The sequence below is a fragment of the Halomonas sp. KX33721 genome (assembly GCF_001596805.1).
Lineage (GTDB): Bacteria > Pseudomonadota > Gammaproteobacteria > Pseudomonadales > Halomonadaceae > Vreelandella > Vreelandella aquamarina.
Genome location: NZ_LVIA01000027.1, coordinates 1 through 57,671, shown reverse-complemented (window position 1 = coordinate 57,671; position 57,671 = coordinate 1). Strand labels below are relative to the sequence as shown.

Sequence of the window (57,671 nt, the reverse complement as noted above, 5' to 3'; positions counted from 1 at the left end):
CTCTCTTGAACAGGAAGCTGGCGGCTGCGTACAAACGCTTCCAGTTGTGGCCAAACGGTACCAGGGTCGGCGGCCACTACTAACCAACTTTGATCGCCCACCTGACGGCGCTCAACGTACTCAGGCTCTAATCCACCACCAATGGCCAACGGCTGCGGCGGTTCAATCTCTGCCGGTTCGTCAAGCTGTGAGCCCTGCAACGCTATCTGGGTAACGGGCATGGCATCTTGGTAACGCTGCGTATTACGGGTTTCAGGCAGCACGAGGGGCGGCGCAGGAGCCGCTTCGGTGTAGTCCAAGTTGCGGTCGTGGTAATAACCATCGCGCGCGCAACCTGCCAGTGTGACAGCAGCTGCGAGTGCCAGCGGTATCCATTTAAGCGCACGTTGTTCAAGCACAGAGCTCATCAAGCCACCTTAACAGTCAACAGGTCAGTTACCCGGAAGGCCATGCCATCACCGGGTAGCAAAAGGGTTTCGAGCGCCGGGTTACTCCTCTACGACGCCCGCCAGCTGCAGTGCTTCGCTTACCGTGCCGTGGTACTTCTCCGACAGCCACGTCAGCGGCAGACGAATACCTGCTTCCATGTAACCCATGCGGTGCAGCGCCCACTTTACGGGAATGGGATTAGATTCAATGCCTAGGTTAGTGTGCAGCGGCATCAAGCGCGTATTAATTTGGTGAGCCTTGTCGGCATCGCCAGCCACAGCAGCCGCGCACAGGTCATGCATGGCTTTGGGGGCAACGTTCGCGGTCACGGAGATATCACCATGCCCACCCATTAGCATGAAATCGCAGGCCGTTGCGTCATCACCCGAGTAGAGCATGAAATCGCTGCCTTTCAGGCGTGAGATTAGATCCTCAGCGCGCTCAAGGTTCCCGGTGGCATCTTTTAGGCCGATAATGTTGTTCACTTCCGCTAAGCGCACCACTGTCTCGTTGTAGAGATCGGAGCAAGTGCGGCCAGGAACGTTGTACATAATGACCGGAAGTTTGCTACCTTCAGCGACCGCTTTAAAGTGCTGGTACAGGCCTTCCTGGGTAGGCTTATTGTAGTAGGGGCAGACGGATAGGCAGTAGTCCGCGCCCACTTCACTGGCGTAGCGCGCCAGCTCAACGGCTTCCGAGGTAGCGTTCGCCCCGGTACCGGCAATGACAGGAATGCGACCATTGACTTCTTCAACCACGCTGCGGATCACATCAAAGTGCTCAGCAAAGGACATGGTCGTGGGTTCACCCGTGGTGCCCGCAGCGACGATGGCATCAGTGCCATTATCGAGGTGGAAGTTCACCAGACGACGAAGCGCCTCCCAGTCGATGTCGCCATTGACTTTCATCGGCGTCGCCAGGGCGACAATGCTGCCTGTGATCATCCGTATTTTCCTCACCTGCAAAAAGTTGAAATCAAGCTGCCACGTAGGGTGCAATGACGTACATTGAGTTAAGACGCGGCGTTGATACTTTGAAGGAGCGCGATCACCCCTGCCCACAAACAGCAAATGGTACTCAGGCGATTCGAGCCTGTACAGCGTAAAGCGCTGCGAGTTTACTTAACGCTTTGACAGCAGCGCAGCGCTTGCGTGTAATTTTCTATGAAAGTCACCCCCATAAGGAGCCTTTATGGCGATTGAACTCGGCCAGCCCGTCCCTGATTTTTCCGCCCCAGCCACCGGCGGCGACACCATCACGCTGTCGGAACTGCGTGGCAAGCAGGTAGTCATCTACTTCTATCCGAAAGCCAGCACGCCAGGCTGCACCACCGAGGGCGGCGACTTCCGTGATCGCAAAACTGCCTTCGATGCCGCCAACACCGTGGTCATCGGTGTCTCCCGGGACGGTCTGCGCGCCCAGGAAAACTTCAAAGCCAAGCAGGATTTCAATTTTGAACTGATTTCCGACAAAGACGAAACCGTTTGTCAGCTGTTTGATGTGATCAAACTCAAGAAAATGTACGGCAAAGAGCACCTGGGCATCGAGCGTAGCACCTTCTTGATCGACCAGGATGGCAAGCTTGCCCAAGAGTGGCGCGGCGTTAAAGTTCCTGGCCACGTAGATGAGGTACTAAGCGCGGCGCAGGCACTGAATAGCCAGTAATAATGCACCGCTGGCTGTGCCCATATCGGGGCACAGCCATGCTCACGGCTAATCCTGCTTCAGCGGTGGCACCTGCGATGTTTGTCGGCCTTCAAGCCCTCTTGGCCATGCATACACCAGCGCTTTCAGCAGCGTGGCAAGCGGGATGGCAAAAAACACCCCCCAGAATCCCCAAATACCGCCAAAGAACAGCACCGCAACGATAATCGAGACTGGGTGGATGTTATTGGTTTCTGAGAACAGCACGGGGGCCAGTACGTTGCCATCCAGTGCCTGCAGCACGCCGTAGGCCACTAAAACGTAGACAAACTGCTCGCTAATACCGAAATGGAAGCCCGCTACCGCCGCCACGGGGATGGTTGCCACCGCCGCGCCAATGTAGGGCACCAATACGGAAAAACCGACCAGCACGGCCAGTAGCGCCGTATAGGGCAAGCCAAAAAAGGCAAAGGTGATATACGCCACCGTGCCGACGATGACGATCTCAATGGACTTACCGCGGATATAGTTGGCGATTTGGCGATCCATTTCATGCCAGATGCGCGTCAGCAGCGTACGCTTCTGCGGCAGCAGCGAGAGCGTAAAGCCCACCAGCGCCTCACGATCTTTCAGCATAAAAAAGACCAAAATCGGCACTAACACCAAATAGATGATCAACGACATGACATTGCCAAGCGAGGTCAACGAGAGCGTCAAGGCGCGCTGACCTAGCTGGCTAATTTCCCGCCCGGCGACGCCAATCCAGCTCTGCATCTGATCAGGCGTCACGATATTAGGGAAGCGCTCCTGCAACTGATCTAGCCAGCCCTGGCCGCTGGCAAACATGCGCGGCGTCTCTTGAACGAGCCCGACCAGCTGATTCCAGATCAGCGGCATCAAGATAAACGCTAGCGTGAGCAGCACGCTGACAAATGCCAAAAACACCATAATGACAGCCAGCAAATGCGGCACTCGACGTCGCGTGAGCGCGCTAACCACGCCTTGCAGTAAAAACGCCAGCACCAACGCGGTAAAGAACGGTGCCAACATGCGGCCAAACCAAATAATGGCGGCAAACCCTGCCACCAGCACCACCAGAAGAATTAACGCCTCTTCGTCTGAAAAGTAGCGCTCTACCCAACTTTTCAGAATACTGCGCATGGTCATGAGTGGGTGTTCCCTGCTTTACGAATCCAAAATACATACACGTCGCCGCGCTGCACCCGCGCTTCCATCACATGGTCGCTTAGCTCAGTAAATGCCGCCATATCCCGCCACGAGCCCGCATCGGTCGCACTTACTTCCAGCAGTTGGCCTGGCGCAAGGCCTGCCAGTGCCTGCTTCGCCTTTAGCAGCGGTAGCGGGCAGTGCAATCCGGTGGCGTCCAACACTTGATCGGGCTTAAGCCCTTCGGCTAACCCTGACGCTGTTTGCTCAGACATACTCTCCCCCAAAGGCAGCTTCCATGATGCTAAATCGTTCAATGGCTACATAACCATCGCATTGTTGCATAAACTGTTTTTTTGCGATGCCCACTGCGATATTGATTTAACGGCACTTCCCTGCCTGAATCAATGTCACACCGTTGTTAGCCGTGCCTATTATTCGAACGAATGGGGATGTCATGCTGCATTTTAGACCCGCCTACTCTCGCTGGGCCTGCACGCTCGCGCTCTCGCTCAGCGCTTTGTGCGTTAGCTTGCCCAGCCACAGCTATGACGACTACCAACTGCCCAGTTTAGGGGGCGCATCGGCATCGGTAAGCAATGAGGAGTTTCGCCTTGGCCGCGCATGGCTGCGCCAGTTTCGTGCCCAGGCCCCTCAGTGGCAGGATCCTATTGTCAGCGACTACCTGGAGAGCCTGGTGGCACGCCTGGCTCCTTACAGCCAGCTCGGCAGCCTGCAAACCACCACGGTGATGGTGGATAACCGTTCGCTCAATGCGTTTGCGGTGCCCGGCGGCGTGGTGGGCATTAATTCAGGGCTGTTTGCCTTTGCTGAAGATGAAGGCGCTTTTGTATCGGTGATTGCCCACGAGCTTGGCCACCTTTCCCAACGCCACTACGCCCGTGGCAGCGCCCGTGCAGAACAGACCCAGCTGCCCGCCATGGCGGCTATGCTAGCCGGTATGCTGATTGCTGCCAGCGGCGGCGGCGATGCAGGCATTGCCACCGCCATAGGCTCTCAGGCGGCGCTTATTCAGGACCAGCTCACCTACTCCAGACGTTTTGAGCAAGAGGCTGACCGTATTGGCCTACAGGCCATGGCAGAGGCAGGCTACGACCCAGAGGCCACGGTGCGTATGTTCGATACCATGCAGCGCCTGTCGCGGCTTCAAGGCGGCACGCCGCCTGAATTTCTATTGACCCACCCTGTGTCAGATAGCCGCCTGAGCGACGCCCAAGCGCGGGTTTCTCAGCTTAGCGTGGCCAGCCGCTACACCAGCGATACGCTCTACGACATGATGCGCGCTCGCGCTTTGCTGAGCATTTACCGCAATTCACCCCAGCAAGCGGCTTCGCGGCTGGCTCAGGAGGATGCCGAGGAGCCTGCGCTGCGTTATATCAACGCACTTATTGATGCGCACAATGGTCAAACCGACCGCGCGCTGCAAACCCTCGATCAGCTTGCCAACGAGCTTCCTGATTACGGCATGCTGCCCGCCTCCGCGGCGAACGTAGCCCTGGAAGCCCAACGCTACGATGAGGCCATTTCCCGCAGCCAGCGGCTGCTGCGGCTGATGCCTAACTATCTGCCTGCTCAGTTGACCCTAGCGGAGGCGCAGCTACAGCGCGATCCAGAAGCGGCTTACGAACTGCTTCGAGATATCACCACGCAGCACCCGGAAAGCCCCCAGGGCTTCAACCTGCTGGCAGAGGCCGCCGGGCGCAGCGGGTTTAACGGCTGGGGTCACCTGGCCCGTGCCGAGCACCTGCAGCTCACCGGCCGAGTGGACCGCGGCATTCGACAGTTAAGTATTGCCAAAGACGCCGCCCAGCAAGAAAACGACACTCAGGCGCTAGCGCGCATTGAACAGCGCAGAGAAGCGTTTCTTGAGTACCGAGAGGCGCTAGAGAAGTTTTAGCGCCATAAAGCACATGCAACACATACAAAAAAGCCCGACGCATCGCGTTCGGGCTTTTGGCTTACAGCAGAAACGTTGTACTGATATTAAAGCGCTGATACTTAAGCGCTAATGTTTAAGCGTTAAAGTTCAACATACGCTCAAGGGGCTTTAACGCCTGCTGACGCAAGGCATCATCAACAAAGATCTCGCCGCTGCCTTCACGCAGCGCGCCTGCCAAATTATCCAGCGCGTTCATCGCCATCCAGGGGCAATGGGCACAGCTGCGGCACGTCGCACCGTTTCCGGCGGTGGGCGCTTCAAAGAGCGTTTTCTCAGGCACGGCCTGCTGCATCTTGAAGAAAATGCCCCGGTCAGTGGCCACAATCAGCTGTTCATTGGGCAGCGTTTGCGCTGCTTTGATGAGCTGGGAGGTAGAGCCAGCCACATCGGCCAGCTGCACAACAGCCTCCGGCGACTCCGGGTGGACAAGCACGGCGGCATCCGGATACAGACGCTTCAAGTCTTGAATGCCTTTCGCCTTGAACTCCTCGTGCACGATGCAGGCACCGTCCCACATCAGCATGTCGGCACCGGTTTTTTTCTGAATATAGCCACCCAGATGCTTATCCGGTGCCCACAAAATCTTTTCACCCTTCTCCTGCAGGTGCTCAATGACCTCCACGGCAATCGAAGAGGTCACGACCCAATCGGCACGCGCTTTTACCGCCGCCGAGGTATTGGCGTACACCACCACCGTACGGTCCGGATGGGCATCGCAGAACGCGCTGAACTCGTCAATCGGGCAGCCAATATCGAGCGAGCAGGTCGCTTCGAGCGTAGGCATCAACACACGCTTTTCTGGGGAAAGGATCTTGGCCGTCTCGCCCATAAAGCGTACGCCTGCCACCACGAGTGTGGTGGCATCGTGACGGGCACCGAAGCGGGCCATTTCCAGGGAGTCCGCCACACAGCCGCCAGTCTCTTCAGCAAGCTGCTGAATGGCATCGTCGGTATAGTAATGCGCTACCAAAACGGCGTTATTCGCCTTGAGCAACTGCTTGATTTCAGCCACTCGCGCTTCGTCTTCCGCAGGGATACGGGTAGGACAGTACGGGCTTGGTAGCGGAGCGTCTAGCTCAGCTTGAGAGGTCATCATAGTCATTGTGTCTACCACTGTGACGAACAGGGAATCCCCCTGTTAAACACCAGTCACGGCGTATGCGCTCCGCATGCGCCGCACTCGGGGGCAACGGCCGCTGCGTCTCTCGCGGTGGCACGTCACCAGCCTGGCTTGCTTAGAGCCAGGGCTGCCGTGACATCTTCGGCAGCCAAACGATCTATCGATTATGCGTTAACCAATACGTTTTTCACTATTCTTCTAACTATGCTTCTCACCACGCGTCTCACCACTGGACCACCGTGGCAATCACGTTATTGTCATCATATTGTGGTGGACAATCGTTGCCCGCTGCAAGCAGAAAGTCACGTTGCAGCGCGGCAAAACGTGCATAGCAAAACGCCCCTGGCAGCAAGCTACCAAGGGCGTCGGAATTTGGTGGGTCGTGTAGGATTCGAACCTACGACCAATTGATTAAAAGTCAACTGCTCTACCAACTGAGCTAACGACCCAAATTTTGCTGCGCTAATCAAAAACGACTAGCAAATACTACACTAACTCACATCGAAACACATATTGAAAACAAAGCATTGGTGAAACTATTACCTGATGCGTTTGCTTATTTCGGATGGTGGGTCGTGTAGGATTCGAACCTACGACCAATTGATTAAAAGTCAACTGCTCTACCAACTGAGCTAACGACCCGTCCGAACGGATGCATATAGTACGGATACGGCTTGTGAATAGCAAGCCCTTTTTTATCTTTCGTCTATATCTACTGCTCTGCACGGTGCCAAAAAGCCTTACCCCGTGCAGAGCGCACTGCTTGAACCGCGCCTAGCCTAACCGCGCTTGGGTTTCGGCTTGCGCATCGCCTGCACCGGACGACGCTTATGCTTGTCGCGGCTCCAGCGGTTCTTCTCGTCTGGCGTCAGCTCAGGCACTTTGCGGGTTTCCAGGTTGGCCAGCGTCGCTAAGTCATCCACCTCATCCTGAGAGAGTTCGACCCACTCACCGGCTTTCGCCCGCTTGTCGAGGAAGATATTGCCGTAGCGCACACGCTTCAGGCGGCTAACGGTAAGCCCCTGGGATTCCCACAGGCGGCGCACTTCACGGTTGCGGCCCTCCAGAATCACCACGTGGAACCAGGTATTGATGCCTTCTCCACCAAACTCCTGTACGTCGGTAAAGCGCGCCGGGCCATCTTCCAGCATCACACCGTCGACCATCGCGACGATATGCTCGCGCTTGACGTCGCCCATGACCCGCACCGCGTACTCACGCTCTACCTGGGTAGAGGGGTGCATCAAGCGGTTGGCAAGTTCACCGTCGGTGGTGAACAGCAGCAAGCCGCTGGTATTGATGTCCAAGCGGCCAATGGCAATCCAGCGCTCGCCTTTCAGGCGCGGTAGGCGCTCAAAGACCGTGCGACGGCCTTCCGGGTCTTTACGGGTGCACAGCTCGCCTTCCGGCTTGTTGTACATAATGACCCGGCGCGGCACTTCCTCTTCCGGACGCAGCGTCACCGGGCGGTCATCAAAGCTGACCTTATCCCGCGCTTCCACTCGGTCGCCCAGTTTGGCCACTTGGCTATTCACCTTCACCCGACCATCGGCAATGGCAGTTTCCATTTCACGGCGGGAGCCAAGGCCCGCGCGGGCCAGCACTTTCTGCAGTTTTTCGCTGGTAGGCGGCGTGGTGTTGTTACTTTCACTCATGGTCGTCTGACCTCACATCGTTGGTCTGCGTGTCAGCGTCCTCATGTTGACGCTGCGCACGTGCCGCTAGCCGCGCCTCTAAATCGGCAAAGCTGAGCGGCTGGGTTAACGCCGTCTCGGCGTGGTGGTCGGCACTCTCTGCCAACGTATTCTCATCTTGCTGGGGTGGCGCATCCTGCACGCTTTGCACCGTTTCGTCCAGTGCTAGCGGCGGGTTTTGTTCGGATGATGCCTCCTCCAGAGAAAGCGCTTCGCGATCGTCACCGTTGACCAGGGTATGCATGGGCGGCAGCGCATCCAGGGTTTTCAGCCCGAAGTCATCCAAAAAGCTGCGCGTGGTGGCATAGACCGCCGGACGGCCCGGCACGTCCCGGTGGCCCACCACGCGTATCCAGCCGCGCTCCATCAGCGTGCGAATAATCGAACTGCTGACGCTCACACCGCGCACATCTTCGATATCACCCCGAGTCACCGGTTGGCGGTAGGCAATTAGCGCCAGCGTTTCCAAGAGTGCTCGAGAGTAGCGCTGGGGGCGCTCGTCCCACAGCCGCGAGACCCAGTGGGCCAAGCGTGGGCGAATGCGTAGCTGAAAGCCAGAGGCGGTCTCGACCAGTTCGAGCGCGCCGTTATCGTGGCGCAGCGCTAGCCGTGAAAGCGCCTCCCTCAACGCTTTGCGGGAAGGGCACTCATCGGCCAAAAATAGCGTTTCCAGGCGCTCAACCGGCAGTGGTTCACCCGCTGCTAGCAGCGCCGCTTCAATAATGTCATCTAACGTGGTGTCTCTCACCGCGACTCCTCGTCAGGTTCAAACACAGACTCTTCGAATGCTGAGGCGGCATCGCCCTGCTCCTCTTCCAAACGCTCGAATGCGTCCTCTTCCCCATCGACCAGCGCCGCTTGGCGGGCACGCACATGAATGGGCGACAGCGGTGCATTTTGAACAATCTCAATCATGGCTTCTTTGGCAAGCTCTAGAATGGCCATAAAGGTCACGACTACACCGGCACGTCCCTCTTCCAGGGTAAACAGCGCTTCAAACGGCGTATAACGGCCGCTCTCGCCATCCTGACTGAGCTGCTCCATGATTTTCAGCATGCGCTCGCGGGTGGAGAGCACTTCACGGCTGATCTGGTGGGCCTGGGCCAGCTCGGCGCGCTTGAGAATATCGGACAGTGCTCCCAGCAGCTCATCAAGCTCTACATCGGGATGGATCACCCGCGTTTCCAGCGGCGGTAAGCCCGCCTGCACGCTGAACCAGTCCCGGCCGACGCGGGGCAGCGTATCCAGCGCCTCAGCGGCCTCTTTTAGGCGCTCATACTCCTGCAGGCGGCGAATCAGCTCGGCGCGGGGATCCTCTTCCTCCTCGCCTTCCGCTTTGGGAGGGCGTGGCAGCAGCGTCCGGGATTTAATCTCCGCCAGCATGGCAGCCATTAGCAGGTACTCACCCGCCAGCTCAATCTCCATGGCTTTCATCAGCTCCACGTATTCAATGTACTGGTGGGTGATGGTGGCCACGTTGATGGTCAGAATATCCAGGTTCTGCCGCCGAATTAAATACAGCAGCAGATCCAGCGGCCCCTCGAACGCTTCCAGGAAGACCCGGAGCGCCTCGGGGGGAATATAGAGATCTTCCGGCAGCTGCGTAATGGGCTCATCGAACAGGCGCCCAAGGGCCTCCACGGTGGGCTCCACCGCAGAGGGCATCGCGTCTTGATCCGGCACGGCGCTGGGCGTCTCGCTCACGCGGGTCGAGTCCTTGTCAGTTGAAAACGGCAGTGTAACAGCGCTCCATCAATGCGGCATCTCGGCCGCCTCGGCGGCTTTACGATAGCGGCCCTGATAGTCGAACAGCTTGTCGCGGATTTGAAAGTGGCGGCCTACCTTTCTACCCACCACAAAGTCGGGATGGCGCAGGCGAGACTGGGCAGCCACCACGTCGTCTGGCGTTGCTGGCTGCCACGGCACGCCCGGCGCGCGCAGGTGGGCGCGCAAGAAGACCGCATAAAAGGCGCGGCTCTGGGCGGCGGTCTCCAGGGCAAACCATTCGCTCAGGCTGGCACCGTCTTCGTCATGATAGGTCACTTTGAGACGCGGCAGGCCGCGCCCGTTGGTGGTCGCCTCCAGCTGCATGCCGCTCACCCGCAGTACTTTGGCGTCCTTGAGCCGCAGCGCCTCCTTGAGCTTGTCATCGGCATCCACCAGCAGCTTCTCGCAGCCATGGCAGCGCCGGGCAGCGATATCGTTCTCTGCCCCGCACGCATCGCAGACCTTGAAGCGAAAGCGAAAGGTGCACTGGCTACGGCGTCCGGTGTCGTCCTCCACCAGCCCCTGGCAGCGGCGGCCAAAATGCTCGATCACCAGCTCACCGTCGCGCTTGCCCCAGAACAGGTTCGCGTGACCGCAGTCCGGGCAGGGCACCTGCACCGGTTCGCTATCGCTATCCGGCTTGGGTTCGCCTACTTCCGGGGCGTAGAGATCCCACGGGTTGCCCGCATAGTCGAGAATCAAGCACTCCTCTTTACCCGGCGAGAGGCGCAGCCCGCGACCAACGATCTGCTGATACAGGCTGACCGACTCGGTGGGCCGCAGAATCGCGATCAGATCCACATGGGGGGCATCGAACCCGGTGGTTAATACCGCCACGTTGACCAGATACTTGAGCTTGCGCGCCTTGAACGCATCGATCAGCGCGGTGCGCTCGGCGGAGACCGTCGCACCGGTGATCAGCGCGGATTGGTCGGCAGGCAGATAGCCCATGATCTCTTCGGCGTGGGCCACCGTCGCGGCAAAAATCATCACCCCCTGGCGGTCGGCAGCGTACTCCACCACTTGGGCAATGATGCCCGGTGTCGCCCGGTTGCCCGCCACCACCCGGTTGAGTTCCTCCTCCCGAAACAGACCACTGGACGAGGGCGCCAGCGCCGAGAAGTCGTACCCCTCGATGGCCATATCCAGCCGCTTGGGCGCGGCCAAAAAGCCCTGTTTGACCATCAGACGCAGCGGCTGCTCGAACACGCAGTCGGCAAAAAAGCTCTCTTCTGAACCACGCACCATCCCGTGATGGTGGCGGTGGTAGATAAAGCCCTGCCCCAAACGAAACGGCGTGGCGGTTAGGCCGAGGATTTTTAGCTGCGGGTTCTGGCTCCGTAGATGCTCGATCACCTGCCGATAGCTGGAGTCCTCCTCCAGCGATACCCGATGGCACTCGTCGATTACCAGCAGAGTAAAGCTGGCGTCGTTGAATTGCTCCATGTTACGCACCACCGACTGCACCGAGCCAAACACCACTTGGCGGCTAGCCTCTTTGCGCTTTAACCCGGCGCTGAAAATATCCGCCTCCAAGCCGTAGGCTTGGTACTTGGCGTGGTTCTGCTCCACCAGCTCACGCACGTGGGCCAACACCAGCACCCGCCCACGGGCTAGCCTCGCCAGTTCAGCGATCACCAGCGACTTGCCGCTGCCGGTGGGCAGCACCACTACGGCGGGGGGCGCTGGTGGCGCGAAAGTGGCTGACTACCCGCTTGACCGCCTCGGTTTGGTAGGGGCGCAGCGAAGGCGCTGCCCCGTTAGCCAAGAAAGGCGGCCCGGAGGCCGCCTTTTCAGGATGTGTCATCCATCACCTATCGGGTTGATCACATGACGTTAGCCCAGCCATACCCGCGCATTGCGGAACAGGCGCAGCCATGCACCATCTTCGGTCCACTTCGCCGGACGCCAGGAGTTGGTGACCGCGCGGGTCACCCGCTCGGGGTGCGGCATCATGATCGTCACGCGGCCATCCGGCGTGGTCAGGCCGGTAATGCCCGACGGGGAGCCGTTGGGGTTGGCCGGGTAGCGCGTAGTGACTTGACCGTAGTTATCGATATAGCGCAGGGCAATTTGGCTGCTCGACTGCATGCTGCGCAGGTGCGCCGTATCGCGGAACTCGGCGCGGCCTTCCCCGTGGGCCACAGCGATGGGCAGCTTGGAGCCTTCCATACCCGCCAGCAGAATCGAGGGGCTCTTCTCGACCCGAACCATGGAAACGCGGGCCTCGAACTGCTCGGACTCGTTGCGCACAAAGGCAGGCCAGTTTTCCGCACCGGGAATCAGCGTTTTGAGCTGCGAGAGCATCTGGCAGCCGTTACACACGCCCAGCGAGAAGCTGTCGTCTCGGTTGAAGAAAGCTTCAAACTGCTCGCGGGCGCGTTCATTGAATAGCACTGACTTCGCCCAGCCGCCGCCTGCTCCCAGCACGTCGCCGTAGGAGAAACCGCCACAGGCCACTAAGCCTTTGAACTCCTCCAGGGAGACACGGCCTTCCAGGATGTCGCTCATGTGCACGTCCACCGCATCGAAGCCCGCTTTGTGGAAGGCCCAGGCCATCTCTACCTGACCGTTGACGCCCTGCTCGCGCAGCACGGCCACCGCCGGCTTGGTGGTGTTGATATACGGCGCGCTGATATCGTCGTTGATATCGAAAGTCGGTGCGGCGCTGAGGCCCGGGTCGCGAACGTCGAGCAGGTTGTCGAACTCGTTCTTCGCGCATTCCGGGTTATCCCGTAGCGCCTGCATGCGGTAGCTGGTCTCGGACCAGGTGCGTTGGGTTAGCTGACGGGTAGTCTCCAGCAGCGGCTCTTCGAACAGCGTGACACGCACTTGGTCGTCGTAACGCGGGCGAGCAATCACGCCGCAGGTTTCGATACCGGCCATGGCGAACTGCGTCAGCACCTCTTCGGTGTGCTCACGGCTTACCTGGATCACCGCCCCCAGCTCTTCAGAGAACAGCGCGTTGAAGGCTTCTACCGGCTCGTCGATCAGCCAGTCGAGCTTGATTTCGAGACCGGCGTGCGCGGCAAAAGCCATCTCCAGCAGCGTCACCAACAGGCCACCGTCGCTGCGGTCGTGGTAAGCCAGCAGCTTACCGTCGCGGTTCAGACCTTGGATCACTTCGAAAAACGCTTTCAGATCTTCCGGGTCGTCCACATCGGGGCACTCATCGCCCACTTGGCCATAGACCTGCGCCAGCGCCGAGCCGCCAAGACGGTTCTGGCCGTTCCCCAGGTCGATCAAGATCAGATCAGACTCGTCCTGTTCCAGGTTGATCTGCGGCGTCAGCGTCGCCAGCGCGTCGGTCACCGGCGCAAAACCTGTGACCACTAGCGACAGCGGCGAGGTAATGCTCTTCTCTTCGGCATCCTCGCCCTCTTGCCACGCAGTGCGCATGGACATCGAGTCCTTGCCCACCGGTACAGCGATGCCAAGCGCCGGGCATAGCTCCATGCCGACGGCATGAACGGCGTCGTACAGCGCCTGGTTTTCACCGGGGTGGTCGGCGGCGCTCATCCAGTTGGCAGAGAGTTTGATATCCGACAGCTTGGCAATCGGCGCGGCGGCTAAGTTGGTAATTGCTTCTGCCACCGCTAAGCGCGCGCTGGCGGCGGGGTTGATGAGCGCCACCGGCGGGCGCTCGCCCATGGCCATGGCTTCACCGGCATGGGTATCGAAGCTGGCGGTGGTGACCGCTACGTCGGCCACCGGCACCTGCCAGGGGCCGACCATCTGATCGCGAGCTACTTGGCCGGTGATGGAACGGTCGCCGATGGTGATCAGGAAGCTTTTCGAGGCCACCGTGGGCAGGCGCAGCACCCGATCCATCGCTTCGCGCAGGTCCAGGTTATCCAGCATGACGCCCGAGAGCTCAGGGGTTTGGCGCTCAAACGAACGGGTCATCTTCGGCGGCTTGCCAAACAGCACGCTCATGGGCAGATCGACCGGTTTGGTCTCGAAGTGGCCGTCGCGCACTTCCAGGTGGTGCTCCGCCTGGGCTTCGCCCACTACCGCGTAAGGGCAGCGCTCGCGCTTGCACAGCGCGTCGAAGGTATCCAAGTCTTCAGGGGCTACTGCCAGTACGTAGCGCTCCTGGGCTTCGTTACACCAGATTTCCAGCGGGCTCATGCCCGGCTCGGCATTGGGCACCGCACGCAGGTCGAACAGACCGCCACGGTTGCCGTCTTTTACCAGCTCCGGCAGGGCGTTAGACAGCCCGCCCGCGCCTACGTCGTGAATGAAGCGAATCGGGTTTTTCTCACCCAGCGCCCAGCAGCGATCGATGACTTCTTGGGCACGGCGCTCAATTTCCGGGTTTTCCCGCTGCACAGAGGCGAAGTCCAGGTCCGCGCTGGACTCACCGGAGGCCATGCTGGAGGCCGCACCACCGCCCAGGCCGATCAGCATCGCCGGGCCGCCCATGACGATCAGCTTGCCGCCGACCGGGATCTCGCCTTTTTGCACGTGTTGTGCGCGAATGTTGCCGTAGCCACCGGCAATCATGATCGGCTTGTGGTAGCCGCGACGCGCAATGCCGCCTTCGCCGAGCGCATCCTGCTCGTAGGTGCGGAAGTAGCCGGTCAGGTTGGGGCGGCCAAACTCGTTATTGAACGCGGCACCGCCAATCGGGCCGTCCAGCATGATATTGAGTGCGGACTGCATGCGCTCGGGCTTGCCGTAGTCGAAGGCTTCCCAGGGCTGAACAAATTCAGGAATGCGCAGGTTAGAGACGGTAAAGCCGGACAAACCTGCTTTCGGCTTGCCGCCGATGCCGGTCGCGCCTTCGTCCCGAATCTCACCGCCAGAGCCGGTGGCCGCACCGGGGAACGGCGCAATGGCCGTGGGGTGGTTGTGGGTCTCCACCTTCATCAGAATGTGGATCGGCTCTTGATGGGCATCGTAGCTGGCACGCTCGCCCTCGGCACCGGTGAGCGGCGTGGGGAAGAAGCGTCCGCCGTGGCTGCCTTTGATCACCGCCGCGTTATCGCTGTACGCAGAGAGCACGTTATCCGGTGACGTGGCGAAGGTGTTCTTGATCATCTTAAACAGCGAGTGGCTCTGGGCTTCGCCGTCGATGACCCAATCTGCATTGAAGATTTTGTGGCGGCAGTGCTCAGAGTTCGCCTGGGCGAACATCATCAGCTCAACATCGCTGGGGTTGCGGCCTAGCTCGATAAAGGCGGCTACCAGGTAGTCGATCTCATCGTCTGCCAGCGCAAGGCCAAGTTCGCGGTTAGCCGTGACAAGAGCGTCGCGACCGCCTTCCAGAATATCCACGCTGCCAAGGGGCGCAGGCGAGTGGTGGGCAAACAGTTTGCCCGCCTCGGCTACGTCGGCCAGTACGTGTTCGGTCATGCGGTCATGGAGCAGCGCGCTAATCGCTTCCAGCTGTTCTGTGCTGGGTGCGCCGCGCAGCTCTACGCGGTAATCAATGCCGCGTTCAATGCGGCTGATCTGGCTAAGCCCGCAGTTGTGGGCAATGTCGGTTGCTTTAGAGGACCACGGTGACTGGGTGCCTAAACGCGGGACGACCAAAAAGCGCTGGGCGTTGTCGGGAATCTCTTGGCTGTCTCGGCTGCCGTACTCCAGCAGTTTCGCCAACCGCGCCTCGGCGGCATGATCGAGCTCTTCGTGGTGGTCAATGAAGTGGACGTAATGGGCAGACAGTGCCTCCACCTCCGGAACACGGTCACGCAACACCGTTAACAGCCGTTCATGGCGGAAGGCAGAAAGGGCGGGTGCGCCTCGCAGTTCGAGCATATCTGGGAGCCTCTAAAGCAGGGAGAGTTCGAGCAGGAAATCACCGGGCCGCAAAGCGGCAATCCCACTATGATACTGGAAAGCGACGGCCACACGAAATCAACAAGGTGACAGCGTCTATCAGGCTGGGTATCGTGGCAGACTGTTCCATGTTGACAAGACATCATGCCGACATTGATTTACCAACACTTTATCGCCTATTACCGGGCGTATTTCGCGATGATCGCGACACTTTTGCTTATTTTGGTGCCGCACAGTTCGTCGGTACCAAGCGGTGAACATTTAGCGCAAATTAATGCAAAAGAGTTCATCACTATTCACACTCGCAACACACCTACCACCTATTACGAAGGCCGCCAGGGGCCGACTGGCTTTGAGTATGAGTTGATGCACCGCTTTGCGGACTACCTGGGAGTTAGCCTCAACCTGAACGCAAGCCACCACCCGGAGAGCGTGCTCCCCGCCGTGCGCGAGCAGGGCGACTTAGGTGCCGCGGCCCTCCCCCTGCTGGCGGATTCACCAGGCATTCACTACACCCGCTCCATCATTCAGATGCAGCCGCTGGTGGTGTATCGCCGCGGGCTCAACGGCATTGATGAACCGGCAGATCTTGTCGACCTGGAACTTGGCACGCTAAGCGAAGCGGGCACCAGTCAGGCACTGCTATCACTGCAGCGTGACTACCCCAGCCTTACTTGGAAAGAGTCTCACGAGCTTGAAGTGGCCGAACTACTGGCGCGGGTAGAGAGCGGCACCCTGGATGCGGCGATTATTTTTGATCATCAGTTTCGTTTGAACCGGCTGTTTTTCCCTAACGTCGAACGCGGCTTCTTTTTAGGCGAGCCGCTCTCTCTGGCCTGGGCGGTTCCTAGCGGCCGCGGACTTGGATTATTAGAAGCCGCCAATCAATTTCTCCAGGAGCTGCAAGAGAACGGCACCCTGGAGCAGTTGGTAAGTCGCTATTTTGGCCACGATGACTATCTTGAGTACGTGGGCACTCGAACGTTTCTCGCCCACCTTGACGAACGTCTGCCCAACTACACCGAGCTATTCAAGCAAGCGGCCCGCGATACCGGCTTTGATTGGAAGCTACTGGCCGCCGTCGGGTATCAAGAGTCGCACTGGGACCCGACCGCTGTATCCCCCACCGGGGTTCGCGGCCTGATGATGCTGACCAACCCCACGGCCAGCGAAATGGGCGTAGCCGACCGCACCGATGCTGCACAGAGTATTGATGGCGGCGCGCGCTACCTGCGCAGTATTAAAGACCGGCTTCCAGACAGCATTACCGGGGATGACCGGCTCTACATGGCCATGGCAGCCTACAATGTAGGCCTTGGCCACCTTTACGATGCGCGTAAGATTGCCGAGATGCGCGGCGGCGATCCGGATCGCTGGCAGGACGTTCGTGCGGCGCTCCCGCTCTTACAGGAACGAGAGTGGCATAGCCAAACCCGCCACGGCTATGCCCGTGGCGGCGAGCCGGTCATCTATGTGCGCAACATCCGCCGCTACTACGAGATGATTGAGTATGTGGAGCGCAGCCGACAACAGTTTTTCCAGCTAGAGCAAACGCCAGCCAGTGAAGAACCATTATTGCTGTTCGATATTATTCCGCCGGTTGAGCAGTAATCGCGCGCTAACGTTTTTCAGCGAAAAACTGCTTGAGCAGCCTTTTGGCCGGCACTGCTAGCACGCCGCCCGTAATCTCTATCTGATGATTAAACCAGGGCTGAGCAAGCAGGTTGGCCTTTGACTCCACCATGCCCGTGCGTGGCTCGGGCGCGCCGTATACCAAACGGGCAATGCGCGCATGCACCATAGTGCCTGCGCACATCATGCAGGGCTCTAGCGTTACAAACAGCGTACAGCCCTCTAAACGGTAGTTGCCCAGCCGCTGCCCCGCCTCGCGTAGCGCACGCACCTCGGCGTGGCCGCTGGGGTCGCAGCTTGCCAGCGGTGCATTGTGGCCAGCACCAATAATCTCCCCCTGGGTATCCACCACCACCGCGCCCACCGGCACTTCTCCGTTGGTAAACGCCAGGTGCGCTTGGTCCATAGCGCGGTGCATGTAAAATTCATCGCTGCGTATCAAGGCAAACTCCGCTAAGGTAGCAAAACGATCGTTTTAATAGCGTGATGGCCGCACTGGGTATACTTGCAATCATCGGCGGGAAAACAGACAGCACCAAGGATACAGAGAATGAACGACGCGCTGAAGTCACTGGTCAACTTGTTAGAGCTTGAAACCCTTGAAGAGACGCTATTTCGAGGCCAGAGCCAAGATTTAGGCTTTCCCCAACTGTATGGCGGCCAAGTGTTGGGCCAGGCACTGGCCGCAGCGGCGCGCACGGTGCCGGATGAACGCCGCCCGCACTCCCAGCACGGCTATTTTTTGCGCCCAGGCGACCCGCACCGCCCGGTGGTGTATCAGGTCGATACCATTCGCGACGGCGGCAGCTTTACCACACGGCGGGTGACGGCTATTCAGAAAGGGCGACCGATCTTTTTCTGCAGCGCCTCTTTTCAGAGCGCTGAAGAGAGCATCAATCATCAGCGGGCCATGCCAGAAGTGCCCACGCCGGAAGCGCTTATAGAGAGCGGCGATGCCAAACACGCGCGCTTCCCCGGCCACCCTATCGAGTTTTTGCACTTGAAGGATAAGCCGGACAGCGCGTCACCGGCCGGTCAGTGCCTGTGGTTCCGCTTTGCAGGTGGACCGCTCCCGGATGACCCGACACTGCATCGTCATCTGCTCTCTTATGCGTCAGATTTCAACCTGCTGACCACCGGACTGATTCCTCATGGCATCAAGTACACCGACCCGAAACTGCGCATTGCCAGTCTCGACCATGCGATTTGGTTGCACGAAGATACGCGGCTAGATGAGTGGCTGCTGTACGCCATCGACTCCCCCTGGAGTGGTGGCGCACGGGGCTTGGCGAGGGGCCATATTTATCGCCGCGATGGGCGTTTAGTCGCCACGACGGCGCAGGAGGGGTTGGTGCGCTATCCGCAGTCTTGAACCTCTGCTCTAAACACCTCTAAAAACAGCAACGCCCGCAGTGTGCGGGCGTTGTAAAATACCGGTCAGCACAACCCTAGACGGGGGGCGCTGTAAACCCGTCCTTGGGCGCTACTTTCGCCATCTGACCGCCATGGATGGTGGAAATACCGAAATTGCAGGGAGCATTTTTCGGCCATGGCGAAAGACCCCCGTTACGGGCTGCCCTGACCTAAGTGGCCTTGTTAATTACCCACCATACACGTCATTAATGGTTTTCAGCGGGTAGTGAGCCGGGTACGGCTTGCGGGCCACGCCAGAGTCGACCGCTGCCTGGGCCACTGCAGATGACACGCGCGCCAGCAGACGGATATCCACCGGCGTGGGGATGATGTAATCACGCCCGAAGCTCATCTCGGTACGCTCGTAGGCGTTCAGCACTTCCTGGGGAACCGGCTCGCGGGCCAGGTCTTTCAGTGCATGCACCGCCGCCAGCTTCATGGCTTCGTTGATACGCGTGGCGCGCACATCCAGCGCGCCGCGGAAGATGAACGGGAAGCCCAGCACGTTGTTCACCTGGTTCGGGAAGTCCGAACGGCCGGTGGCCATGATCACATCCGGGCGCGCTTCGCGGGCTACGTCCGGGTGAATTTCCGGGTCGGGGTTGGTGCAGGCGAAAATCACCGGGTCAGCGGCCATTTTCTTCACCTGATCTGCAGAGAGCAGGCCCGGGCCAGAGAGGCCGATAAACACGTCCGCGCCGTCGATGGCATCGTCCAGCGTGCGCATGTCGGTATCGCGGGCGAACTCCGCTTTGTACTCGTTGATGCCGTCACGCTCAGTGTGAATGACGCCACGACGATCCAGCATCACTAAGTTCTCTTTCTTAGCACCGCAGGAGATCAGCAGGCGCATACAAGCAATAGCAGCCGCCCCGGCGCCCATGCAGACGATTTTCACGTCTTCAATCCGCTTGCCCGCGATATCCAGCGCGTTGAGCATGCCCGCAGCGGTCACAATTGCCGTGCCGTGCTGGTCATCGTGGAATACAGGGATGTTGCAGCGTTCAACTAACGTCTTTTCGATCTCAAAGCACTCAGGCGCTTTGATATCTTCCAGGTTAATACCGCCCCAGGTGTCGGCAATGCGGGCAACGGTGTCGATAAACGCCTGCGGGCTTTCAGCGTCTACTTCGATATCAACGGAGTTAATGCCCGCAAAGCACTTAAACAGTACGCCTTTACCTTCCAATACCGGCTTACTAGCCAGCGGGCCAAGGTTACCCAAACCCAGAATCGCACTGCCATCTGAAATAACCGCGACTAGGTTACCTTTGCCGGTATAACGGTACGCATTTTCCGCTTCGCGAGCGATTTCGCGAACCGGCTCAGCAACGCCTGGGCTATACGCTAGCGCCAAATCCCGAGCTGTCGCGGTGGGCTTGGTCAACTCCACGGAAAGCTTACCGGGGATCGGCTTAGCGTGATAATCCAAAGCTGCCTGCTTATTTGCATCCGTCATAGTAAAGGTCTCATCAGCCTAAAGTAGAAAAGTTGTATCAGAATATAGAAAAAACCTAGGCGCCTCAAGCACGTAGTAAACTTACCTACGAAACGATCGTTTTAGCCACATTCCCTTCCATTTCGGAACTTTTCCACGTTATTTGCTGCAACTTATGCATCCAGCCATCAGCTATAAAGGTTTCCTTATTGATGCAGCGCAGTATTTTTGGAAATAAATTCCAATAAGAGCAACACATAGTTATCCACACCTGGTTGTCAAAACACCCTGTGGAAAAGATGACCAAGTAAGTAGAAAAAAGAACCGCGTTAGGAGGGCAACACGTCAAGCAACGTGCCGTAAAGCAAGTGGCAACACATTCAGGCAGTAGGAACGCTAATAAAAAGGGTAGTCCCTTAGGGACAAAAAGCCCACGCCGTGGCGTGGGCTTTTGCACAGAGCACAATGCGTGCCTGCGATAGGCTTAATCCGTTAGGATTAGCCGCGCTTGATAGCAGCGCCGAAACGCTTGTTGAAGCGCTCTACGCGGCCACCAGTGGTCGCTTGCTTCTGCTTGCCCGTGTAGAACGGGTGGCAGTTGGAGCATACGTCCAGAGAGAAGTCCTGACCAGAGGTAGAACCGACCTGGAAGCTTGCACCGCAAGAACAGTTGGCGGTGACCGTGTTGTAATTCGGGTGGATACCTTGTTTCATCTTGAGCCTCATAAGCTATATGCCGCCACCTGATCCGTTGCCAGGCACCGCATACGGGTTTGAAAAACTGCTAACCGGTTAACCGCTCCATCCGATAGATTCAGAGCGGCCGCGCATTCTAGCAAACTAATCGCCGGAGGCCAATTGTCCGATTCTGTTTCTGCCCAGCCATCGTCACCTGGGCTGCCTAAGGGCGCTTTTCAGGTGCTCAAGGTCGCGTTACCGTCGCCGCTAAGACGCCTGTTTGACTACTTACCCGCACCGAGGGCTCCCGCCTGTGGCTGGCAGCCTGGGCTGCGGGTAAGGGTGCCGTTTGGCCGCCGCGATGTCGTCGGAGTGGTGGTGTCTTTGGCTTCCGGCAGCGAATTACCGCGCTCGCAGCTGCGGGCCATCGGTGAAGCGCTGGATGAGGGCCCATTACCCAGCGACTGGCAGTGGCTGTGCCAGTTTGCAGCGCGTTACTACCAGCACAGCCTGGGCGATACCATGCAGCACGCTATGCCCGCCAGGCTACGCCAGGGCCACCCTATGGCAGGGCGCACCCAAACCCTGTGGCTTCCGCTACCCAACGATGAAACAGCGCTGGCACGCGCGCCTAAACAGGCGGAGCTTTATGCGCTTCTTCGCCAGCACCCTCACGGGCTGCCGGGCCGCGCCGTGAGCGCCCACGGCTTCACCCGAGACCAGCTATTAGCGCTGCAAAAAAAAAGGCTTTACCCAACCCCAAGAGATTACCCTCACCGCCGCTCAACCCACCGGCGGAAGCTTACTCGCCTCCCCGTCGCTGCCGCTCAACCGTGAACAGGCCACTGCGCTATCCGTGCTGCATGAAAAACTCGACGGCTACCACCCCTGTTTATTGGAAGGCGTGACCGGTAGCGGCAAAACCGAGATTTACCTACAGCTCATCGAAGCGCTCGCTGCCAAAGGAAAGCAGTCCCTGGTGCTCGTGCCCGAAATTGGCCTCACACCACAAACGCTAGCGCGGTTCAAAAGCCGTTTTCGCGTGCCGGTGGTGGCGCTGCACTCCGGGCTTACCGACCCAGAGCGCTTAGATGTATGGGAAGCCGCCGCCAACGGCCGCGCACTGGTGATTATCGGCACCCGTTCGGCCATTTTCACCCCGCTGGCAAACCCCGGCGCGATCATCGTCGACGAGGAGCACGACGGCTCCTATAAACAGCACGACGGGCTGCGCTACCACGCACGGGACCTTGCTGTTGCCAGGGCGCACTACCACGGCATTCCCCTATTACTGGGCAGCGCGACGCCCTCGTTTGAAAGCCTGCAGAAGGCGCTTACGGGCGCTTATCGACACCTGCGGCTAACTCAGCGGCCCAGCCGTCACCCGCCCGCTAAGTTAGAGCTAATCGACCTGCGTCATCAACGTCGCCAAGGCGGGCTGTTGCCGGGGGCCATCAAAGCCATCAAAAGCACCCTCGCGGCGGGCAAGCAGGCACTCATTTTTATCAACCGGCGCGGCTTTGCGCCGAGCCTAGCCTGCCATAGCTGCGGCTGGATGGCCGAATGTGGCCAGTGCGATGCGCGTATGACGCTACACCGCCAGCCACCGCTGCTGGCCTGCCACCACTGCGACAGCCGCCGTGCCCTGCCGGATGCCTGCCCAGAGTGCGGCAGCGGCGATTTACGTGCGCTGGGTAGCGGCACGGAGCGCACCGAGGAGACGCTACAAGGGCTGTTCCCTGACACCACTGTTCACCGCATTGACCGCGACAGCACGCGCAAAAAAGAGAGCTTCGAGCAGGTGCTCAAAGAGATTCAGCGCGGCGAGCCCTGCCTGCTGGTGGGTACTCAAATGCTCGCCAAAGGCCACCACCTGCCCCACGTCACCTTGGTGGTGGTGGTCAACGCCGATGGCGGCCTCTACGCGGCGGATTTTCGCGCCCTAGAGCACAGCGCACAGCTATTGGAGCAAGTAGCGGGGCGCGCAGGCCGCGCCGCCCACCCTGGCCGGGTGCTGGTGCAAACCCTCCACCCGGATGACCCACACCTAGGCCAGCTGGCCGAACATGGCTACGGCGCGCTGGCCCGCAACCTGCTGGAAGAGCGCCGCATTGCCAAACTGCCACCGTTCAGCTTTATGGCCCTACTACGTGTCGAAAGCCCCCAAGAGCACGCCGCCCTAGCGCTGGCCCAGCAGGCCGCCCAGGCGCTACGCCAGTGGCTGAAGGACGCCAATGTGCCAGTGCGCTGCCTGGGGCCCGTACCCGCCCCCATGGAGCGTCGCCAAAACCGCTACCACATCCACGTTATGATCACCGCTGACAAACGTAGCCACCGCCACGCCGCCGCTAACTGGCTGGTGCAGTGGCTAGAAGCCAACCGCGAGGCGCGCAAAGTGCGCTGGTCGATTGACATCGATCCACAAACCCTGGCCTAGCCGCCAGAGCTCGTATCCAACGCAAGTCCTATCCTAAGGGAATACGGCTTTGAAACTGCGCGCCAATTGCCGATAATGACCGCTTTGCCGCTGCATTACCTGGGCGCCTGCACACGCCGCCACCGACGACATCCGGATATTTACATGAAAGATACGATTATTTCTCTGCTCGAAGGCGCGGTTGACGCGCTTAAGCACCAAGGCGTGCTGCCCAACGACTTAACGCCCACGATCAAAGTGGACCCTACCAAAGACAAGGCCCACGGCGACTACGCCACCAACCTCGCACTGATGTTGGCCAAGCCTTCCGGCATGAAGCCACGCGAGCTGGCCGATACCCTCGTCGCCGCCCTACCCGCCAGCGATGCCATTCAAAAAACTGAGATTGCGGGTCCTGGGTTTATCAACTTCTTTGCCGCCGCGGACGCCGCTGCACAAATCGTTGCTCAGGTGCTGGATAGCGGCGATGCTTTTGGCCGCAGCCTAATCGGTAAAGGCGAGAAAGTGCAGGTGGAGTTTGTCTCTGCCAACCCCACTGGCCCGCTCCACGTAGGCCACGGCCGAGGTGCGGCGATTGGCGACAGCCTTTGCCGACTGCTGGAAGCCACGGGCTACGACGTGACCCGCGAGTTCTACTACAACGACGCGGGTGCTCAGATTAAGAACTTAGCACTTTCCGTTCAGGCTCGTGCTAAAGGCCTCGGCCCCGACGATGCCAGCTGGCCGGAAGATGGCTATCGCGGCGAGTACATCGTGGATGTCGCCAACGACTATATGGCGGGCAAAACGGTCACCGCCGATGACCGCGAAGTAACGGCTAAAGCGGATGCGGATGATTTAGATGCCATTCAAGCCTTTGCCGTTGCCTGGCTGCGCCGCGAGCAGGATCTAGACCTCAAAGCCTTTGGCGTCGAGTTTGACGTTTACTTCCTGGAGTCCTCGCTCTACGAGGATGGCAAGGTCGAGGCCACCGTCGAAAAACTGGTCGCCAACGGCCACACCTATGAAAAAGACGGCGCCATGTGGCTGCGTACCACCGACTTCGGTGATGACAAAGACCGTGTGATGCGCAAGCGCGAAGGGGGCTACACCTACTTCCTACCCGACGTGGCGTACCACCTCGACAAGTGGCAGCGCGGCTTCACCACCGTGATCAACGAGCAGGGCGCCGATCACCACTCCACCGTGACGCGGGTGCGGGCGGGTCTGCAAGCGCTGGAAGTGGGCATCCCGACAGGCTGGCCCGACTACGTGCTGCACCAGATGGTGATGGTCACCCGTTCTGGGGTCGAAGTGAAGCTCTCCAAGCGCGCAGGCAGCTACGTCACTATTCGCGATTTGATTGATGAAGTGGGCCGTGATGCAACGCGCTTCTTCCTGGCGGCACGGCGCGCGGACTCTCAGTTGACCTTTGACATCGACCTCGCCCGGTCGCAGTCCAACGACAACCCGGTGTATTACATTCAGTATGCCCACGCGCGGGTGTGCAGCATGTTGCGCAAAGCCGAAGAGGCAGGCCAACCCTTCGATCACAGCATCGCCACGGCCCACTTGGCACTGCTCGATAGCGATCAGGAGAAAGCGGTGCTGAACCGGTTGGCCCGCTATCCGGAGGTGGTCGAACACGCCGCCAAGAACCGCGAGCCGCAGCAAGTCGCCCAGTACCTGCTGGACTTGGCCGGTGACTTCCACACCTGCTACAACGCGGTCAAAGTGATGGTCGATGACGACACGCTGCGCAACACTCGCCTAGCCCTGGGCCTAGCAACCCGCCAAGTGCTGCGCAATGGTCTGGACCTTATGGGTGTTAGCGCACCCGAGGAGATGTAGTTCATGGCCAGCCCGCGCACTAAGCCCACCCGCCGTGGAGCCACGTCGCAGCGTAAGTCCGCCCGCCGCTCTGGGGGCGGGCTACGCATTCCCGGCTGGCTGTGGGGGATTGTCGGGGTCGCCGCTGGTTTTTTCCTCGCCCAGCACCAGCACGGCACTGCTCCCTGGCAAGATCAGCAGGAGGTTCCTCAGGCGACGGTACTGCCAAAACCCGCGGGTAGCGATGAGCGCAGCGCAGCGCGGCAAACCGAAACGCCCACCGAGCCCTCCATGCCTACGTTCGAGTTCTACACGCTGCTGCCTGAAACCGAAGTCATCGCCCCCGGCGGAGCGATTCCCTCGACCGTCACGCCCCCGACCGTAACGGCCAGTGATGCAGACGCAAGCGATACGGCAACCGACACGTCAACCGATAGCACAGAAACCGCCACCAGCACGCCTGCTGACGACCCCATTGCTCAGGTGATTGCCGCCAACACGCGCCCCAACGAGCAGGCCGCTGCCGCTCAGCAGGCACCCGCGGCCAGCAATAGCACGCCCAGCCGCTATATGCTGCAAGCCGCTTCGTTTCGTGAGATTGGCGATGCCGAACAGCTGCGCAGTCGTTTGCGTAACCTAAGCCTGCTAGCGCAGATCAGCGAAGTGCAGGCCAACGGTGATACCTGGCACCGGGTTCAGGTTGGCCCCTACGACGACACCCGCGAGCTCAACCGCGCTCAGGACTTAATGAGCACACAAGGCATTGAGCCGCTGCTGATACAGCTACAGAACTAACTAACAGCGTGCTGAGCTGCGCCAGGCACGCTTTATCTGATGGCTTTCGCTTGCGGGCGGTTGATTTTTTATCAGCCGCCCGCATTTTGTTGGGAATCGCTTTTTATACGGCCGCCCAGGCGGCCGATCAGTCATCGGGAGCGCGTCTCCCCCAAGGAGTTATCTCCATGACCACAATTGTTTCCGTTCGCCGCGGTAACCAAGTAGCCCTCGCAGGCGACGGCCAAGTCTCGCTTGGCAACACCGTGATGAAAGGCAATGCCAGCAAAGTACGCCGCCTTTACCGTGGCAAAGTGCTGGCCGGTTTCGCCGGTGGCACCGCTGATGCGTTTACCCTATTTGAGCGTTTTGAAGCGCAGCTTGAAAAGTATCAGGGCCATTTAACCAAGGCAGCAGTTGAGCTTGCCAAAGATTGGCGCACCGACCGCGCGCTGCGCCGCTTAGAAGCCCTGTTGGCCGTGGCCGACCACAGCGCCTCGCTGATTATTACCGGTAACGGCGATGTGGTTGAGCCAGAGCGCGGCATTATTGCGATTGGCTCAGGCGGCAACTTTGCCCAGGCCAGCGCCCGCGCGCTGCTCGAAAATACTGAGCTGTCTGCTCGCGAGATTACCGAAAAATCCCTCGCCATCGCTGGTGACATCTGCGTATTCACCAATCACCACGTGACGCTCGAAGAGCTGAACATCAACGAACGTTGAGGCCACTTTAATGACCCAGATGACACCCCGCGAAATCGTCCATGCGCTGGATCAGTACATTATCGGCCAGCAAGATGCCAAGCGCGCAGTGGCTATTGCCCTGCGTAACCGCTGGCGTCGTATGCAGCTCGACGACGAGCTGCGCCCGGAAGTTACGCCGAAAAACATTCTGATGATTGGCCCCACCGGCGTGGGTAAAACCGAAATTGCCCGCCGGTTGGCGAAGCTGGCCCGTGCGCCGTTTATCAAGGTAGAAGCCACCAAGTTCACCGAAGTGGGCTACGTGGGCCGCGACGTCGAGTCGATTATCCGCGACCTGATGGAAGCGGCGATCAAGATGGTCCGCGAGTATGCCAAAGAAGAAGTTAGCCACCGCGCCGCAGACGCCGCTGAAGACCGTGTACTCGACGCCCTGCTGCCGCCGCCCCGAGGCCAGGAAGATAAGCCCCGCGAAGATAGCAGCACCCGCCAGACCTTCCGCAAAAAGCTGCGTGAAGGCCAGTTGGATGATAAAGAGATCGATATTGAGATCTCCTCCCACGGCCAAGGCATCGACATCATGACCCCTCCGGGTATGGAAGAGATGACCAGCCAACTGCAGAGCCTGTTCTCCAACATGGGCCAGCAGAAGCGTGAGCAGCGCCGGGTGACCGTGAAAGAAGCGCTGGTGCTACTACGTGATGAAGAGGCTGGCAAACTGGTCAACGAAGAAGAGATCAAAGCCCGCGCCGTGGAAGCCGTCGAGCAGCACGGCATCGTGTTCCTGGACGAGATCGACAAGGTCGCCAAGGGCAGCGGCCAGTCAAGCGGGGGCGAAGTATCTCGGGAAGGTGTGCAGCGTGACCTGCTGCCGCTGATTGAAGGCTCGACGGTGTCGACCAAGTACGGCATGGTCAAAACCGACCACATTCTGTTCATCGCTTCCGGTGCTTTCCACCTGTCGCGCCCTTCAGACCTCATTCCGGAACTGCAGGGCCGCCTGCCGATTCGCGTTGAGCTGGATGCGCTAACGCCGGGCGACTTCAAGCGGATTCTCACCGAGCCTTCTGCCTCACTGACCAAGCAGTACCAAGCGCTGCTGGCAACTGAAGGGCTGGATCTTGAGTTCACCCCGGACGGTATTGAGCGTATTGCCGAAATCTCCTGGCAAGTGAACGAAGGCACCGAGAATATCGGTGCTCGCCGCCTGCACACCGTGCTGGAGCGCCTATTGGAAGAGGCTTCGTTCAAGGGTGGTGATATGGATAGCCCCTTGGTCATCGACGCTGACTACGTCAACGCTCAGCTAGGCGAACTGGCGGTCGACGAAGACCTGTCGCGCTATATTCTGTAAGCGCTACTATCGGTATAGCCACCGGCAGCTTGCCCGCTTTGCGGGCAGGCTGCTTTTGCTACTTATCGTCACGAGGTTCCCGTATTCATGAACGCTCCAACGCCCACACGGGTTCACTACCATAAACAGGCTCGCGAGCTAGAGCTTGGCTATGCCAGCGGTGACACCTACCGTCTGCCCGTTGAGTTGTTAAGGGTTTACTCCCCTTCTGCCGAAGTGCGCGGCCACGGCGGTGACACGGCCGTTCTGCAAGTCGGTAAAAAGGAAGTCGGCCTGCAAAATATTACCCAGGCCGGTAACTACGCGCTCAAACTGCACTTTGATGACGGTCACGACAGCGGCTTGTTTAGCTGGAACTACCTGTTTGACCTTGCCACACATCAAGATGCCTATTGGCAGAACTATCTCAAACGCTTGGAAGAGGCAGGGGCCTCCCGCGAGCCTGCGGGCATTCAATTCAAGCAGCTGTGACGCGGTGCCCCAGGTGAAGCGCAGACAAGCCGGGGTCGGGAAGGCTACAATGTTGCCAACTACTTATTGCGATGACCTAACGGTCGACAACTACCGCCTCGAACTCGGGAGCTAAAGCCCCATGAGCCCCACCGAAAAACGCACTACCCATTTCGGCTACCAAGAAGTGCCGGTCGACGAGAAAGCCTCTCGCGTGGCCGATGTATTCCACTCAGTGGCCGCCCGCTATGACGTGATGAACGACCTGATGTCCATGGGCATTCACCGGGTCTGGAAACGACTCACCATTGAGCGTGCAGGCGTTCGCCCAGGGCACCATGTACTGGACATCGCTGGCGGCACGGGCGATCTCACCCTAAAGTTCTCCCGCTTAGTTGGCCCGCGTGGCAAAGTCGTTTTGGCCGACATCAATGCCTCCATGTTACGCGTTGGCCGCGACAAGCTGATGGATAACGGCGTAGGTGGCAACGTGGAGTACGTTCAAGCCAACGCCGAGTGCCTACCCTTCCCGGATAACAGCTTCGACTGTATTACCATTGCCTTCGGCTTGCGTAACGTCACCGATAAAGATGCCGCGCTGCGTTCTATGGCACGGGTACTCAAGCCAGGCGGCCGCCTGCTGGTGCTGGAGTTCTCCAAGCCCAACAACCCGCTGCTCTCCAAGGCCTACGATGAGTACTCTTTCCGCCTGCTGCCCAAAATGGGCGAGCTGGTGGCGGGTGACGGCGAAAGCTATCGCTACTTAGCCGAATCAATTCGCATGCATCCGGATCAAGAAACCCTGAAAGGCATGATGGAAGCCGCGGGCCTTGAACGGGTCGAGTACACCAACCTGACCGGCGGTATCGTCGCCCTTCACCGCGGCATCAAGTTATGACACAGCAGCATCAAGCAATCATCCTCTGGCACCAGAGGTCAGCATGCTAATCACCCCGACCCTGCTGCTGGCCGGATGTGAACGCACGTTAAATGCTCTACTTGCCCGCGATCCAGCCGCACCTGCGCGGCTGGCGGCGCTAGCGGGCAGTCGACTGCTGGTTCGGCTTGAGAAACCTCATTTGGCGCTTCTTCTGTGCTACCACGCGACAGGCGTTGATCTGCAACATGGCGATGAGGTGGAAGAGACCGACGTTGATGCCGTGGTGGAACTGACGCCTGAAACGCTCTCCGAATGGCTGAGCGGCGCTTCCATTGAGCGGCTGATGTTCGACGGGAAACTGGCCGTACGCGGGCGTATCCACCTATTGGAAGCAACCCGCGATCTGCTGTTCGATCTGGATATTGATTGGGAGAGCGAGCTGGCGCGCTGGCTAGGCGATATGCCTGCTCACTCACTGGCGGAAGGTATTCGACGTGCGGCCCGCTGGGGACTGCGTGCCAAAGACGAGCTGCTGCAGGACGTATCGGAGTACGTGTTTGAGGAAGCTCGCCTGCTTCCCGGCCGCCAACAGCGCGACGTGCTCCGCGACCACCTGACCGAGCTTGAGATCGCCACCGACCGTCTGGAAGCGCGACTTAACCGTCTCCATAAGCGACTCACGCAGCCAGCGGAACCATCAACGCCTAAGGAGCAGCGCGGATGAGCCTGCGGCTGTTTAAAATTGTCTGGGTCGTCACGCGGCACCGTTTAGACACTTTGATTCCCGCTGAACGCCTACCGCTATGGATGCGCTTGCTGCTGAAGCTGTCGCCGCTGCAGCTAGTGCCCCTGGGCCAGCGTAGCCGCGGCGAGCGTTTGCGTTTGGCGCTAGAGGCGCTGGGGCCGATTTTTATTAAATTTGGTCAAATGCTCTCTACCCGCCGGGACTTGCTGCCCGAAGATATCGCCGACGAGCTGAAGCGCCTACAGGATCAGGTGCCGCCCTTCCCTGGCGAACTAGCCGCCGCGCGGGTAGAAAACGAGCTGGAGATGACGCTGGCAGAAGCCTTTGCCGCCTTTGATCGCGTGCCATTGGCATCGGCATCAATTGCCCAAGTCCACGCCGCTACACTTCACAGCGGCGAAGACGTGGTGGTCAAGATCATCCGCCCCAGCATTGACCGCATCATGCGTCAAGACATGGGCTTGATGTATCAGGTCGCCAAACTGCTTTCCAAAGTGCCGGAAGCTAGGCGCTTACGCCCTGTCGAAGTAATCCGCGATTACGAGGCGACACTGTTCGACGAGCTGGACCTCTACAAAGAGGCCGCCAATACCTCGCAGCTCAAGCGTAATTTCAAAGACTCACCGCTGCTGTTTGTGCCGACCATTTACTGGCCCTACACTCGACGCCACGTCATGGTGCAGGAGCGCATTCGCGGCGTGCCGGTCGCCGATTTGGACACCCTGATCGCACGGGGCACAAATTTGAAGAAGCTCGCCGAGCGCGGGGTGGAAATTTTCTTCACCCAGGTGTTCCGCGATAACTTCTTCCATGCGGATATGCACCCCGGCAACATCTTTGTGAACTGCGATGACCCGGAAGACCCGCAATATATTGCGATCGACTGCGGCATTGTCGGCAGCCTCACCCGGGAAGATCAGGACTACCTTGCCCGTAACCTGCTGGCGTTTTTCCATCAGGATTACTACGAGGTCGCTGCGCTGCACATTGAATCGGGCTGGGTAGGTGAAAACACCCGCGCCAACGAATTTGCCGCCGCTATCCGCACAGTTTGCGAGCCCATTTTAGAGAAGCCGCTCAAGGACATCTCTTTTGGACAGGTGCTGCTCGGGCTTTTCCAGACCGCTCGGCGTTTTAATATGGAAGTGCAGCCCCAATTGGTGCTGCTGCAAAAGACGCTACTCAATATTGAAGGCCTGGGCCGCCAGCTCTACCCCGACCTGGACCTTTGGAGCACCGCCAAGCCCTATTTAGAGAAGTGGATGAAAGAGCGGGCAGGCATTGGCGGGCTGTGGGAGTCCCTCAAGCGCCAAGCGCCGGAGCTTTCTCATCAACTGCCCGAACTACCGGTGCTTGCCCATCAGGCGCTTAGCCGCATGGAGCATGAGCACCGTCAGCGCCATCAGCAAGTGACAGCGATCAGCCAGATGCGCCGCCAAATGAGTCAGCAAGGTAAGCGCCAGCACCGGCTGCGCATTGGCTTGGCCCTAGTCGCTATTGCGCTGGCTTGGCAGCCACTCAGTAGTTGGGCTGCCACTCAGGATTGGCCGATACTCGCGGCTGCGGGTGCCGGCTTAATCCTGCTGCTTTGGCACTGACACGATGCAATCACTTGACGAAACGACGCCGCCGATTGATAAAGAGAACACCATGACCGACGCTAACCATGTTCCTGTGCTTGACGCCCTTGCTGAGGTTTTAAAGCAGCGCCGCCACGCTAATCCAGAAGATTCTTATGTTGCCTCCTTGCATCATAAGGGTTTGAACAAGATACTCGAAAAAGTCGGCGAAGAAGCCACCGAAACGCTGCTGGCGGCCAAAGACGCCGAGCACGGCAGCGACGAGGCCCGTGAAGCGTTGATCGCCGAAACGGCCGACCTGTGGTTTCATAGCCTTGTCATGCTGTCGCATCTGGATCTCGACCACCAGCGAGTACTCGATGAGCTCGCTCGACGGTTCGGGGTCTCTGGCCACGACGAGAAAGCGTCCCGATCACAACGTTAACCCTGCTCCCATGAGGAAATGCATATGTTAGGTGGTATCAGTATTTGGCAGTTGCTGATTGTTCTGGGCATTATCATCCTGATTTTCGGCACTAAAAAACTGCGTAACGTGGGCACCGACCTTGGCGGTGCAGTGAAGGGCTTTAAGAAAGCCATGCACGAAGAGGAAAAAGAGGGCGATAAGAAAGACGCCGACCAGCCTCAAGCGAAAGTGAGCCACGAAGAAGCCGGCAATACCTACGACGTACAGGCGGAAGAGAAACGCGCTGCTGCTGACCGTAACGAAGAGCGCAAATAAGCCATGCTGGATATCGGCTTTCTTGAACTCATGCTCATTGGCATCGTGGCGCTACTGGTGCTCGGCCCTGAACGGCTGCCCAAAGCGGCACGCACGGCAGGGCTATGGATCGGCAAGATCAAGCGTACGGTATCCGGCATGCAGCGTGAGATCAGCGCCCAACTGGAAGCGGAAGAGCTGCGGCAAAAGCTGAACGAGCAGCAGAAGAAGCTCGACGATAGCTTGAAGAAAGCCAAGCAGGACGTGGAGAGCATTGCCGAGTCTCCCTCGTCCAGCAGCAATGCGACCGCTAATCAGCAAGCGACCGAGCAGCGAGTAGCAAGCGCCAGTGCCCGGCTAGACGACGCGCTGCAAACGGTGCGTGAAGATACCCCAGCCCCCACTGACAAGGCCGATCATCAAAAGGATAGCAACCACCAATGAGTATGTCTGGCGATTCCCCGGAGCCGCATAACGACCAAAGCCAAGCGCCTCTCATTGAGCACCTCATCGAACTGCGTTCGCGCTTGATGAAGGCCATTGTGGTAATTCTGGTGGTGTTTCTGGGGCTTTACGCGTTTGCGAACGACATCTACAGTTTTGTGGCCGACCCACTGATGTCGCTGCTCCCAGAAGGCTCACAGATGATTGCCACCGAGGTGGCTTCTCCCTTCTTAGCGCCGTTCAAGCTCACCCTGGTGGTGGCGGTCTTTATTGCTATCCCCTTTGTGCTGCATCAGGCCTGGGCCTTCGTCGCGCCAGGGCTTTACGACAACGAAAAAAATGTTGGCCATACCGATTTTAGTATCCAGCGTGGCGTTGTTTTATGCCGGTGCGGCCTTTGCTTACTACGTGGTGTTTCCGTTGCTGTTTGAGTTTTTCACCCAAACCGGCCCGGAAAACGTTGCGGTAATGACCGACATCAACCAGTACCTCAACTTTGTACTGAAGCTGTTCTTTGCGTTTGGGGTGGCCTTTGAGATTCCCATTGCCACCTTCCTGCTGATTTTATCTGGTGCCACAACCGTTGAGAGTCTCTCCAAAAAGCGACCTTACATTGTTTTAGGCTGCTTTGTGGTGGGTATGCTACTGACACCGCCGGATGTCATATCCCAAAGCCTGCTAGCGATCCCTATGTATCTTTTATATGAGGTTGGTTTGCTCTTTGGCCGCTTGGTCCGCAAGCGCCGCGCAGAAGCAGACGCCGAAGATCAGGAGTCGTAAGCTCTCTGCGTGCCCGGTACTAAAAAGCCTCTGTCATCCCAGGATGACAGAGGCTTTTCCCCTACTAAGCGCTGACACTTAGCCCATCATTTCATCAATGCGGTCTACCAGCTTAAAAATACCGGTAGCGGCTTCACTGATACGCGTAGCGAGCATATATGCTGGCGTTGTCACTACACGATGCTCATGATCCACCACAATCTCTTCTACGCCACAGCTGCGATGCAGGCCACCCATCGCGCTAATGGCCCCGGCGACGCCCGGATCATGCCCAATGGTGACCGCAATGCCATCGCCCAACAGGCGCGGAACCATCACCGGGGCAATGCACATTAAACCGATGGGCTTGGCATCCTCTTTAAATCCGGCTAACGCCTCTTTGACGCTCTCCAATACCTGCATGCTGTCGCTCTGCATGGCGAAATCAGAGAGGTTTTTAGCCACCCCAAAACCACCCGGCACGATGACCGCATCGAAGTCGTCTGCCTCCAGCTCGGTAATCGGGCTGATATCGCCACGGGCCAAACGCGCGGACTCCTGCAGTACGTTGCGGGTTTCCCCCTCCACCGGCGATTGGTCCAGGTGATTGATCACATGGTGCTGCGCCACGTCCGGGGCAAAGCAGCGATAACCGATGCCCAACTGATCCAAGCGCAACAGCGTCAAGGTGGTCTCGTAGATCTCCGAACCATCAAAGACGCCACACCCCGCTAATACGACCGCTACCTGCTTCGTCATACCTCTCTCCTTATCCAAGCCATCCATGTGGCTGAATGGCTCACTTTAGTCAGTCTCCATCGCTGCCACAAGGCGGCTTTCGCTGCATGGCATGCCTGATATACTCACACCAAGCCCTGAACGGGGCACCCACATTGCGATTGCCTGGAGAGAGCCGTTGACTACTTCAACCCCACGCCACTTCCCCGCCACCCGAATGCGCCGCATGCGCCGGGACGATTTTTCTCGCCGCCTGATGCAAGAGTCGACGCTGACGCCCAACGATCTCATCCTGCCGGTCTTCGTTCTGGAAGGCGAGAATCAGCGTGAAGCAGTCGCTTCGATGCCCGGTGTCGAGCGTCTGTCGATCGACCTGCTGATCGAGCAGGCCCGCGAAGCCTATGCCCTGGGCATCCCCGCGCTGGCTCTATTCCCGGTGATTGGCCCTGAGCAGAAAAGCGAGCTGGCCGAAGAGGCGTACAACGCCAGTGGCCTCGTACAGCGCAGCGTGCGTGCGCTCAAACAGGCGCTGCCCGAGCTGGGGATCATTACCGATGTGGCCCTCGATCCTTATACCAGCCACGGGCAGGACGGCATTCTCGATGAGCAGGGGTACGTTCAAAACGATCGCACCGTCGACACTCTGCTCAAACAAGCGCTCTCCCACGCGGAAGCAGGCGCCGATGTAGTGGCCCCTTCCGATATGATGGATGGCCGCATTGGTGCCATTCGCCAAGTGCTGGAGCAGGAGCATCTGCATAACGTGCGCATTATGGCCTACAGCGCCAAGTATGCTTCCCACTATTACGGCCCCTTCCGCGATGCGGTCGGCTCAGCCGCCAATCTGGGCAAAGCGGACAAGCGTACCTATCAGATGGACCCTGCCAACAGCGATGAAGCGCTGCACGAAGTGGCCATGGACATTGCCGAAGGTGCCGACATGGTCATGGTCAAACCGGGCATGCCCTACCTGGATATGGTACGCCGAGTGAAAAGCGAGCTGCAGGTTCCCACCTTTGCCTATCAGGTCAGCGGTGAGTACGCCATGCACCGTGCAGCGTTCGATAACGGCTGGCTAGAAGCGGAGCCAGTGATTCTGGAGTCGCTGATGTGCTTTAAGCGCGCTGGGGCCGACGGCATCTTGACCTACTTTGCCCTAGAGGCCGCTCGCCTGCTGCAGCGTTAACCGTCATTTATGCCATTAAGATGACAAATCAGTGACACCTATTTGTCATCTTCCCCCTGCATACTCACCCTAATAAACGTTAAAACGCTATGATGGGCAGAACCACTACCGCGGGGGCAACCATGGACGACAACGCTATAGATTCCACGCCAGCATTACCAGTACCGCCCAATGAGCAAATGAGCGGCGAAGCCGATATTGCATCGCTGCGTATTAACCGCACACCCACCGGGGTTCAAGCAAAAGAGTCACATACTAAAGCTGACCTTGACGATCCACAGCTCTACTTTAACCGCGAGCTTTCTCACCTACAGTTTAATATTCGTGTATTAGAGCAGGCGTTAGACGATGCGCACCCACTGCTCAACCGGCTAATGTTCCTGCTGATTTTCTCCTCCAACATGGATGAGTTTTTCGAGATTCGTGTGGCGGGATTAAAACATCAAATGGCCTTGGGCGATGACACCACCGCTGCTGATGGCCGCCTGCCCAAAGCCGTGCTGGCTGAGATTTCCGAGATTGCTCACCAACAGATTGCCCGTCAGTACGAGATTCTCAACGACACGCTACTGCCTGCACTAGAAGCCCAGGGGCTGCGTTTCCGCCGCCGCGACCAGTGGACCGACGCTCAAAAAGCTTGGGTGCGAGACTTTTTCGATAACGAAATCATGCCGGTGATTAGCCCCATTGGCCTGGACCCATCACACCCGTTCCCACGGCTGGTGAATAAGAGCCTCAACTTTATTGTCGAACTTGAAGGCAAAGATGCCTTTGGCCGAGCGGGCGGCATGGCGATTCTGCCCGCGCCGCGCTCGCTGCCGCGCCTGATGGCACTGCCTAAAGAGCTGTGCGCGGAAGGTTTTTCCGAGTATGTGTTCTTATCGTCGATGATCCACGCCCATGCCGAAGAGCTCTTTCCTGGCATGCGCGTGCAGGGCTGCTACCAGTTCCGCCTGACCCGCAACGCGGATATGACCGTTGATCCTGAAGAGGTATCCGATCTTGCCTCGGCCCTGCGTGGGGAGCTGCTGGCCCGGCGCTACGGCAGCGGCGTGCGTTTGGAAGTCGCCGACAACTGCCCGGACGATTTGACCAACTTCCTACTGCGCCAGTTTGACTTGGAGAGCGGTGATCTTTATCGCGTTCAGGGGCCCGTAAACCTGACCCGCATGATGGCAGTGCTGGGCGATGTGGACCGCCCCGAGCTGCTCTACCGCCCGTTTGCCCCCAGCGTGCCCAAAGCGCTGAAAGGCGGCAGTCTGTTTAGTGCCATTGCTAAAAGCGATATATTGCTGCACCACCCCTTCCAGTCCTTCTCTCCCATTGAGGATTTGCTGCGGGAAGCCGCCCGGGACCCGGATGTGCTGGCCATCAAGCAAACGCTTTACCGCACCGGCTCAGACTCCCCCATCGTCAGCGCGCTGGTCGACGCTGCTAGTCAGGGTAAAGAGGTGACGGTGGTGATTGAGCTGCGGGCACGCTTCGACGAGGCGGATAACCTGCAGCTAGCGTCACGTTTGCAAGAAGCAGGCGCGATCGTGATTTACGGCATTATGGCTTACAAGACCCACGCCAAGATGCTGCATATCGTGCGCCGAGAAAAAGGTGAGCTGCGCCACTACGCGCACCTGGGCACCGGCAACTATCACTCCAAAACTGCCAAGCTCTACACCGATTACAGCCTGCTGACCGCCAACACAGCCCTATGCGCGGATGTGCATAAAGTCTTTCAGCAGCTCTCGGGCATGGGCAGGGCACGCAAGATTGATACGCTGCTACATGCGCCTTTTACGCTGCACGAGCGCTTAGTCGAGATGATTGATCGGGAAGCCCAGGTGGCACGTAAAGGAAAACGCGGCCATATCATCATCAAGTGCAACTCGCTGACCGAACCCAAGCTGATCAAAGCGCTATATCGCGCCTCTCAAGCGGGCGTGGAGTGCGATCTGATCATTCGCGGCATGTGCTGCCTGAAGCCGGGCATCCCCGGCGTATCCGACAATATTCGCGTACGCTCGATCATTGGCCGCTTCCTTGAGCACACCCGGGTGTTCCACTTCCATAACGACGGCAAGCCAGAAACCTGGTGCTCCAGCGCGGATTTTATGTCGCGCAATATGTTCCACAGGGTAGAGACCTGCTTCCCGCTGCTGGATAAGAAACTCGCCACCCGCGTTCGCAAAGACCTGGAGACCTACCTGGTGGATAACTGCCAGAGCTGGCTACTGCAAAGCGACGGCAGCTACCAGCTACAGGACCCCGGCAGCGGCGACGCGATCAGCGCTCAGGAAACCCTGCTGTACGCCTACGCCTCTAAGAGCTAATGCAAAAACCCCGCTGCACTTAGTAGCGGGGTTAATAGCAGCCGAGCAACCCACCTGGCTTAAGCGTAGCGCTGACGCAGCTGCTCAGCGGCCTCCACCATATTGGCCAGGGCAGGCTCTACCTCGGCCCATCCACGGGTTTTCAATCCGCAATCCGGGTTGACCCATAGACGTTCGGCCGGGATTTTCTCCAGCGCTTTCTCCATCAGTGCCACCATCCACTCCACCTCGGGAATATTTGGCGTGTGGATATCGTAGACGCCCGGCCCAATTTCATTGGGGTAGGCAAAGTCCTGAAACGCATCCAGCAGCTGCATATCTGAGCGCGACGTCTCGATGGTGATCACATCGGCATCCAGCGCGGCAATGGCGCCAATGATGTCGTTGAACTCTGAATAGCACATATGGGTATGAATCTGCGTGCTGTCGGCCACGCCTGCCGCGCTTAGCTGGAAGCTCTCAACAGCCCAATCCAGGTAAGCTTGCCACTCGCTTTGACGCAGCGGCAGCCCTTCACGCAGCGCTGGCTCGTCAATTTGAATCACATGGATACCCGCTTTTTCCAGGTCACACACTTCGTCGCGCAGCGCCAGGGCGATCTGACGGCAGGTAGTGGCGCGGGGCTGGTCATCACGCACGAAAGACCACTGCAAGATCGTCACCGGCCCGGTGAGCATGCCTTTCATCGGCTTTTCGGTCAGCGATTGGGCGTACTCGCTCCAGCGTACGGTCATCGCCGTGGGGCGGGTCACGTCACCAAAGATAATCGGCGGTTTCACACAGCGGGAGCCGTAGCTCTGCACCCAGCCAAAGCGGGTAAACGCAAAACCGTCGAGCTGCTCGCCAAAGTACTCCACCATATCGTTCCGTTCGGCTTCGCCGTGCACCGGCACGTCTAAGCCCAGTGCTTCCTGACGCTCCACGGCGTAAGCAATCTCTTCGCGCATCCGCGCTTCGTAGTCCGCTTGGCTTAGCTCACCGGCCTTGAAAGCACGACGTGCGGCACGAATGGCATCCGTCTGCGGGAACGAGCCAATCGTGGTGGTGGGAAACAGCGGCAGTGCCAGCAGCCTGCGCTGGGCCTGCACACGCTGTGCATAGGGCGACTGACGCTGGCTGTCTTGTGGCGTGACGGCGGCCAAACGCTCGCTCACAACGGGTTGGTGGATACGCGTCGATTCCCGGCGCGCATCCAAGGCGCGGGTTGCCTCGCTCAAACGCTGCTCGTCTTCCGGCGTAGCACGGTTATCAATCAGTCGCGCCAGCGTGACCACTTCATCCAGCTTCTGACGAGCAAACGCCAGCCAGTTCACCAGCTCAGCGTCCAGCTCGGCCTCTTGACGCAGATCGACCGGCACGTGAAGCAGCGAGCAGCTAGGCGCGAGCCACAGCCGCTGTCCCAGTCGCACTTTCAGCGGCAGTAAGCGCTCACGCAGTGCCGCCAAATCGGCCCGCCAGATATTTCGGCCATCCACTAAACCTACCGAGAGCACCTGGTGCAGGCTTAACCGATCGATCACGCTCTCCACCTGCTCGGGGGCACGCACGGCATCGATGTGCAGCCCCTCTACCGGTAGCCGCGTGGTGAGCGAAAGATTGTCGCCCAGCGCGCCGAAGTAGGTAGCGACCAGTAGCTTCAGCGGAGCGGACTGCAGACGATGGTAAGCACGCTCGTAGGCCTGCTGCCAGGCCAGTGGCAAATCTTGTACCAGCGCGGGCTCGTCGAGCTGTACCCACTCAATGCCCTGAGTCGCTAGGCGGGAAAGCGTCTCGCTGTAAACATCCAGTACGCTATCAAGAAGCTCAAGACGGTCAAACTCACTGCCCTTGGTTTTGCCTAGCCATAGCCATGTCAGCGGCCCGGTCAGCGTCACTTTGGGCGTAAAGCCCGCTTTTAGAGCTTCATCTACCTCGTCAAACAGCCGCGTGGAGGCTAAGGTAAATGTCTGCCCTGGTTGAAGCTCAGGCACTAGGTAGTGGTAATTGGTATCAAAATATTTAGTCATCTCGCAGGCGGCCGCCGGGGTACCGCTTGGCGCGCGGCCACGGGCCATGCGAAAGGCGGTGTCCAGGTCGACGTGGCCTGCGTTTACCTCGTCTTGGGCTTGAAAGCGGCTAGGCACCGCGCCCAGCATTACGGAAACGTTTAGCACTTGGTCATAAAATGCGAAATCACCCACGCTGACCATATCCAAGCCCGCGGCTTGCTGGGTTTGCCAGTGGGCAAGCCGTAGCGCTTGGCCAGCGGCTTCTAGTTCGTCACGGCTAACGTCGCCCTTCCAGTAAGCTTCAGTGACTTTTTTCAGTTCGCGCTGAGCGCCAATGCGGGGATAGCCGAGAATATGAGAAACTGTCATGATGATTCCTTCCAACGTGAATGATTTCACACAGTTTGAGTGCCGCATAAACGTGAATCAAACTAAAGATTTTAATATCAAACATGAAAAACACTCACAATGATTGAATTACGCCATTTGCGCACGCTGCTGGCCCTACGCGAAACTGGCTCGCTGGTAGAAGCCGCTGAGCGGGTGCACTTAACGCAGTCGGCCCTCTCACACCAATTGAAAGATCTAGAAAGTCGCGTGGATAGCGCGCTGTTTGTGCGCAAGACCCGTCCGGTAGAATTCACGCGGGCAGGGCTTCGGCTACTGGCGCTGGCCGATGAGATTTTGCCGGAAGTTCGCAAAGCGGAGCGGGACCTGGCCCGATTAGCGGGCACCGAGCAGGGGCGGCTCCACATGGCCATCGAGTGCCATAGCTGCTTTCAGTGGCTCATGCCCACGGTGGATTACTTCCGCGACCACTGGCCGGAAGTGGAGATCGATATTCCCAGCGGGCACCATTTCGACCCGCTGCCTGCCTTGGCCCGTGAGCAGCTGGATTTAGTCATTACCGCCGACCCTCAGCCGCTGGAAGGCGTTCACTACGTGCCGCTGTTTCGCTATGAGGGGCTGCTAGCGGTTGCCCGGCAACACAGCTTTGCGGGCCAACCCTATATTGAGCCTAGCGCGCTGGCCGAGGAGACACTGATCACCTACCCAGTGGAGCAGTCTCGCCTGGATGTCTTCACCCAATTTTTGGCCCCAGCCAACGTGCGCCCTAAAGAGATTCGCACCGCAGAGCTGACGATTATGATGATGCAGCTGGTGGCCAGTGGCCGCGGCGTATGTGCGCTGCCCAACTGGGCGCTCACGGAGTATTTAGAGCGCGACTACGTCAGCGCGGTGAAGCTAGGCGAGCACGGCATCTGGAGCACGCTCTATGCCGCTATTCGTGAGGAGTCGGCGGAAGCGCCGTGGATGCAGGACTTTTTGCGTACCGCCAAGGAGACCTCCTTTGCGGTGCTGTCAGGAATTAAACCGGCGAATCGCGACGAGGAATCAGCAGCGTAAAGCGTGCGCCGCCCAGCGCAGGGCTGCTATCTACGGTGACGCTACCACCGTGGCCTGCCATGATTTTTTGCACAATCGAGAGACCAAGGCCGTAGCCACCAGAACTGCGGGCGCGGCTATCGTCCAGGCGCGCAAAGGGTTTGAAGATATCGGCTCGGGCATCGAAGGGAATGCCTGGGCCGTCATCTTCTACATCTATACGCACTAAGCGCGGCTCATCCCACAGGCGAATCACTACTTGAGATTTACCATAGCGGCAAGCATTGCCCACCAAGTTTTGTAGTGCCCGCTGCAGGTAGCGTGGTTCCGCTAACAGCTCAATGTCAGGCCCCGGCGCCAGGGTTAAGGTCTGCCCGCTGTGCAGCGGTGCTAGCGTATCAATCACCCGCTCCGCCATAGACCGACACTCCACCAACGCCATTTCCAGCTCTGCGCCATTGACCGTTTCGCCACCTAGGCGCGCATAGGTCAAAATTTCGTCCACTAACTCATCCAATTCAGCAATATCTGCATCAATACCCTGGAGCTGACGCTGAATGGCAGGCTGGTCGGTCATGTCCTCGACCATCTGTACCGCAAAGCGGATACGCGCCACCGGAGTGCGTAGCTCGTGGGAGACAGCGCGAATCATCTCTTGCTGACCACGCAGCAGGCTCTGCACTTGGTTCGCCATGCCATTAAAGGCCATCCCCAAGCGCCCCAGAAAGTCGCCGCTTTCCACTTTGACGCGGGTTTCCAACCGGCCACTGGCAATACGGGTTGCCGCCAGCTCGAGCCGCGCCATGCGCGACTCGATGCTGCGCATAATCAGATAAATGATCAGGCTTAGCACGACCATCAGCGCCACGAGCAGCGGCAAGTGCAAATTGAGCGGCAACGTATCGCCTCGGGAAATAGGCCCAGCCTGAAGCCACTGGTCGGCCTCTCCCGAGGCGTTAGGCAATTGATAAAGTAGCGTAATCGATAGCTTGTCTGTCACTAGCCGGGTTATCACACCCCCGAGCGTTAGCTGAAACTGCTGTTCGGTGGTCAAGTCATCGGGAAGTGCGTTGAGCAGGCTCAACGGCCAACTGCCGGGGCGTAGCTCGGCCAGCGCCGCTAGCCGCTCTTCCTCTGGCATGGCGGCCAGCCATTCCCCCAACAACACCATGCTGCCCTGCCACTGGCGCTCGCTCCAAGCGTCAAACGTGGCTTCCAGCACCCATAGCTCCCCGCTGGTGTTAGCCGTGGGCAGCCGCTGGCGCAGTTGCCAAGGCTCTTCTGCCACTAACACCGCGCCCCGCTCAATTCGCGACCGCTCGAAATAGCCTAACTGGGCGTCGTTCATGTCGCGCAGCACCAGCTGCATGCCTAGCTGCTCGGAAAAATCGCCTAACAGTGTTTCACGCTCATCTATGGGCACGCTGGCAAGCTGCTGTGTCATTAATGACATAGGCAGCGCGGCGAGCTGTTCGCGATAATCTTCCCGGCGCACCTGCTCTATAAAAGAACGCCCCCCTAGCGCAATAAAAAACACCACGCACAGCGCTAGGCCCAGCAGTAGGTAGAAGCGTAAAAACGAGCCGTGGCTAAGCACTCGCCGCATTAGGCGACCTCTCTTGTTTAACTGTCTTTAACAAACAGATAGCCTTTACTGCGCACGGTTTTAATACGGTGCGGCTGGTTAGGGTCGTCGCCAATTTTTGGGCGAATACGCGATACGCGCACATCAATAGAGCGGTCTTGGCCGTCGTATTTAATGCCTCGCAAGTCGCTGAAAATCTCTTCGCGGGTCAGCACACGGCCAGCATTACGCGCTAGCAGCCACAGCAGGTCGAATTCTGCGCTGGTCAGGTCGATACGCTCACCGGAGAGCCAGGCTTCCCGCGTGGCGTTATCAATCTCCAGGTTCTCAAACTTAAGGCGTATTTCACCGTCGGGGGCTGGCGCATCTGCGCGACGCAGAAGCGCACGCATACGGGCTAGCAGCACGCGGGGCTGCACCGGTTTGGGCACATAGTCATCCGCGCCCATTTCTAGCCCGAGCACTTGATCAAGGTCATCGGTGCGGGCAGTCAGCATCATGATGGGGCCAGCAAAGTTGGGCCGCACGCGGCGGCAAATGGCTAAACCATCTTCACCGGGTAGCATCAGATCCAAAATCACTAGGTCCGGCTGCAGCGTTAAAATACGATCTACGCCTTTGGCACCATCCGCTTCTAGCGTCACCTGAAAGCCGTTTGCTTCCAGATAATCGCGGGTGAGCTCAGCCAAGCGCTGATCATCTTCAATAATCAGCACATGATCCTGGTCAGGGTAGTCGGGAGTTACCGATTCCTGCGCCCCAAGTGCTTGAAATTGCTGTTCCAAATGATCTACCATCCTTTTCCTTCACTCCGCTTAGGCAGTTTGTATTATCACCCGCTCACCCTGTGCAAAAGCAGGTTGTGGATAGCTTCCAGGATACCTTAAAACCTTGCAAACGCCTGCCTCTTGATTAACGTTGCGTATGCATCCTAGCTAGAGGGCGTCTTGAGCAACTTGATTCTTCCACCACCAAGCGCTAATGTGAGGTGGCAAACTGTCGACAATCTGACAGGAGGAGATCGCCATGGGAGATGGCAAAGCTAAAAGTGTCATTAAGCGTGTCTATGTACCAACGCAAGTGCGCGACCTGCCCAACGGAGAGAAGTTAAAAATTCCCGGGCACTACAAAGCGCCGCCCAGCGAAAGCAACGATTCGCTCGATTAACGGTGCGCATATAAAGAAAAGGCAGGCCTGTCGAGGCCTGCCTTTTTAATACGCCTTCATGTACGCCTTCATGGTTAAGATGGCTATCCCTTGGGGCCGAACAGGAACCAAGCAATCAACCCCACCAGGGGAAACACCAGTAGCGCGATAATCCATAGCAATTTGGCAAGCCCGCTAGCCGAGCTTTTTGCCACTTTAACGATGGCCCATACCACAATGATGAGCCAAATAAGACCGAGCAAACCACCGACTTCAATACCCATAGCAACTCCTTAGCGGTTGGCATCCATGAGTCTTCAGCTAAGCACATGACTGCAGTGCGCACAAGTCGCCCTAAGGCTCTGGCAAGCGCAGCACCATCTCCCCGCCGCGAATCTCAATCGCTAGCTGGTTTAAAAAACTCATCCCAAGCAGCACCGTATCGCGCTCCATGCCGGGGCTGATAGAGCCCTGCACGTTGTTCATCTGAATACCGCCCAGCACTACTTCATCTAGCTGAGTCAGATTACCCTCGACACGGCCATTGGCGGTGTTAAACCAAGCACGACGCCCTGGCGCTAAGCTTAGCCTTTTAGCTAGCTCACTAGGCACCGCTACATAAGTGGCGCCTGTATCCAACAAAAACGTCACAGGCTCACCGTTGATCTGACCCGGTGCTTCAAAATGGCCTGCTCGGTTACGCTTTAGTGTTACCGGGCCATTGTCTGGGGAGGTATTCATGATGTTCACGTTAGGGTGCAGCATGTCGTCAAGACCGCCCTGAATCCACCACGTTCCTACCGCCATTAACAGCACCCAAAATAGCAGCATCATCACAATGCCGCCCTGCTGTGGCCTGTGTCTTGCCATTATTCACCTCACGGCATCAAGAACTTTTCCAGGCCACTGCCGCCTCACGGCCACGGCGCTCATTGACGCCTACGCAAATTAGCATCGCTGCAATAAATAGCCCAACACATAAAAGAATAGACGCTTGAAGGCCAATCAGCGTTTGCAACACCCCTAACATGACGATGCCCAGCACCCCCGCCAGTTTGTTTGCCAAGCCCCAGAAGCCAAAAAACTCCGCTGATTTTTCCAGCGGTGAAAAGACACCCACCAGCGCGCGGCTGGCCGACTGGCTAGAGCCTAAACTCAACCCGGCTAAGCAGCCGACCACTAAAAACAAGTGCTGTGCCTGCCACTGCCACCCAAACTGCTGATTGAGCCACTCGGTTAACGCCGGCGTTGCCCAGATCGCGACAATAGCCGCAACCCAGAGAGCAAGTGTCATTTGATAAGTGTGTTTAGCGCCCAGTTTATCTTGTAAAAACCCAAATCCGATGGCTCCCGCAGCAGCGGTGACCTGCACAATAATAAACATGATATTGCGCACGCTCTCATCCCAGCCAATCACCTGGGCCCCGTAGATAAAAGCAAAAGCGATAATGATGTAAACCCCTGCCATCGAAAATAGAAGTGACACTAAGAAAACGCTTAAGTCTTTGAAGTAGCGCAGCTCATGAAAAGTACCCAAAATCCGCTGCCGGGCAATTTGCCGATAAGAAACGCCATGGGGTTTAGGTACACCGCGCTCTTTCAGCCATAAAAAAGTGGGAATCGCCGCCACTAAAAAAGAACCCTGCTGCAAAAGGCCCTACCCAGCGAATACGCTCAAAATTGTCAGCCGTTGCCTCTCCTAGCACAATCAGCGTAAACCCTGCGGCCAATAGGCCGCCAATATAGCCCAATGCCCAACCAAAGCCGGAAATTTTACCCAGCGCATCCGGCGGCCCTAACTCTGGCAGAAAAGCGGCAATAAATGACTCTCCCATGGAGTAGGCGTAGTTTGAGAGTACGATTAACAGAAGGCCTAACACCACGTAGCCGGGCTCAACGAAGTAGAGCATGGCCGTGGTTGCCACCGTCGCCATGTAGCTAAACAGAAGAAAGCGCTTTTTTTCAGCACGGTAATCCATGATGGCGCCACACAGGGGAGCGCTGATCACCACCAGTAAATAACTAATGGCTAAGGCCAAGCTCCATAAAAAGTTAGCTAAGCGGTAGCCATCGTTACGCTCACCGACAATTACGGTAGTAAACAGCTCACCAAATACCACGGTAATAATCAGCAGCGTATACGCTTGATTGGCAAAATCGAACATCGCCCAGCCGAAAATCTCACGGCGTGAAGCATAGGGAGACGCGGCCATTGTGGGGGTTGTGGGCGGCATAGTGTGCTCTCTTAAAAAGAGGAATAAGACTACCAGCTAGCTGTGACACATCGCTATGGGTAGCGATAACAGAATAAAGATGACATCGCCACACAGTTAATCTAACTTTACTGGATTCCCTAACCACAGGAGGGCTCAATTACATGGTGTATGGCAACGTTATAAAAAAGCGTTTACTAGCCACTCTTTCACTCTTGCCAAGTGCCTATTCAAAATTAATCGCGTGATCAGTTCCGTAACCACCGAGTAAGCGGTGTACCTCTTCACATAGACCCGCCTCATTCACGAGGGCTCTGATCGGGCAGTCTTAAGCTACGTGCCATCGGCATTGCTCGTAAGGATCCGTATTTCCGGCGTGAGCGCCTGCTTCGTAATGCCCGAACACTGCGTTTCTTTCTCGAGTACCTGGGCCGGCTGCGCAGTCACAAAGGCCTACAGAAGCTGGCGGCACCGTACCTGAAGCGGCCACGCGGCCGGCCGCCCGAGCAGGCGCGGGAATGGTGCCACGATCTGGAGTACCAAGCCGGCTCCTGGCCGGCACCACGGCGCGTGGTGTTGGTGGTGCAAGAGCGCCCCGATGATCTGCTGCTGCATGCCTTCTTCTTGGTCACCAACCTCAGCAAGTTCGACTGGCCGCCGGAGAAGGTCCTGGCACTCTATCGCAAGCGCGGCAGCGCCGAAGCCCATATGGGCGAGGTGAAGTCGGCGCTCGACGTGCACCTCTCGTCGACCAATCGTGGTGCCTCCACCGTTCAGGACGTGATGGCGCGCAACGAGGTGAGTCTGCTGCTCAGCCTCTACGCCTACCAGGTCCTGCATGGCCTGCGCTGCCTCCTGGAGCGGCAAACTCGGCAAGGCTGGAGCCTGAGCCGGATGCGCGAGCAGGTGCTCAAGGTTGCCGCCACGCTGAGGCTGCACGCTCGGCGAATCACCGTTCATCTCGGCGCCGCTGCCGACAAGTGGTGGCCGACGCTGCTGAAGGGGCTGCCGAAGCTGGCCCCGCTGAGCTGACGCTCCTGCGAGACCACCACAGCACCAGAAAGCGAGCGACCGCAGCGGCGGTCGGCGATCACGGCTGCTTTGAAAGCCGACATTGATAACAAAAAGTCATATGGAAGCATCAACAAAGCAGCATTCAGGCATTAGCCAGTAGCCTCTTCCGCCAGAGATGTGGATCCTGATGAGCGAATCTGACGGTTGGAAGCTTCAGCCCGGCCCAACAGCACCCTCGTGAATGAGACGGGGTCAAGGGATATACCGACCAGCCGGGTGCGTTTAGCGGCATGCCAATCCTGCTATTTGCTGAATTGGGTAAAAAAGGCAGAGCGTTAAACAATACCTGGCGTATTCGCCTTCCATTGGGCCGACTAGGCACTAGTGCTGCCATTGTCTAAAATAAAGTGGCTATATCAATGACACACTAATCTACATCAACAATAAGACGCAAACTTTTAGTCCGAAAGATATTGTTGATTTTATCAAGCAGCCTTCAAAGTACACCAAGATGCAATAGGCAAGACGATTGTCTAATTATTACCAAACAGTCATTTAAAATTCGTACCTAGGGCCAAAGCGGTCATCGATAGACCGCTTTGGCAATTTCCAACTGCGTGAATTTCCAACTCTGTGATCAACTTACCTCATAAAGCGCGATATCCGTTGGCCATTCGCCAGAATTCAGTAGAGAAACATGCTTCCAGCTTTCCAGCATTTGCTTAACCTGATTTTCAACTGGCTGGTTAAAGTCCAAGCGCTTTAAGCCATGCACCGTGCTATGGCACTGCCAATACCCCATCCCCTGATCAAAGGCCAGTCTCAGCTGTTTACCCGATTCAAGAGTCAACGTCAGTACACGTCGATGGCTGACCTCCGCCAGCGTGTTGCTGATGTTCACCTCTGTTCTCGCGTCTAGAATCGCTGATAGCCACTGCGTTAGCACCTGACGCATATCCTCTTGACACGCCCAGTTATCCCACAAACGCGAGCCCCTACCATTATCAGGCGCCGAGACGACATCAACACTGACAGCTTCGACAGCCTCGCTTGGAATAATCTGCATAAACCCCATTAGAAGCATGACGGCCCAAGGGGAGCGTAAATAGCGGTCTTCGTAGTGAATTAAAACCACTTTCTCGCTTTGTAAACGCGCCATGAAGGTGGGTGCTTTATCGGTCAGCAAGGCTTTGCAGCGCCCAGATAGCTCAGCAATAGGCCCATTCAGTTCTCGTGTCACCTCAAGCACAGTGGCACTTTCATAGAGACCTAACCAGCCATCCGTATCAACAGGCGATAACTCCCAGGCTGGCAATTGCTCGGAGGTTACCCAAATGCTGGCATCGTGTGCTGTTAGCCAGCCCATGCCCGGGATACCGGCATGTGGGCTATCGGTCAGCAGCGTCGCCGCTTTTCCCTCGGCAGTGATCAGCTGAACGAGCGGCACAATGCCCTCAGGCATAACCGCCTGATGATGAACAATCCGGATACCGAAACGTGCCAACAGCGCCAGCTCTTCCTTGATAGCGGCCGGAAGATCCTGGGTTTCAAGCACGATATTGACCTGGCAACCGTCCGTCACTTTCCAAGCCATTAACTGGCGGCGAACATCAGGCGCCCCCAGATTCCACTCTTCTGGCTTACCAACCAGGCGAACAGATATCTCTCGGGCAGAACGATTCAGCCAGTGGCGAACAAAGCGATCTGGCCCAAAAGGCCAATAGCTCGCTCCATCCAGGGCGCTGAAACGCTCAGGCAGCGCCAGGTGCTGACGAAACTGCCCTTCCTTCAGCCATTTGATTGCTAGTCGCCTGTCCAGCTGTTCAAATTCCACTCGGCTATCCTTACTGGCAAGGCATGATGAGCAAACGGTTTCACAGTCGGCTGAACAGTTAAGCTTTTCAAAAGCAGCTTGTAGCAAGTCAGTCATCTGGTTCAGAGCGGTCAGCACGAAGCCCGCGCCACCCGCAACATTATCGTACACCTGAACGACATAGCGCTTTTCTCCCGTTTCCAGGCTACGGTCAGGCCGAGCGCCGAACCCCATTTCACTACTGGCGATACCCAACTGACCGGCCACCGCATCGCGCAGTGCAACCGCCAGCGTCATGGCAATCACTTTTCCTTGCTCAGTGTCCGGAATCCATCCCCCTGTCAGCGGGTTTTTCAGTACCCATTCTACAACATGCGTTCTTGCCTGATAGCCCAGGTGAATATCACCCAACACCGCCTCACCGGTGCACTCCTGTTTAACCTTGCTGCCCACAGCACCACCCACAGGGCGGTGTGGCTTATCAGGCTGCATCTCAGAAGGCAGCTCCCCCTTAGAGGTCATTGAATCTGCTCGCCCGCAACGCATACATATCGCAAACCCTGTACCGTTCTCGCCGCCAGAGCGCACCACCATCTGCCCCTCTTCTCCGAACCTTACATAACCGCAGTCGGGGTCAGGCAGTGCAATGACAGTTCCGTCGACATAGACCAGAGGTCGCTCCACGGGTATGTATCTCTGGGTCGAGACATCATTAGTAGTCGACTCAAAGAAATCGGTGACAAATCCCATAGGCCGAAGCACTTTCCTGACCTTGGCGCTTGGAATAGCTGCGTCACAATGCGAGCAGTGCAGATCATTCGAGTGGGAGTAGGCGTTATTCTTATAATCAGGCATACCACAGGTAGCGCACTGCCAACTCACATCAAACTTCTGGTGAATACCAGCAGTCCCTTCCTGGTAAGACTGCATCTTGACGCCCGCCGAACGGTAGACGCGTCCATCAATAACGATCTGCGCGCCAGGTGCATACTCCCTGACCGCAATATCCAGCCCGCGGGATGGCTGCTCCTTGTAGGTAAAGATATTATCTTCACGTTCTGATTGAGTATGTTGAGCCTGATTTCCGTTCCTGAAATCCTCAGCATTGTAGGTACTCAGTGCGACCACGTTGGTCGGGAATCCATACCCTGGCAGAAAGGCTTTGGCAGCCAGCTCCTTGAGCAGATACTCACCTTCGTGACGGGCTTTTTCACGCTCCAGCGCGCGCTGATAGCGTTCGTCAGCGGCTGTTTCAATACGTTGTTTAATCAGCCTGTATTCGGCTTGCCAGTTATCACCTATCTGACGAATAGCCTCTGCAGCACGGCTGAGCAGCGTCTCCAAACGGGTCAGCTCCACTGATGTGCGCCTGACAATACGCCTGATGCCTTGTTCTAACGCATGCGCATCACTGCCTAGCCAGTCAACAAAGCGCTCGACCATGCCTTCGTCAGCGTTAAAGAACCACTGAACGGTTAGCCGGGTACGATCACCCTCCGCCGGAGAGAAAGTTTTCAGAAAGGCCGCCAGCAGGTAGGCGTTAACGTGTCGCTGTACCAGGGGCTGGGCATTCAGCGTGATGACCGGTGCCGGAATAGCCGTATTGAATGCCCATTTCGGGTGGTTGAAAACACGCGTATTGTGCGGGTCCGCCTTGCACAAGGTGTAGGCAACTGCTCTGGGTTCACTGCGGCGGCCTGCACGGCCAGCCCGCTGCAGATAATTTGCTGGATGCGGCGGCACGTTGTTCATCACCACCGCCGAGATACCACCGATATCAACGCCCATCTCCATGGTCGTCGAGCAGTTCAGTACATTGATCTTGCTGCTTTGAAACAAGGCTTCATACTTTTGCAAGCGCTGTGCCGACTGCTGGGCAGAATGCTCGGCGGTGCGATAGTAGAAACCACCTTCTACCGTGCGGTCTGAAATATCACTCCACAGGTTCTGCTGGCGCAGCTTCTGAACCGTTTCGTTACGAGCAACTTTCCCACGAATCGCCGTAAGCGCGCCCTCGGCTTCCCCTTGCGGTGCCAGTGATGTGAAATCCGGCAGGCCGACAGGCTGGCACTCCAGCTGCGTGCGCTCTGCTTTTCTGGGAATATAGGGTGTCAGCCCCCTGAAGGTGGTATCCATCAATCGGTAGCTGATCGGGCATACCCAGGCGCTCTGAGGCAAGGCAAAGGTAATGATATTGCGGTTCAGGGTATAGCCATCCCCACCCTGGCTTTGCAGAATCTGTAACCGCGTCAACTCTTCCCAGGCCGATTTCAGCCACGCATTCACCTTGTCACGACTGATCGCTGAATCAGAGTCAAGGCCAGCACCGTGCAGCAACAGCTTGATCAGTCGCGATGGCTGCCGGTTACCCGGCTTTAACTGCGGCCAGGATTTAACGCACGCAGTGTCTTGATAATCCGGATTGGGAGGCACCAACTGTTTAGAAGAAAACTTTGCCCCTAACCACTGGCGCTCACTGTCGTTAATCACAAAGTAGGTGTTTTCCCGCACATAGAAATCCAGCGCCACCTTGAGAAAATCTTTCCAGTCCTGCAGAGAAAGAGGCTCATTTTCATGAGGGCTTCCCACCTTCGGTACCTTAGTTTCCGCCCATTCGCGCGGTAGCGTCTTCACCTGATCCAACCCCTGATATCCCACTTGCACCAGCGCCAGGGTTTCTGTGCTGTTCTGGTTTTTTGGCCGCCGTGCAAACTCCCTAAGAAGCAGCAAGCCCGCCAAAGTTAGACTGTTATTGCTGCCATCAAAGAATTCAGGGTTGGCGTAGCGGTTGTAGTCCAGTATCGAGTGCCTGATATCGTTGGTCGCGGCCAGTTCGTCGATCAGTTCGCGCCAGCCTACCCACATCTGTTTAGGGTTAGTCGCCTCTTCAAGTTTTTTCTGGATCTTATCGCGTATCTTTTTTGCTTCATCATTCAAGCCAACTGACTCGAACTTCCTAGCGTACTCAAGCTGTTCTTCGTCTTCCTGGCTTAACCCAGCAACATTAATGTTACCTGCCGCCTGCCGGTTACGCAGTATCTCAAACACCAGCCCTCGGAGCCGTGACCTTTCCGCCTCCTGCTGCATCCTAACCGCCATACGCGCGGTTCCCTGGCGGCTATCGGTAAAGGTAATTAGCTTGCGGCCTCGCCCGGGCAAAGCTTCCGGTGTCATACCTTCCGGGTCAGGGCAAAACTCCAATACAGTCGGCACCGCATTACTGACATAAAAAGGCGCGCCCAGATAGCATTTCCTCAGAAACCCAGCAGGCCGACGCCCTGCGTCGCCGCATTGAATACACGCTGAGCCATATTCAGTGGATACATGTACCGTGATGATCGATGACCCGTTCAACGCCCCAAGTTCTGCAGAGTCAAGATCCAGCGGTCTATCTTGATACCCCTCGGCTGAGGCTGGTGCCAGAACAACCGCCTGCTGGTCGCTATACTGGGTGTCCTGCTGCTCCGGTACCTCTTCATCCCTGTCATCCTGCAGCGAGAATTCATCACCAGCATAGGGGCTTGCCTGTTTCAGGGTGCCGCCGGCATCCTCAGCCACCAGGTGTGGCTTTTTACACTCATTGCAGAACGCCACTTCATACACCGGTGCCGAACATTCACAGCGGGCTCGCTGGGTCACGTATACCTTACCGAACGGCCATTGGCTGAGATGCGCAGATTTTGCCTGGCACCCTGGGGCAACACAGCTCCAGAGCCCGTGCATCATGCGCTGGTGCAAATGGCAGCGAAGCTTGAGAAAAGGCGGCTCACCCTCTGCCGGTGAAGTACCCGCCATCAGATCTAGCCATTGCAGCACTTCCTGCTGGCGGGCCGCTGTCTGGCTGCTTTCCAGGTCTGAACGAACGACACTCATCAGGTCGTTCAAATCCAGTGGCTTTTCGTTATTCACCACGGCTTCACGTAGGCGGTAGGCCAGCGGATGGTTGATCAGGGCTGCATAGCGTTTCGCCGATACCTGTTGATCCGGCTCAATCTGGCTGATCTCTTCAAGCCTCAGATTAGCGGGTTTCCGAGGCGTGACAGCTGGCACCTGGCGCGAACCACCGATCACCACTACCTGTTCATCCGGCACGCCAGCCAGCGATGCCAGGTACGTCTGAAGCCGTTGCGCTGCTTTTTCACCCGCGATGGTCGCGGAGGTGGCCACAAAGCGAATCTCACTGGCCTGCTTGCCGAAAGCTTCTACCACCCGGCGTAACAACAACGACAACTCAGCCGCCTGCGAGCCGATATAGGTATGCGCTTCATCCAGCACTATCCAACGCAGCGACTGCTGCTCGCGTGAGATTTTCAGAATCGGCTCATCGACCTGCCGGATCAGCATATATTCCAGCATGGTGGCGTTGGTCATCAGGATCGGAGCAGGCTGCTGGCGGAGCAGCCTACGCGATAGCACCTCGTTAGGGCGTAGGTGCTGATGCGGCTGTGGAACACGTTCCTTGGTATTACCGTTATACAGGCAAAAACGAACACCCTCCTCAAAAGGTGATGTCCAAGCATCCAGGCGCTCGCGTTGGGAATTGATCAAGGCATTCAGCGGATACAGACATAGCGCTCTTACGCCGACCAGCGGGCGCTGCTGCTGCTCGTACTCACGCACCAGATCCTCCAGGATCGGCACCATGAAACATTCCGTCTTGCCTGACCCGGTACCCGTCGTGATCACCGCCGACATCGGCTTATCAGCCAGCAATGTCTGCCAGCTTTCCAGCTGGTGCTTATAGGGATACATATCCGCGTCAAACCCGTGCCCAGTGTCCGCCGTCAGTGCACTAACCACCGTTTTAGACAGCAGGCTGTCCTGCAAATCTGCCAGGGTGACCTCACCTGGCTGCCAGCCAAAGGTATGTTCAAATACCGGCGGCGCTAGAAAGCAGCCCTCCTCGCCCATGCGGTCATGCATTTGTTCGGCGAGATGAGTACGCAGCCCTGCCTCATTGATGCCCAGAACGGACAACGTGGCTTCACGCGAACGCTTCAACGACTGATTTATCAAGCCTGTAAAATTACCGCTCATGCATCACTCTCCCTGGCCTTCAACAAATTGGATAGACAAGCCGAGTACACAGGCTCATACCATAGGGTTCGGTCAAAGTCGGATAACACCCGGAACGCAAAACGCCGTTCAGCGTCTTCCGCGGGCAAAGCATTTAACGCAACACTTCCGGCGGTCAGGTGCGCCGCAAATATCGGTATGAGAATAACCGCATAGGTATGCTCGGGCAGTTCACGCTCGGCCAGCCAGTCCACCAGCCAGGTCAGGTGTTCCTGTTGCTGTAGCCACTGGCTTAGCGAGCGCCCCAGATGGGTTGGCCATTCGTCTTGATCGTGCTGAGCACGCAATACATTCAGCCAACCAGGCAATATCACCTGTAGAGGTGGGGCAGTAGTTAATGGCTGACTTGGCTGACTTGGCTGACACAACATCTCGGCAAAATTCCTGAAAACCGGCACCTGAACACTGAGCAATGCCATGCGATCACTGACCCGTTCACCCAGCAATGACGCTGGAAGACCAAACTCTTTCGCCAACGCATTGATATAGCACTGCACAGCCGCCTGCCACTGTGCCACCGTGATCACTTCCCAGATCACTGCCAGTTCATGAGCTAGGCGCTGGGCAACATCTGGCGTTATTTCAAGTCGAAACACCGCCAATGCCATGGCCTCTGGGTGGCGTGCCAGATGCTTCCAGCTCTCCAGGGAAGAGAGTGGCAAATGGGCGTAGTTGGCCTTTAACTCAGCCATATAACTCCATCCTGAGTGAAAGAAGTCCTCCGCCATGGCGTCGAGCACCCCATCAAAGGCTTGCGGGTAATGCTGAGGGTGATAATAGCGGGCAGCGGCATGCAACGTTTTTATTTCGGTCTCTTCACTCGCCTGACAGATGTCAGGATCAGGCACATGAATGGCTGGTCTGAAGATGATTGAGGCATTCTCGGCAGGGTATAAAAGCCAGGGTCCATCTTTATACAAAGCCTCTGGAAGCTCATAAAACCCGGTGACGACGCCATTGGTCGCACTGGGTAAAATAGCCACTGGTGCACTTTCCGGATTTGCTAAATGCATCGCCATTACGGTTGTTCCTTCACAGCGATACATCAGAGGATTGTTGGAATGATCGACTAGCTCAAAAAACTCACAGTATTTATTTGTAAATTGTATTACTGCTTGGTAGGGGTATATATAAAACTGCTTGTGTAGCTGGGATGTTTCCACGCGACAACGCAAAGTGGCATCCTGCTCGGCACTACCGCTCAGTAAGGCAAGCATATCATCGTAAAGTGAATAGAGGCTGACCTCGGACGTACTATTCTTTACACGATAATGGTACTGCCGCTCCAGGCGGATCGTCTGACCCATTAGCTCAATGGTGACACAAAATGTACGTGCCACATCCGGGGGTGGCGTCAAGGCCAACGTCGTACCCAGTACATCCCTTAGCGTTAGTCCGGTACTCGTTAAAGGCTCACCATTTGCCTTCAGCAGCTGAGCGCCTTCCTCGGGATAAGGTAGGCGTACCACCACCCCCTGCGGTGAACGTAAATCACGGATATCAAGCTGCACAAACGCAGGCGCTTGCCTGTTAGGCTCAATATAAACCCGGTTGTCGAGTCCCTCGTGTTCCACGCTGAAACCTAATTCAGGGTTGAGTACACGTACCTCCAGCGCCGTCGTGCTGCGGATAATAAGGCGTGCTGGCGCTTTTGAGGACGCCGGTAGCGCAGATATTGCCAAGTCACGCGGCAAGATACCCAGCGTGCGTCGGGCAACCACTCGCTGACCTTCGCCCAGCACCTCCACCTTGAAACTGCCCGCACTGGGCAGAGCTTCCAAGGTAGTAACCTGGCGTCCGTTGACCCTGAAACCTGCAGGTTCCTGTGCCTGGTCATGCGTATCCAAAAGCTGGCAGCGTGGCCAGCCCCGCCAGCTCGCCACCGGCAAGGTACTTCGCGACGACATGGAGCCCTGCCATACCACACGCGTCTTGTTGGCGTCTTTGCCGGGTTCGATGACATAACGAGCACTATCTTGTTCCAGTACGCAAGTCCCACTGATGCGATACCAATGCCCACCCAGATCATCTATTTGCAAGACATCAGCATACGGGGCCTGCATGCCTGGCGGTACACGCAACAGAGCCTCAGCCGCCAAGTACTGTACCGAGGCAACGCCCACCAACCGAGTAACCTCGTCGTGTTCCACAAAGACCGCTGGCAGAAGCTGCCAATCAGTCTCGCTGGACTGAATCACTCGGGTATCCAGACGCTTACCCGCACAGGAAACCACCAGCAAGAGCGGCTGATTCGGCTGTTGACGGCTGACGGTGGCCGTCTCGACCGGCAGCCTGACCGTCATAAGATGGCCTTCAATCTGCCCGTAATCCACTCCTAGCTTCAGCGCCAGGCGCTCGCCTTCATAAAGGGCCAATTCAACTCGACTGTTGGTAATCGAGTGCCCTTCAATCTCTATCTGAAGTGATTTTTTCAGCCATACCTGCGCCTCCAACCTTGGCGATGCCAGTGAACCGCTAAGCCAATGCTCGCAGGTAAACGCCTGGGCCGAATCGCGCGCCTGCTGACGCTTTTTAACCTGCACACTCGCATCCACCAGCCATTCATTGACCAGGGCCACACCGTTATCTTCCTCAAGTGGCAGAGGAAAGTGTTCACGCCATCCGGGTGCATATTGGTTTAGGAAAGCCGCCGGGTCACTCTGCTGATCAAGCTCATACTCACTGGCCAGCCGTTTCAAGGTACTCACCGTACTGACCATCAGCTGATAGGTTTGGTCATTTCGAAAAGACTGCGGGAAAAACGCCTCATACTGGCGGATCACCGCAACGGTTTCTTGCCCGGCATTTCTGTAATTCAACCCCGCTTTGATGGCACGGCCAAAGCCATGCTGCTCATTTTGCAGTAACCGCCATGGCAAGCCTCCTTCTGCAAACAGAGATCCCAGGTAATCAGCGCGCTGCTCACGATAGCGCAGCGGGCGCTCCCAAAATTTCAGCCCGAGTCTGACCAACTCAGCTCTGTCGTTAGGCTGCCCCTGGATCTCCAACTCGGCATCAAAAGCTTGCCACGACCAGTGAGACTCATACTCTCTACGGTATTTTTCAGATACAAAGATACAAAAGCCCGCAGCCCAATAAATTCTAAATATAGGATCGTGTCGCTCCTCTGCATTTGCTGCTAAAGCAGCGCTCAGAAATTGATACTCATTATCAGTAGTAGCATAGCTATAAAGAGGTGAACCAGTCGGAGCAGAGAGGCCTCTTTTATTTAAATATGAGAAAATCCAACCCTTTAGGTGATCCATAAAGTGCCCTTGCTTTGCCGTGTCGTTATCGCTAAATTCATAACACTAGAAACTAGCAAAACCTTACTATGCACGTATGCTTAGTAAAAAACAGCCACTATATCGACCTATCGGAGTCACACTCTTCTTTCAACTTTCTTAAATCCTATACCCGTTTACAGAAGTATGTAGCCAATACTGCCACTAACCTCGGCTTATTCACGAGGCCGACCTGAAAACGAAGATGGTCGGGTAGACCGAGCGATTGCTCGACCCGGCCCCCCACAGATCCGGACGTGCGCAATTAACGCATCCGGCTCTTCAACCATCAGTTTCGCTGAAGGATCAGCATGGGTGAACGATCCTCGCCTTGGGAAACGGCAGTAACTTAAAGAGTTGAAGCGCATTCCGCCACACAATCCTTGCCTTCTGGGATCGCCGGCTCAGCCATTTGATCCAGCACCACTTCACCCGATGGCGAAACGTCTGTATGGATCGCATATTGCCGCGAATACCGTAGTAGGCAACGTGACCTTGGATCTTACGACTCAACTTCTCATGCTGTTCCCGGATCGGCAGGTGACGATTCCACCGGCAC

40 protein-coding genes, 2 tRNA genes and 4 pseudogenes (1 of these 46 running past the window's edge) are annotated in these 57,671 nt (G+C 57.5%); 22 read left to right on the top strand and 24 right to left on the bottom strand.

The features are described from left to right. Together A3220_RS10965 and dapA are read right to left on the bottom strand one after the other, a co-directional pair. Positions 1 to 407, bottom strand: partial view of an outer membrane protein assembly factor BamC gene (locus A3220_RS10965; protein WP_062374843.1) — the 5' portion only. The gene continues 562 nt to the left of window position 1, outside the view; the window shows 407 of its 969 coding nt (coding positions 1–407); it begins with the start codon at positions 405 to 407; its stop codon lies off the left edge, out of view. 81 nt (positions 408 to 488) lie between these two features. Beyond that, positions 489 to 1,373 carry a 4-hydroxy-tetrahydrodipicolinate synthase gene (gene dapA, locus A3220_RS10960; RefSeq protein ID WP_044628736.1) on the bottom strand — a complete coding sequence of 295 codons (885 nt, stop codon included), beginning with the start codon at positions 1,371 to 1,373 and terminating at the stop codon, positions 489 to 491. Positions 1,374 to 1,620: 247 nt separating this feature from the next. On the opposite strand from dapA, the gene A3220_RS10955 reads away from it, so the two are divergent. Continuing rightward, positions 1,621 to 2,094, top strand: coding sequence for a peroxiredoxin (locus tag A3220_RS10955; protein WP_062374841.1), 474 nt, complete (start codon positions 1,621 to 1,623; stop codon positions 2,092 to 2,094). Positions 2,095 to 2,142: 48 nt separating this feature from the next. Here the strand turns inward: A3220_RS10955 and A3220_RS10950 are convergent, their stop codons facing one another. Further along, complete coding sequence (locus tag A3220_RS10950) at positions 2,143 to 3,240, bottom strand: AI-2E family transporter (protein ID WP_044628738.1); 1,098 nt, start codon at positions 3,238 to 3,240, stop codon at positions 2,143 to 2,145. Continuing rightward, a complete protein-coding gene (locus A3220_RS10945; protein ID WP_044628739.1) occupies positions 3,237 to 3,515 on the bottom strand; it encodes a sulfurtransferase TusA family protein in 279 nt (92 codons plus the stop codon). Before A3220_RS10945 ends, A3220_RS10950 begins: the two co-directional genes overlap by 4 nt. A 182-nt stretch (positions 3,516 to 3,697) precedes the next feature. Here A3220_RS10945 and A3220_RS10940 point away from each other — a divergent pair, with 182 nt between their 5' ends. After that, the gene (locus A3220_RS10940; RefSeq protein ID WP_062374839.1) at positions 3,698 to 5,158 is read left to right on the top strand and encodes a M48 family metalloprotease; all 1,461 of its coding nucleotides are present in this window, start codon (positions 3,698 to 3,700) and stop codon (positions 5,156 to 5,158) included. A gap of 115 nt (positions 5,159 to 5,273) precedes the next feature. On the opposite strand, the gene nadA is transcribed toward A3220_RS10940, so the two are convergent. The 8 genes and pseudogenes from nadA to purL all read right to left on the bottom strand — a co-directional run bounded on the left by nadA (position 5,274) and on the right by purL (position 15,544). Beyond that, the gene (gene nadA, locus A3220_RS10935) at positions 5,274 to 6,302 is read right to left on the bottom strand and encodes a quinolinate synthase NadA (protein WP_062374837.1); all 1,029 of its coding nucleotides are present in this window, start codon (positions 6,300 to 6,302) and stop codon (positions 5,274 to 5,276) included. A 391-nt stretch (positions 6,303 to 6,693) separates the two neighbouring features. After that, positions 6,694 to 6,769 (bottom strand) — tRNA-Lys (locus tag A3220_RS10930). 117 nt (positions 6,770 to 6,886) lie between these two features. Beyond that, positions 6,887 to 6,962 (bottom strand) — tRNA-Lys (locus tag A3220_RS10925). Between the two features lie 137 nt (positions 6,963 to 7,099). Next, the gene (gene rluB / locus A3220_RS10920) at positions 7,100 to 7,975 is read right to left on the bottom strand and encodes a 23S rRNA pseudouridine(2605) synthase RluB (protein WP_062374835.1); all 876 of its coding nucleotides are present in this window, start codon (positions 7,973 to 7,975) and stop codon (positions 7,100 to 7,102) included. Further along, positions 7,968 to 8,762: an SMC-Scp complex subunit ScpB gene (gene scpB, locus A3220_RS10915; protein WP_062374833.1), complete on the bottom strand. Its 795-nt coding sequence runs from the start codon at positions 8,760 to 8,762 to the stop codon at positions 7,968 to 7,970. The genes rluB and scpB overlap by 8 nt, the downstream gene beginning before the upstream one ends. Further along, on the bottom strand, positions 8,759 to 9,718 hold the full coding sequence (locus tag A3220_RS10910) for a ScpA family protein (protein ID WP_062374830.1): 960 nt from the start codon (positions 9,716 to 9,718) through the stop codon (positions 8,759 to 8,761). Before A3220_RS10910 ends, scpB begins: the two co-directional genes overlap by 4 nt. Before the next feature lie 48 nt (positions 9,719 to 9,766). After that, positions 9,767 to 11,588: pseudogene (locus A3220_RS10905) on the bottom strand (DEAD/DEAH box helicase). 29 nt (positions 11,589 to 11,617) lie between these two features. Next, on the bottom strand, positions 11,618 to 15,544 hold the full coding sequence (gene purL / locus A3220_RS10900) for a phosphoribosylformylglycinamidine synthase (protein WP_062374829.1): 3,927 nt from the start codon (positions 15,542 to 15,544) through the stop codon (positions 11,618 to 11,620). A 165-nt stretch (positions 15,545 to 15,709) separates the two neighbouring features. Between purL and mltF the strand changes: the two genes are divergently transcribed. Next, positions 15,710 to 17,176 carry a membrane-bound lytic murein transglycosylase MltF gene (gene mltF, locus A3220_RS10895; protein WP_054645112.1) on the top strand — a complete coding sequence of 489 codons (1,467 nt, stop codon included), beginning with the start codon at positions 15,710 to 15,712 and terminating at the stop codon, positions 17,174 to 17,176. Between the two features lie 7 nt (positions 17,177 to 17,183). Here the strand turns inward: mltF and tadA are convergent, their stop codons facing one another. Beyond that, positions 17,184 to 17,636 (bottom strand): tRNA adenosine(34) deaminase TadA, encoded by a 453-nt coding sequence (gene tadA, locus A3220_RS10890; RefSeq protein WP_208596167.1) that lies wholly within the window; start codon positions 17,634 to 17,636, stop codon positions 17,184 to 17,186. Between the two features lie 111 nt (positions 17,637 to 17,747). Here tadA and A3220_RS10885 point away from each other — a divergent pair, with 111 nt between their 5' ends. Then, positions 17,748 to 18,569, top strand: coding sequence for an acyl-CoA thioesterase II (locus tag A3220_RS10885; protein ID WP_062374825.1), 822 nt, complete (start codon positions 17,748 to 17,750; stop codon positions 18,567 to 18,569). Between the two features lie 228 nt (positions 18,570 to 18,797). Here A3220_RS10885 and A3220_RS10880 read toward each other — a convergent pair whose 3' ends face one another. Then, positions 18,798 to 20,069 (bottom strand): malic enzyme-like NAD(P)-binding protein, encoded by a 1,272-nt coding sequence (locus A3220_RS10880; RefSeq protein ID WP_062374823.1) that lies wholly within the window; start codon positions 20,067 to 20,069, stop codon positions 18,798 to 18,800. 477 nt (positions 20,070 to 20,546) lie between these two features. Continuing rightward, positions 20,547 to 20,762 (bottom strand): 50S ribosomal protein L31, encoded by a 216-nt coding sequence (gene rpmE / locus A3220_RS10875; RefSeq protein ID WP_044630499.1) that lies wholly within the window; start codon positions 20,760 to 20,762, stop codon positions 20,547 to 20,549. 183 nt (positions 20,763 to 20,945) lie between these two features. Between rpmE and A3220_RS10870 the strand changes: the two are divergent. The 13 genes and pseudogenes from A3220_RS10870 (at position 20,946) to tatC (ending at position 33,380) form a co-directional block, all read left to right on the top strand. Further along, positions 20,946 to 23,163, top strand: a pseudogene (locus tag A3220_RS10870) (primosomal protein N'). Positions 23,164 to 23,307: 144 nt separating this feature from the next. Then, positions 23,308 to 24,993 (top strand): arginine--tRNA ligase, encoded by a 1,686-nt coding sequence (gene argS, locus A3220_RS10865; protein ID WP_062374861.1) that lies wholly within the window; start codon positions 23,308 to 23,310, stop codon positions 24,991 to 24,993. 3 nt (positions 24,994 to 24,996) lie between these two features. Next, positions 24,997 to 25,767, top strand: coding sequence for an SPOR domain-containing protein (locus A3220_RS10860; protein ID WP_062374821.1), 771 nt, complete (start codon positions 24,997 to 24,999; stop codon positions 25,765 to 25,767). A 167-nt stretch (positions 25,768 to 25,934) separates the two neighbouring features. After that, complete coding sequence (hslV, locus tag A3220_RS10855) at positions 25,935 to 26,468, top strand: ATP-dependent protease subunit HslV (protein WP_044630495.1); 534 nt, start codon at positions 25,935 to 25,937, stop codon at positions 26,466 to 26,468. A 10-nt stretch (positions 26,469 to 26,478) separates the two neighbouring features. After that, a complete protein-coding gene (gene hslU, locus A3220_RS10850) occupies positions 26,479 to 27,801 on the top strand; it encodes an ATP-dependent protease ATPase subunit HslU (RefSeq protein ID WP_062374819.1) in 1,323 nt (440 codons plus the stop codon). Positions 27,802 to 27,888: 87 nt separating this feature from the next. Continuing rightward, a complete protein-coding gene (locus A3220_RS10845) occupies positions 27,889 to 28,272 on the top strand; it encodes a DUF971 domain-containing protein (RefSeq protein ID WP_054641528.1) in 384 nt (127 codons plus the stop codon). A 121-nt stretch (positions 28,273 to 28,393) separates the two neighbouring features. After that, positions 28,394 to 29,149 carry a bifunctional demethylmenaquinone methyltransferase/2-methoxy-6-polyprenyl-1,4-benzoquinol methylase UbiE gene (ubiE, locus tag A3220_RS10840; RefSeq protein ID WP_062361961.1) on the top strand — a complete coding sequence of 252 codons (756 nt, stop codon included), beginning with the start codon at positions 28,394 to 28,396 and terminating at the stop codon, positions 29,147 to 29,149. Between the two features lie 43 nt (positions 29,150 to 29,192). Beyond that, positions 29,193 to 29,855 carry an SCP2 sterol-binding domain-containing protein gene (locus A3220_RS10835; RefSeq protein WP_044630491.1) on the top strand — a complete coding sequence of 221 codons (663 nt, stop codon included), beginning with the start codon at positions 29,193 to 29,195 and terminating at the stop codon, positions 29,853 to 29,855. Further along, on the top strand, positions 29,852 to 31,474 hold the full coding sequence (gene ubiB, locus A3220_RS10830; protein ID WP_062374817.1) for a ubiquinone biosynthesis regulatory protein kinase UbiB: 1,623 nt from the start codon (positions 29,852 to 29,854) through the stop codon (positions 31,472 to 31,474). The genes A3220_RS10835 and ubiB overlap by 4 nt, the downstream gene beginning before the upstream one ends. 52 nt (positions 31,475 to 31,526) lie before the next feature. Further along, entirely contained in the window at positions 31,527 to 31,880 is a 354-nt protein-coding gene (locus A3220_RS10825) for a phosphoribosyl-ATP diphosphatase (RefSeq protein WP_062374859.1), read from the top strand. Between the two features lie 24 nt (positions 31,881 to 31,904). After that, positions 31,905 to 32,177, top strand: coding sequence for a Sec-independent protein translocase subunit TatA (gene tatA / locus A3220_RS10820; protein WP_044630489.1), 273 nt, complete (start codon positions 31,905 to 31,907; stop codon positions 32,175 to 32,177). Positions 32,178 to 32,180: 3 nt separating this feature from the next. Next, positions 32,181 to 32,600, top strand: a complete 420-nt coding sequence (tatB, locus tag A3220_RS10815; RefSeq protein ID WP_062361956.1) for a Sec-independent protein translocase protein TatB — start codon at positions 32,181 to 32,183, stop codon at positions 32,598 to 32,600. Continuing rightward, positions 32,597 to 33,380: pseudogene (gene tatC / locus A3220_RS10810) on the top strand (twin-arginine translocase subunit TatC). Before tatB ends, tatC begins: the two are co-directional and overlap by 4 nt. A gap of 78 nt (positions 33,381 to 33,458) precedes the next feature. Here tatC and elbB read toward each other — a convergent pair. After that, positions 33,459 to 34,118: an isoprenoid biosynthesis glyoxalase ElbB gene (gene elbB / locus A3220_RS10805; protein WP_062361948.1), complete on the bottom strand. Its 660-nt coding sequence runs from the start codon at positions 34,116 to 34,118 to the stop codon at positions 33,459 to 33,461. 157 nt (positions 34,119 to 34,275) lie between these two features. Here elbB and hemB point away from each other — a divergent pair, with 157 nt between their 5' ends. Continuing rightward, positions 34,276 to 35,283 carry a porphobilinogen synthase gene (gene hemB / locus A3220_RS10800; RefSeq protein ID WP_062361945.1) on the top strand — a complete coding sequence of 336 codons (1,008 nt, stop codon included), beginning with the start codon at positions 34,276 to 34,278 and terminating at the stop codon, positions 35,281 to 35,283. A 122-nt stretch (positions 35,284 to 35,405) separates the two neighbouring features. Next, positions 35,406 to 37,607, top strand: coding sequence for a polyphosphate kinase 1 (ppk1, locus tag A3220_RS10795; protein ID WP_062374815.1), 2,202 nt, complete (start codon positions 35,406 to 35,408; stop codon positions 37,605 to 37,607). Positions 37,608 to 37,666: 59 nt separating this feature from the next. On the opposite strand, the gene metE is transcribed toward ppk1, so the two are convergent. Continuing rightward, positions 37,667 to 39,964 carry a 5-methyltetrahydropteroyltriglutamate--homocysteine S-methyltransferase gene (metE, locus tag A3220_RS10790; protein WP_062374814.1) on the bottom strand — a complete coding sequence of 766 codons (2,298 nt, stop codon included), beginning with the start codon at positions 39,962 to 39,964 and terminating at the stop codon, positions 37,667 to 37,669. A 99-nt stretch (positions 39,965 to 40,063) separates the two neighbouring features. Between metE and A3220_RS10785 the strand changes: the two genes are divergently transcribed. After that, positions 40,064 to 41,002 (top strand): LysR family transcriptional regulator, encoded by a 939-nt coding sequence (locus A3220_RS10785; RefSeq protein WP_058577124.1) that lies wholly within the window; start codon positions 40,064 to 40,066, stop codon positions 41,000 to 41,002. Here A3220_RS10785 and A3220_RS10780 read toward each other — a convergent pair. Both A3220_RS10780 and A3220_RS10775 read right to left on the bottom strand, forming a co-directional pair. Continuing rightward, positions 40,965 to 42,587, bottom strand: a complete 1,623-nt coding sequence (locus A3220_RS10780) for an ATP-binding protein (protein WP_058577123.1) — start codon at positions 42,585 to 42,587, stop codon at positions 40,965 to 40,967. The two genes, A3220_RS10785 and A3220_RS10780, sit on opposite strands and share 38 nt — an antisense overlap. Before the next feature lie 17 nt (positions 42,588 to 42,604). Continuing rightward, entirely contained in the window at positions 42,605 to 43,363 is a 759-nt protein-coding gene (locus A3220_RS10775) for a winged helix-turn-helix domain-containing protein (RefSeq protein ID WP_062374811.1), read from the bottom strand. 229 nt (positions 43,364 to 43,592) lie between these two features. Between A3220_RS10775 and A3220_RS17440 the strand changes: the two genes are divergently transcribed. Beyond that, positions 43,593 to 43,733 (top strand): hypothetical protein, encoded by a 141-nt coding sequence (locus A3220_RS17440; protein WP_162835828.1) that lies wholly within the window; start codon positions 43,593 to 43,595, stop codon positions 43,731 to 43,733. 83 nt (positions 43,734 to 43,816) lie between these two features. On the opposite strand, the gene A3220_RS10770 is transcribed toward A3220_RS17440, so the two are convergent. The 3 genes and pseudogenes from A3220_RS10770 to A3220_RS10760 form a co-directional block, all read right to left on the bottom strand. After that, positions 43,817 to 43,996 (bottom strand): PLDc N-terminal domain-containing protein, encoded by a 180-nt coding sequence (locus A3220_RS10770; protein ID WP_044630479.1) that lies wholly within the window; start codon positions 43,994 to 43,996, stop codon positions 43,817 to 43,819. Positions 43,997 to 44,066: 70 nt separating this feature from the next. Next, entirely contained in the window at positions 44,067 to 44,582 is a 516-nt protein-coding gene (locus A3220_RS10765; protein ID WP_054641533.1) for a TIGR02281 family clan AA aspartic protease, read from the bottom strand. A gap of 16 nt (positions 44,583 to 44,598) precedes the next feature. Beyond that, positions 44,599 to 45,925 (bottom strand): annotated as a pseudogene (locus A3220_RS10760) (MFS transporter). Positions 45,926 to 46,267: 342 nt separating this feature from the next. On the opposite strand from A3220_RS10760, the gene A3220_RS10755 reads away from it, so the two are divergent. After that, a complete protein-coding gene (locus tag A3220_RS10755; protein WP_354702737.1) occupies positions 46,268 to 46,957 on the top strand; it encodes a transposase in 690 nt (229 codons plus the stop codon). A 619-nt stretch (positions 46,958 to 47,576) separates the two neighbouring features. Here A3220_RS10755 and A3220_RS10750 read toward each other — a convergent pair. Together A3220_RS10750 and A3220_RS10745 are read right to left on the bottom strand one after the other, a co-directional pair. Beyond that, positions 47,577 to 53,789 (bottom strand): DEAD/DEAH box helicase, encoded by a 6,213-nt coding sequence (locus A3220_RS10750; RefSeq protein WP_062374809.1) that lies wholly within the window; start codon positions 53,787 to 53,789, stop codon positions 47,577 to 47,579. Further along, on the bottom strand, positions 53,786 to 57,094 hold the full coding sequence (locus A3220_RS10745) for an STY4851/ECs_5259 family protein (RefSeq protein ID WP_128082419.1): 3,309 nt from the start codon (positions 57,092 to 57,094) through the stop codon (positions 53,786 to 53,788). Before A3220_RS10745 ends, A3220_RS10750 begins: the two co-directional genes overlap by 4 nt. Positions 57,095 to 57,671: the final 577 nt, after the last annotated feature.

Coding starts and splice junctions, on each gene's coding strand:
- elbB (WP_062361948.1), bottom strand. CDS start 34,118: ATGACGAAGCAGGTAGCGGTCGTATTAGCGGGGTGTGGCGTCTTTGAT.
- A3220_RS10835 (WP_044630491.1), top strand. CDS start 29,193: ATGCTAATCACCCCGACCCTGCTGCTGGCCGGATGTGAACGCACGTTA.
- A3220_RS10770 (WP_044630479.1), bottom strand. CDS start 43,996: ATGGGTATTGAAGTCGGTGGTTTGCTCGGTCTTATTTGGCTCATCATT.
- nadA (WP_062374837.1), bottom strand. CDS start 6,302: ATGACTATGATGACCTCTCAAGCTGAGCTAGACGCTCCGCTACCAAGC.
- A3220_RS10955 (WP_062374841.1), top strand. CDS start 1,621: ATGGCGATTGAACTCGGCCAGCCCGTCCCTGATTTTTCCGCCCCAGCC.
- mltF (WP_054645112.1), top strand. CDS start 15,710: ATGCCGACATTGATTTACCAACACTTTATCGCCTATTACCGGGCGTAT.
- A3220_RS10785 (WP_058577124.1), top strand. CDS start 40,064: ATGATTGAATTACGCCATTTGCGCACGCTGCTGGCCCTACGCGAAACT.
- A3220_RS10845 (WP_054641528.1), top strand. CDS start 27,889: ATGAACGCTCCAACGCCCACACGGGTTCACTACCATAAACAGGCTCGC.
- argS (WP_062374861.1), top strand. CDS start 23,308: ATGAAAGATACGATTATTTCTCTGCTCGAAGGCGCGGTTGACGCGCTT.
- rpmE (WP_044630499.1), bottom strand. CDS start 20,762: ATGAAACAAGGTATCCACCCGAATTACAACACGGTCACCGCCAACTGT.
- ubiE (WP_062361961.1), top strand. CDS start 28,394: ATGAGCCCCACCGAAAAACGCACTACCCATTTCGGCTACCAAGAAGTG.
- A3220_RS10765 (WP_054641533.1), bottom strand. CDS start 44,582: ATGGCAAGACACAGGCCACAGCAGGGCGGCATTGTGATGATGCTGCTA.
- hslU (WP_062374819.1), top strand. CDS start 26,479: ATGACCCAGATGACACCCCGCGAAATCGTCCATGCGCTGGATCAGTAC.
- metE (WP_062374814.1), bottom strand. CDS start 39,964: ATGACAGTTTCTCATATTCTCGGCTATCCCCGCATTGGCGCTCAGCGC.
- A3220_RS10775 (WP_062374811.1), bottom strand. CDS start 43,363: ATGGTAGATCATTTGGAACAGCAATTTCAAGCACTTGGGGCGCAGGAA.
- A3220_RS10940 (WP_062374839.1), top strand. CDS start 3,698: ATGCTGCATTTTAGACCCGCCTACTCTCGCTGGGCCTGCACGCTCGCG.
- tatB (WP_062361956.1), top strand. CDS start 32,181: ATGCTGGATATCGGCTTTCTTGAACTCATGCTCATTGGCATCGTGGCG.
- A3220_RS17440 (WP_162835828.1), top strand. CDS start 43,593: ATGGGAGATGGCAAAGCTAAAAGTGTCATTAAGCGTGTCTATGTACCA.
- A3220_RS10885 (WP_062374825.1), top strand. CDS start 17,748: ATGAACGACGCGCTGAAGTCACTGGTCAACTTGTTAGAGCTTGAAACC.
- ppk1 (WP_062374815.1), top strand. CDS start 35,406: ATGGACGACAACGCTATAGATTCCACGCCAGCATTACCAGTACCGCCC.
- dapA (WP_044628736.1), bottom strand. CDS start 1,373: ATGATCACAGGCAGCATTGTCGCCCTGGCGACGCCGATGAAAGTCAAT.
- purL (WP_062374829.1), bottom strand. CDS start 15,544: ATGCTCGAACTGCGAGGCGCACCCGCCCTTTCTGCCTTCCGCCATGAA.
- hslV (WP_044630495.1), top strand. CDS start 25,935: ATGACCACAATTGTTTCCGTTCGCCGCGGTAACCAAGTAGCCCTCGCA.
- A3220_RS10780 (WP_058577123.1), bottom strand. CDS start 42,587: ATGCGGCGAGTGCTTAGCCACGGCTCGTTTTTACGCTTCTACCTACTG.
- A3220_RS10945 (WP_044628739.1), bottom strand. CDS start 3,515: ATGTCTGAGCAAACAGCGTCAGGGTTAGCCGAAGGGCTTAAGCCCGAT.
- tatA (WP_044630489.1), top strand. CDS start 31,905: ATGTTAGGTGGTATCAGTATTTGGCAGTTGCTGATTGTTCTGGGCATT.
- ubiB (WP_062374817.1), top strand. CDS start 29,852: ATGAGCCTGCGGCTGTTTAAAATTGTCTGGGTCGTCACGCGGCACCGT.
- rluB (WP_062374835.1), bottom strand. CDS start 7,975: ATGAGTGAAAGTAACAACACCACGCCGCCTACCAGCGAAAAACTGCAG.
- A3220_RS10880 (WP_062374823.1), bottom strand. CDS start 20,069: ATGACGGATGCAAATAAGCAGGCAGCTTTGGATTATCACGCTAAGCCG.
- A3220_RS10950 (WP_044628738.1), bottom strand. CDS start 3,240: ATGACCATGCGCAGTATTCTGAAAAGTTGGGTAGAGCGCTACTTTTCA.
- A3220_RS10825 (WP_062374859.1), top strand. CDS start 31,527: ATGACCGACGCTAACCATGTTCCTGTGCTTGACGCCCTTGCTGAGGTT.
- A3220_RS10750 (WP_062374809.1), bottom strand. CDS start 53,789: ATGAGCGGTAATTTTACAGGCTTGATAAATCAGTCGTTGAAGCGTTCG.
- A3220_RS10745 (WP_128082419.1), bottom strand. CDS start 57,094: ATGGATCACCTAAAGGGTTGGATTTTCTCATATTTAAATAAAAGAGGC.
- A3220_RS10860 (WP_062374821.1), top strand. CDS start 24,997: ATGGCCAGCCCGCGCACTAAGCCCACCCGCCGTGGAGCCACGTCGCAG.